The following is a 57,065-nucleotide window of genomic DNA, read 5'->3' on the forward strand; positions in this document are numbered from 1 at the left end:
GATTTCATCCTTGATCTGGGGACCCGTACCCTGAAAAAGAACGGCGAAACGATTTCCCTCACCACCGGCGAATTCTCGGTACTGAAGGTCTTTGCCCGTAACGCCCGCCAGCCGCTGTCGCGTGAAAAACTGATGGAAATGGCGCGCGGTCGCGAATATGAAGTCTTCGATCGCAGCCTGGACGTGCAGATTTCCCGCCTGCGCAAGCTGATCGAGCCGGATCCGGCCAATCCCTTGTACATCCAGACCGTCTGGGGCTTGGGCTATGTCTTCATCCCGGAAGGGAAACCGCGCTGATCGCCCGCTTCACCCCTGACCTGCAGGCCGTTTGCCGATGAAAGCCCGACCCCAATCAGGATGGTTCAGCAACGGCCTGTTCTGGCGTACTTTCTTCCTCCTGACCTTCCTGATCACCGCCAGCATGGTGGCCTGGGTGGCCAGTTTCCGCATGGTCGAACGCGGCCCGCGTGCGGAGCAGCTGGCCGCCCAGATCGTCTCGGTCGTGACCATCACCCGCGCTGCGCTGACCCACTCGGCGCCGGAGATGCGACGCGAACTCCTGTTCGACCTGGCCAGCAATGAAGGTATCCGCATCTATCCGCTGGAAAAGACCGACCGTATCGTCCCGCCGGAAGACTCACCCATCGTCCCCGAACTGGAGTACTACGTGCGCCAGTCGCTGGATGAGAACACCACCTTCGCCTCCAGCGTGAACGACGTCGAAGGGTTCTGGATCAGCTTCAACATCGATGACGACCAGTACTGGCTGATGCTCGACCGTGGCCGCCTGGATCGCACCTCCAGCCTGCAATGGCTGGGCTGGGGCTCGATTGCACTGTTCCTGTCGCTGATCGGCGCGGTCTTCATCTCGACCCTGATCAACCAGCCGCTGGCGCGCCTGACGGCTGCGGCCCGCGCCATCGCCAAGGGGCGGCAACCAGAGCCGCTACCCGAGTCCGGACCGACCGAGATCGAGGAAGCCAACCGCAGCTTCAACCAGATGGTGGCCGACCTCAATCGCATCGAGTCCGACCGGGCCCTGATCCTGGCCGGCATCTCGCACGACCTGCGCACCCCGCTGGCGCGCATGCAGCTGGAAGTGGAGATGGCCAACCTCTCCGACGAATCGCGCGATGGCATGCATTCGGATCTGGCGCAGATGGATAGCATCATCGGGCAGTTCCTCGACTATGCCAAACCCTTCGACACCAGCAATCTGGAAACCATCGACCTGGCCAGCCTGCTGGAAGACGTTGCCAGCAACTCCGGCAGGCTGTCCGACGTGAAGATCACCGCCCAGATCACCCCGGCCACCGAAGTCGCCGGCAATGGCACCGAGCTGGCGCGGGTCTTCAGCAACCTGGTGGAAAATGCCCGCCGCTACGGCAAGACGCCGGGCACCGATTGTGCGGAGATCCATCTGCGCAGTCGCATCGAGGGGCATCACGTAGTGGTGGATGTGTTCGATCATGGCCCGGGCGTGCCGGAGAATGAATGCGAGCGTCTGCTGCGCCCATTTACGCGGCTCGATACCGCGCGCGGACAGGCCAACGGTTCCGGACTGGGCCTGGCGATCGTCAACCGCATCGTGCTCAAGCACAATGGCAAGCTGAGCTTGAAGGGTCATGAAGAGACCCGTGGCGGCCTGCTCGTGCAGATCACGCTGCCGCTGAAGGGGCATCGTCGCCATGCGTGAGCGCGCCGGGCTGGCCAGCATGATGCTGCTGGCCGGTAGCGCCCTGCTCCCTGCCCTGGCACCGGCCCAGAGCTATGCCGATCGCAACCTGAGCCTGCCGCAGGGCGGCTCGGAAAACCGCCGCCCCATCATCATCGTATCGCCCGTCACACCGGCAGCGCCCTCGCCCGTAGCACCGGCCGCCGCCAGGAACGGCCCCAGCGGCGCCTACGCGTCGGACGCAGCAGGTCCCGACATCCGCGCCCGCAATGCCGACTATCTCACGCAGTTCAAGGTAGTGGGTCAGATCCCGCCGGGCGCCACCATCAGCAAGGTCAGCTGGCGCTACACGGTAGCGCGCAAGCCGGCCGGCTTTGAAGCCCGTCTCTGCTGGAAGGATGCGGCCCTGTGCTGGGATGTCAGCCATGCCGACAGCGGCAGCACCGACTTCTTCAACGGGCGCGATGCCAGCCTGCCTTTCCAGCTCTACTACGGCGTACGCGGCAGCACGCGCACCGGCGAAGCGCCGGTCAAGGGCGAGGTCAACCAGGTCATCGTGACCTTCGATATTCCCCGCTGAGCGCTGCCTTATCGGCCTGGGCAAGCGACTCAGGCCGCCAGATCGTCGATCTCGCGTGCCTTCTGCAGGGCATCGTCGATGCGTTCCACCGCAATCACCTTCAAGCCCTCGATAGGCTGCTTGGGTGCGTTGGCCTTGGGAATGACGGCGATCGAAAAGCCCAGCTTGGCGGCCTCGCGCAAGCGTTCCTGACCGCGCGGTGCCGGACGGATTTCGCCGGCCAGCCCTACCTCGCCAAAGACCACCAGGCCCCGTGGCAGGGGTTTGTTGCGCATCGATGAATTGATCGCCAGCAGCACCGCCAGATCGGCCGCGGGCTCCGTAATCTTCACTCCACCCACAGCATTGATGAACACATCCTGGTCAAACGCTGCAACTCCCGCATGACGATGCAGCACGGCCAGCAACATGGCCAGCCGGTTCTGCTCCAGGCCCACCGAGAGACGGCGAGCGTTGGGCACATGCGAACTGTCGACCAGGGCCTGGATTTCCACCAACAGTGGACGTGTACCTTCCTGGGTCACCATGACGCAGGAGCCAGGCACCTGATTCTCGTGCTGCGAGAGGAACAGGGCAGACGGGTTGGACACGCCCTTCAAGCCCTTCTCCGTCATCGCGAACACGCCCAGTTCGTTGACCGCGCCGAAGCGATTCTTGAAGGCACGCACCAGGCGGAAACTGGAATGGGTATCGCCCTCGAAATACAGCACCGTATCCACGATGTGTTCCAGCACGCGGGGGCCGGCCAGTGCACCTTCCTTGGTCACGTGGCCAACCATGATGATGGTGATGCCGGAGGTCTTGGCAACCCGCGTCAACTGCGCCGCGCATTCGCGCACCTGCGCAACCGAGCCGGGCGCCGACGTCAATGCATCCGAATACACGGTCTGGATGGAGTCGATCACGGCCACTTCCGGCTTGTGTTCGGCCAGGGTGGCGAGGATCTTTTCGAGCTGGATCTCGGCCTGCAGTTGCAGTTCGCGCGCATCCACCGCCAGCCGCTTGGCGCGCAGGGCAATCTGCGAGCCGGATTCTTCTCCGCTGACGTAGAGCACCTTCTTCAGCTTGGAGATATTGGCCAGCGCCTGCAGCAGCAGGGTCGACTTGCCGATGCCGGGATCGCCACCGATCAGGGCCACCCCACCCGGCACCAGGCCGCCGCCCAGCACCCGGTCGAATTCCTCGATACCAGTGCCGAAACGTGGCACGTCGATGGCCTCGATGTCGGCCAGGCTGAGCACCGGGGCTGTCTGCGCCAGGCTTTGCGGCGTCGAGGAATAACGGTTGCCACCAGCCGGCTCCACCAGGGTCTCGACCAGGGTGTTCCACTGTCCGCAGGACGGGCACTGGCCGGCCCATTTGTTGCTGATCCCGCCGCATTCCGTGCAGGTGTAGTTGGTCTTGAGCTTCGCCATTGTCGCCTTACTGTTCCTTATTGCGTCCCGGGCACCCGTCTTGGCTTTTTCCCGGTCTGTTTCCAGTCTATTCCCGGCCTGTTCCCGGCTTACTCCACTTCGCGCACGGCCACGCGTGGGGCCAGCGCGCACATCAACTCGTAACCGATGGTGCCGGCAGAAAACGCCACCTCGTCGATGGGCAGGCCTTGCCCCCACAGCTCGACATGGCTGCCCACGCCTGCACCGGGGATAGCGGTCAGGTCGACTTCCAGCATATCCATCGATACCCGGCCCACGGTGGTCGTCTTCACGCCATCGACCAGTACCGGGGTCCCGGTGGGCGCATGACGCGGATAGCCGTCGGCATAACCGCAGGCCACCACGCCCAGCCTCATCGGCTTGTCGGCCACGAAGCGGCTGCCGTAGCCGACCGCCTCGCCGGGCTGGACATCCTGTACGCCGATGATCCGGCTTTCCAGCGTCATGGCTGCGCGCAGTCCGAAATCGGCCGCCGTGCCGCCACCCGGGGTACCGCCATAGAGCATGACGCCCGGGCGAATCCAGTCATGCGCGAGTTCGCCATGCATCAGGTCGGCCGCCGAATTGCACAGGCTCCTGGCACCGGCCAGGCCCTCCGTGGCCGCCTGGAAGCGCCGCACCTGTTCCTTCAGCGGCAGCGCCGGGTTACCGGCGTCGTCGGCATTGGCGAAGTGGGTCATCATGGTGATGCTGCGCACCCCGGCGATCTTCTGCAGGCGTGCATAGGCAGCGCGGAAGACGTCGGGCTGGAAACCCAGACGGTTCATGCCGCTGTTCATCTTCAGGTGGACATGCCAGTTGGCTTCACCCGCGTAGGCCTCCAGCAAGGTGATCTGTTCTTCGCAGTGGACGGCGAACTGGATGTCGTGACGCGCCAGCACCGGCAGGTCATCGGCATCGAAAAAGCCTTCCAGCAGCAGGACGGGCTTGGTCCAGCCGAGTTCGCGCAGGCGCACCGCATAGTCGGGTTCCACCAGTGCCAGGCCATCGGCGGCTGCAAATCCGCGCATGACGCGCTCCAGTCCGTGACCATAGCCATTGGCCTTCACGACGCCCCAGACCTTGGCCCCGGGAGCATGGGCGCGGGCAACGGCCAGATTGTGTTGAAGAGCGGAAAGGCTGATGGAGGCAACGATCGGTCTTGGCATGATGTCGGGGTAGGCTGATGACGGTGGGCAAATGACAGGCAACGCATGCGGCGAGGCGACAGGCCCGCCAGGGGCCTGCTTCTCGCGCTTGGCCCGGAAGTTTTTGCCTGGCGCGGAACAAGCGGGCATTTTACCGGACGAACATCTTTCTGGTTTGACTTATGACGGAGAGCTCATGGTTTCATGGTATAAAGCTAGCCGGACATCATTTGTTATACATCTTGGACAGGGATGAATCGCGGTTTCTATACCATCATGGCGGCGCAGTTCTTTTCGTCGCTCGCCGATAACGCGCTGCTGATCGCCGCCATCGCCCTACTTGCCGAAATGCATTCGCCAGCGTGGATGACCCCGCTGCTGAAGCTGTTCTTCGTGCTTTCCTACGTGCTGCTGGCGGCTTTCGTGGGCGCCTTTGCCGACGCCTTCCCGAAAGGCAAGGTCATGTTGATCACCAACATGATCAAGATCGTCGGCTGTTCACTCATGTTCTTCACCGTCCATCCGCTGCTGGCCTACGCGGTGGTGGGCTTCGGCGCGGCGGCCTATTCGCCGGCCAAGTACGGCATCCTCACCGAATTGCTACCACCTGAGAAACTGGTCGCCGCCAACGGCTGGATCGAAGGGTTGACGGTGGGCTCCATCATCATGGGCACGGTCCTGGGCGGAGCGCTGGTCAACCCGAAGATTTCCGCGGTAATCCTCAGCTTCGATTTCCCGATGGTCGATTTTCCCATCGATACCCCCACCGAAGCGGCACTGTGCATCATCTCCTGCATCTACGTCATCGCCGCGCTGTTCAACTTCTACATTCCCGACACCGGCGCCCGCTACGAAAACCAGCAACGCAATCCCATCCGCCTGATCGTGGACTTCGCCGGTTGCTTCACCACCCTCTGGAAGGACAAGCTGGGCCAGATTTCGCTGGCCGTGACCACGCTGTTCTGGGGTGCAGGCGCGACCCTGCAGTTCATCGTCCTGAAATGGGCCGAGAAGTCGCTGCACATGCCGCTGGACAAGGCAGCCATCCTGCAAGGGATCGTCGCGGTGGGCGTGGCACTGGGTGCAATGGGCGCCGCCCGCTTCGTGCCGCTGAAGAAATCACTGACCGTCATGCCGCTGGGCATCATCATGGGCATCGTGGTCATGCTGATGACCACCACCACCTCGGTCTGGGTCGCCTATCCGCTGCTGGTGATCGTGGGGGCGCTGTCGGGTTACTTCGTGGTGCCGATGAATGCCCTGCTGCAGCACCGGGGCCACGTGCTGATGAGTGCCGGCCATTCCATCGCCGTCCAGAACTTCAACGAAAACCTCTCGGTGCTGACCATGCTGGTGCTGTATGCCTTCATGGTGCGCATGAACCTGGATGTGAATACCGTCATCATCATCTTCGGCACCTTCGTGGCCGGCATCATGTACCTGATCATGCGCCGTCATGCGGCCAACCAGCGCGAGCATGATTCCCTGGCCCTGATCGGCGAGGACAAGCATCCCCACCACTGAGCCTGAAGCTGCACTGCAGCCGATTCAGACCTGAACGATGACGTGCTGCTGGATTGCGGCGGCACGCTGCTCCCACTGCGGAGGCACGATAAAACCCCGCCCCGTTTCCAGCAGTTCCGGCGCCATGGATTCGCCCGGGCGACAACGGGCCACCATGACCGGGCTGTCGTCAGCCTGGAACAGGTTTTCCAGGCGCAACAGCAACTGCGCCAGCGTCAATCCCTCGGCCAGCGGCAGCCTTGCCGGCGCCAGCCAGGACAGGCGCGGCAGCAGCACATAGCGATCTGACACATCGTCGCGCTCCCTCAGGAACTGCACATCCCCCCAGAAACCCCGACAGTGGTCCGGTGCGATTCCCATCGCCGCCGGCAGCACCAGTGCTTCATCGTGCCGATAGAACAGCCAGCCCTTCACCAATGCACGGGCCGCCACCACCGGAGCCGGCAACACCGCCTGGGCTGCCGGGTGGGCCGACAGCATCAGCTGCTGCTGCATGATCTTGCGCATCTTGCGCCCCAGGGAGTCGGCCAGGTTGGGGCCGACGAAGGCATCGGCCTGGCAGGCATCGCGTGCCTGCAGCAGATAGAACTTGGTCGCGAATTCCCAATGTACGACTCCGCCCTGCTCGTCCGCCTCCGGCGAACTCACCAGGAAATCGAACTCTCCCAGCGTCTCGCGCGTGGGCCCCTGGTTGCGTACCTGCAAATTGGCGGCGACCAGCCAGTCATGCTGGCGCAGGTAGAAGCCGAGCAGTTTCTCGGCATAGCGGCCCAGGCGCGCAGACGGTTGCCGAGCCATCTCGGCATGCAGCTCGGCGTTGAGGACGGGATCGTATTGCAGGTCGTGCAGCCAGCCCGCCACGGCGGGTGAGACGGGACCCAGGGTCGCAATGCGGCCCCCCCAGCAGGCCGCATCGGCCGCCAGCAGGTCCGGAGCATAGAGCAACCAGGCCAGTGCCCGCACGTGCGGGTCACGTAGCTCAGGCCAGCGCTGGTGAAAGCGGGCCTGATGCGTGGCGAGCTGCGTCCTCAGGGCGGCGCCGATGTGCATCGCTCCGCCTGCCTAAGCCTGGTACGTGCTCATGGCCAGGCACAGGTCGGCCCAGGCCTTGCTCTTGTCGTTGAGCGTACGCAGCAGATAGGCCGGGTGATAGGTCACCACCAGCGGCAGGTCCTGATAGCGATGCACGCTGCCGCGCAGGCGCGAGACCGGCGTGGCCGGGTCCAGACCCAGCAGCGAGAGTGCCGCCGTCTTGCCCAGCGCCACCAGCACGGTGGGCTGGATCAGTTCGATCTGGCGTTGCAGATAAGGCAGGCAGGCCGCCACCTCTTGCGGCGAAGGCGGTCGGTCGCGACCATTGTCATCGGTCGGCCGACATTTGACGATGTTGGCGATGTAGGCGTTGGCACCCCGCTTGACGCCCATGGCCAGCAGCATGTTGTCCAGCAGCTTGCCGGCAGGTCCGACGAAGGGCTCGCCCTGCATATCCTCGTTGCGCCCCGGCCCCTCACCGATGAAGAGCCATTTGGCCTTTTCGTCACCGACGCCGAAGACGGTATTCTTGCGCCCGTTGCACAGCCCGCAGCGGCGGCATTCGGATACCTGCTGCTTCAACTGCGGCCAGTCCATGGACTTGATCCTGGCGATCATCGGATCGACGGCGGGGGTATCCTCTTCCTCGTCGCCATCCGGGATGGGCATGGGTTCCATCGACGTGGCGAAATCCATGTCATCCAGCCAGGACGGAGGACCACCGTCCTCATCGACCGGCGCACGCACCCGCGGCGCGCTCGGTGCCGGAACGGAGGGCGCAGCGGCAGGTGGCATCGCTGCCGCATCACTGGTCACCGGCGCCCGCGCAACGGGAACGACGGCCGGAGCCACCGGTGGCGGCACAGGGACTTGGGGCTGGGTGGCAGAGGCAACTTCTGGCAGCGCGACCGCATCTTGCGCTGCGGACGCTTCCACCGCTTCTTCCACGGCCAGTTCGCGCCTCACCCATACCGGGCCGATCCCCAGTGCATCGAGCAGGGCCAGGGAGGAGCCGAAGCCGGGATCTTGTTTCATTTCTTCACTCATAAAGGCAGGCTCATGACGATAGCCCCTTCCCGGGTCTGGTTGGCGGCGGGATAGTAATTCTTGCGGCGGCCGATTTCCGTGAATCCATAACGACGGTAGACCTTGGCCGCACGCGTATTCGATTCACGCACTTCCAGCAGCATGGTCCGCATCTGCTGCTGGCGGGCCACCGCAGTGGCCTGATCCAGCAACATGCGCCCCAGCCCCTGGTGCTGATACGCGGCCGCCACGCTGATGTTGAGCAGGTGGGCCTCATCCACGGCCAGCATGACCAGGAAGTACCCGAGCAGCAGGCCACTGGCGTCGCGCAGGGTCTGCGCCTGGTAACCGCTGTAGAGCGAATCCTGGAAGTTGCCACGGCTCCACGGGTGGGAATACACGGCGTCTTCGATCTGCACGACCGCATCCAGGTCACCCGCACCCATGGGGGCGAATTGCAGGCGACCCAGCTGCGGATGCGAGACCGCCGACAGCGGCAAGACCCCTGCACTCATGCAGCGCCCTTGGCAGCGTCGCGCAGCTCGCGCTCGGCGGTGGTCAGGGCCACCTTGTTGCGCAGGTAGAGCGGTTGCGCCTCCTGCGCCGGCAATCCGCGTCCCTGGCCGAAATAGACCTGGCCCAACTGGGCCACCTGACGTGCGTGGGGCATGGCTTGTGGATGCGCCGCCGCGAACTGGCGGGCACAGAATGGCGCCGTGAAATGGGCCGCATAGACCGACAAACCATTACCACAGGCAGTGGGGCGTCCCTCGGTACGCACTTGGTCGGCCGCTGCCAGGGCGGGTTCGGCCAGCACCTCCCAGCCACCCTCGGGGCGAGCCCGGTAACGCGCCCAGTAGACTTCACCCATGCGGGCGTCCAGGATGGCCAGCACCTCGGTAGCACTCTCGTCCAGAGCACGACAGGCCTGGACTGCGGCCTCCAGTGTGACCACCGGCACCACCGGCCGGTCACAGCCGAAGGACAATCCCTGCACCACGCCGCATGCGGTGCGCACGCCGGTGAACGAGCCCGGACCGACGCCGAAGGCCAGGGCATCGCACTGGGCCAATGTCAGGCCGGCGTCGGCCAGCAGTTGCTGGATCATGGGGAGGATGGCATCGGAGTGCGTCTGCGTGCCGGCCGACTGGCGCGAGATCAGTTCGCCCCGGTGCAACAAGGCGGCCGAGGCCAGCTCGGTGGAAGTTTCAATAGCAAGAATCGTGGACATCCCGCTATTTTACCGTGAGGTGAGCAATTGTTCGGTTCCTTTGCCGCGTTCCGGCAGCTTCTGTCAGCTTCATGCGGCGGCGCAAAACACCGGCGCATGAAGCGAGTAAAATAGCCACGCCATGTCCTATCAGAAACTTGACCAGACCAACCGCCGCCATCTCGCCGAGGCGCTGCGCAACGACACGTGGGTCGTTGCCTGCCTGTGCGCCAACTGGTGCGGCAGTTGTCGCGAATACGAGGCCGCCTTCCAGGCCTGGGCCGAACGCTACCCTCAACACCACTTCACCTGGATCGACATCGAAGACCAGGCCGACCTCGTTGGCGACCTCGATATCGACAACTTCCCGACCTTATTGATCGAACGTGGCGCCACCGTGGCCTTCTTCGGCCCCATGGAGCCCGACACCCGGCTGGCGGAGCGCATCCTGCTGGCACAGGTCGACAAGAGCGACGCCGAACTGCAGCGCGAAGCCGCCAGCAGCGCCGAGCGCCGTACCTGGCAGCAGGAGTGCAGCCTGCTGGACAAGCTCGCCGACGTCATCGGCTGAAGCCAATCCCCTTCTGTTTCAGGTCAGCCAGGGATCGCTCTCCGGATGGGGGAAGCGTGCGCTGATGAAATCGGCGAAGCTGCGCACCTTGGCCGAGAGCAGGCGGCGACTCGGATAGACCATGGAAATCACCACCTGCCCCATGTCGAAGCCAGGCAGCACCTGCACCAGCTTGCCGCAGCGCAGATCATCGCCCAGCGAGTAGGACGGCCGCAGGACGATGCCCATCCCGGCCAGGGCCAGGTCGCGCAGCAGCACACCACTGTTGGACACCGCCTTGCTCACGATGGGCACATCCAGGACCCCCGCCTCGGTATTGACGTGCCAGTGATGACGCAGATATTCGTGAGAAAAATTCAGGCAGCTATGACGCGACAGGTCTTCCGGTTGCTCCGGGGCGCCAGCGCGCTCCAGATATGCCGGCGACGCGCACAGGACCACCCGCGCCACGCCGAGCTGGCGCACGATCATGCTGGCGTCGAATTTCTGCAGACTGCTGAAAAATCCGATGTCGATACCCTCCTCCACCAGATCGATGGAGCGGTCAGACAGATTGATATCCAGCGCCACGTCCGGAAATGCCTGGGCGTACCCTGCCAGCAGCTCGCCCAGTTGCGACTGCCCGAAACCGGCATTGGCATAGATCGCCAGGGTGCCCGCAGGACGCTTGGTCTCCAGCGACACCAGTGCTTCGGCGTCATCGATCTCACCCAGGATCATGCGCACCCGCTCCAGATAGGCCTGCCCCGCCTCGGTCAGCGACAGCCTGCGCGTGGAACGATTGAGCAGACGCGTACCGAGATGCGCCTCGAGATCGGCAATGAAACGCGTCGCCACGGCGTTGGAAATTTCCAGCAATTCGGCGGCGCGCACAAAACTGCCCTGCTCCACCACCTTGGCAAACACCCGCATTGATTGCAGACGATCCATTTTTCAAGTCCCCGATTGTTCCATAAAGAGAAATAGTCAATTCCGATTAGACCTATTTTTCTTTAGCTTCGCAATATTTACACTTCAGTCATCGGTTAGCGCAATGCAGCATCTGCCCCAACCGCCTGCACCAGCTCGCCCACGAGTGGACTTTCCCACAAGGAGAGTGCCTTACTCGCCGGCATCTGGGCAATGTAGTTCCACCCACTTACCAAACAGAGGACCCTATCATGAACATCAAGAATATTGTCGTTGCCGCCTCCCTGCTGGCCGCTGCCGGTGCCGCCATGGCCGAAGCTCCGTATCCGCCGGAAACCCCGTTCCATTCCACCCAGACCCGCGCTGACGTGAAGGCTGAACTGCAACGCGCCCAGGCCAACCATGAGATCGTCTCGCGCAACGAGTACCCGGTGCTGCGCCAGGCCCCCTCCAAGCTGAGCCGCCAGGAAGTCGAAAGCCAGATGCAACAAGCCAACAACGCAGCGCAAAACCTGTACAGCGGCGCCTGATCGACGGACTCCGCACCCGGTCGATGCATTGACCGATTCCGCACAGGCAGTGTTCCGCACGGCGCATCCCCCGCGTTTGATCATCAATGACCGCGAATGAGTGCCCCGATAGCGTCCGAACCGCCCGCCCTGGAAATCAGGTCCGCCGTCGCCGCAAAGCTTCACCCGCAGTACCAAAGCTTCACAGTACCGCAGCACCACCTGCCATGCCGCCAGTCGTTACCGGGCGCATGACAGCTGGTGCGCCAATCATTCCTGCCCCACGTCCCGCCCCTCCTGAATCGCCCCCGCATCCTCCCACCCTTTTCCTGCTTCAGCCGAATTTAACGCACGGAGTACGCATTCCCATGCCGTGAGTCTCCAGATTCATGCATGCGGCGGCCCGCCCATGCTCATTTCTGCTGCATAGCGACATGCCGCAATTGCCGTCCCGTTCCGGTGCAAACGCAAGCCACATCCAGCTTTCCCTTGAGATTTTGGCGCGCCGCATGTAAAGTCAAGGGTTTGTTCCTTCCGGCCTAGCTAAGGGTTTCTTGTCAAAGTCGGGCCACCTTTTTTTATCCCCCTATGGCTTTATACGTTCACAAATACGGCGGCACTTCGATGGGCTCGATCGAGCGCATCCAGAATGTCGCAAAGCGCGTTGCCAAATGGCACGACGCAGGCCACCAGATCGTCGTCGTGCCTTCGGCGATGTCTGGTGAAACCAACCGTCTGCTGGGCATGGCCAAGGAAATCATGGCCCAGCCCGACGGTCGCGAACTGGATATGCTGGCCTCCACCGGCGAGCAGGTATCGGTCGCCCTGCTGGCCATCGCCCTGCAGGCCCTGGGCAAGCAGGCCGTGTCCTACGCCGGCTGGCAAGTGCCGATCAAGACCGACTCGGCCTTCACCAAGGCGCGCATCCGTTCCATCGATGACGCCAAGGTCCGCAAGGACCTCAATGCCGGCAAGATCGTCATGATCACCGGCTTCCAGGGTGTGGACGCCGACGGCAACATCACTACCCTGGGCCGTGGCGGCTCGGACACCTCCGCAGTTGCCGTGGCTGCGGCCATCAAGGCGGCCGAATGCCTGATCTACACCGACGTCGACGGCGTCTATACCACCGACCCGCGCGTGGTCAGCGATGCCCGCCGCCTCAAGACCGTGACCTTCGAAGAGATGCTGGAAATGGCCTCCCTGGGCTCCAAGGTCCTGCAGATCCGTTCGGTGGAATTTGCCGGCAACTACAAGATGCCGACCCGCGTGCTGTCGTCTCTGACCGACCCGCTCACGCCGCTGGCCGAAGAAGCCGCCTCCGGCACCCTGATTTCGTTTGAGGAAGACAAGAACATGGAACAAGCAACCATCACCGGCATCGCCTTCAGCCGCGACGAAGCCAAGATCACCGTGCTGGGCGTACCGGATCGTCCGGGCATCGCTTACCAGATCCTGGGCCCGGTGGCCGATGCCAACATCGAAGTGGACATGATCATCCAGAACCAGTCGGTGGAAGGCAAGACCGACTTCACCTTCACCGTCCCGCGCGCGGAATACGCCAAGGCCGTGGAAGTGCTGAACAGCAGCGTGAAGGCGCACATCGGCGCGGCCGCCATCAACGGCGACACCAAGGTCTCCAAGGTCTCGGTGGTCGGCGTGGGCATGCGCAGCCACGTGGGCATCGCCTCGCAGATGTTCCGCACCCTGTCCGAAGAAGGCGTCAACATCCAGATGATTTCCACCTCCGAAATCAAGATCTCGGTGCTGATCGACGAGAAGTACATGGAACTGGCCGTGCGCGCCCTGCACAAGGCTTTCGACCTGGACAGCGCCAAGTAATCCGCACCAACTGCATCCTCTGCACTACCCGCAGCAGCGAAGACCGCACCGGTAAAAAACAGTGATTATTTGCAAGACGACTGTTGACCGGATGCAAATGAGAAGATATTATCTCGGTCTTCGCTGAGGCAACGCAGCAATGCGATAACAGCCTTCAGTGTGGAGACGTGGCCGAGTGGTCGAAGGCACTTCCCTGCTAAGGAAGCATACGGGCTTAAACCTGTATCGAGGGTTCGAATCCCTCCGTCTCCGCCAGAAACATTGATAAAACGGGCCCTTGCGGCCCGTTTTTCATTTCTACCACTCATGAATTATTTTTGGTTCGATTGCGCCCGCATCCGACTCGGTTGGAATACGCGCCACCATACATTCAACAAAAAATTCGCGAGCCCAATTTTCGCTCCCGGTTTAATCCCCTCTTTGCTCAATAGCGAAACCATCTCAAAATCATTGATAATGCCTGTCGGCACTATGATAGGTCGGTGGCAAATCGCATTGCCGAACCTTTCTAGTAAGTTCAAATAGAGAAAAGCAGGTAGGGGTATACGGTGGGGGCAACGCGACCTTATTTCAGCTTGGGCATTAGCGATCTCGAATCCATTTTTGATCAAGCTCAAAACAATCCAGAGATACTCGATCTCCTTCAGCGCGAGCTCACTTGCAGAAAAACTGAGCGAGCAACGCAATTGGCAAATCGTATCCGGGAGCTGTTACCGGCTCACCATGTGAGCACGGCAAAAAATACCCCACCCCAGCCCACACCTGGAAAAAGGCCGCCGCCAACCAGCGAGCGACCGACTCAACGCGAACAAGCTTTCGTCGTACCTGCCACAAAAGCGGCTGTATCCCCGACGGCCGCTCAACCCGCGGTAAGTACCCCCTTCCCGACCAAAAAAATTGCGCCTACTCAAAGACGCGTAGACGATCCAACCTCGGTTATTGAGGCTTGGACAGCGATGGAAGCGCTTTCTCCGCAAACCTATCGCCAACCAGCCGATCTGGCCAACGGCGACGCTCGCTGCATCGCTCAGCTCGATCAAGACCAATTACCGTGGCAGCGCGGTGAAAAGTCGCGCCCTAACTACCAGTTGTTCTATCAGATCGTGTTCGGCGCAATCGACATGGAGGTCGCCACCGACGCGCTCGTCAAAACCTATGGTGCCGAAGAGGAGAAAAGCCCGCGTACCCGCGAAAAGGCTTCCATTGCTGCAGCTTTGGTGGATCGAGAAGGATTTCTGATCCAGGAGGATGGTGCAGCCATTTCCAGCTTTGCCTGGGCCTTGCCCGTCGCCCTAAGAGGCGATATCACTCGTTTGGGCGACTGGGCAGACTTGGAAGAGGACCTCGTAAAAGACTTCACCGAACGCTTGGTAGAACGCGACGAAGAGGGAAAGCCTCTTCCGATGAACCGGAGGTTGATTGACGATGCCTTCAAATGGTTGATCGAGAGATTACAGATCCCGACGGGCTTCTACCAGGGACCCAAGTTTTCGGTCAGGGTCTACCACTATTACAAGGCCAAGAATCCACCAGAGGTCTCTCTCCTAAACTCGTTCTATCTGAACGATCTGGCAAAAATTCGGAAATTGGTGGCCGCCGACCGGGTCACGCCTGCTCTCGCCCGCTACATCGGACTGCAACCGGTTGAGCACAGCCCAGATCTGTTACGCAATCACCATTTAATCGAAGAGCTCATCGCTCCCAAATCCTTTTCTCAAGCTCGGTGGCCCGCACCAGGCGGACACCCGCTTGTCACACTCCAGCAAGCGGCCGTCAACGCCGCCCGCAACACTATTGGTCAGGCGCCAGGGATAGCAGCGGTTAACGGCCCACCCGGAACTGGCAAAACCACCCTCCTCCGCGATATCGTCGCAGCCTGCGTTCTGGACCGAGCTGTCGCGATGGCTAAGTTCGATGATCCGGCAACAGCTTTTGAAACCACTGGAATCAAGATTCCCGCCGGCGATCGCGCGTTCTTTCACTTATACAAGGTAGCATCATCGCTCAGAGGCCACGAAATCGTCGTCGCCTCCAGTAACAACAAGGCCGTTGAGAACGTCAGTCGTGAGCTACCGTCTGTCAAGGCGATCGGCCGAGATTTCCAGTACTTCAAAACCATTTCCGACCGGCTTAGCGCAAGCCGCGAGGAACAAGGTAGAAGCGTCTCTGGCGAGGCCACGTGGGGTCTGATCGCGGCAGTGCTGGGAAATGCGGAGAACCGTGGCGCCTTCCAACAGACCGTCTGGTTTGACCCTGACCACAGCCTACGTATCTATCTAAGGGCTGCAAAAGGCGATTCGGTCATCCGTGAGATACGGGATGAGGCGGGCAACCTTATTCGTCGAGAGACGCCCATCATCGTAACCAAAGAAGCACCACCATCACCCGAGCAAGCCAAAAACGAATGGCCAAAAGCACGGCGCCGATTCCAGAAGTTAAAAAGTGAACTAGACCAAGAACTGCAGCACCTTGAGGACATCCGACAAGAATGCCTCAAGTTGCCCGCAGTCCGTCGTGCCGTCGCTGCCGCGTTGGAACAGTATCAATGCGATCAGGTCGAGTTCGAGCGTCTTCTGGGACTTTTACGCGACGTCCAGTCTCAACTAAACCTCACCGAGCACAAGCTACAATATGCCGAAGCCGATGAGTTAGGTAAGCGCCAATCCAAACCCTGGTGGTTACATCGGATTTTCAATACCCGCCGTTATCAAGAATGGGCAGCACAGTACGCCCCTCTTGCCGAGAATGCACGGCAGCTTCGACAGTCGGTCGCGCAGATCAGGAGAGACTACCTGTCCGCACAAAAAGGCCACGATGAAGGAGAACAGGCCTATTTACGTGCAAAACAGACACTCGAAGCACGCCTGTATGAGCGAGACACGCTAGAACTGACAATCGCAGGCTATCGGCAAGATCTGGGGAGGCACCTGGTCGACGAAGATTTTTTCGAACGTGGCCATGAAAACTGGAATCTCTCCGCACCCTGGGTGACGGCCGCTATTCAACGCAAAAGAGAAGACCTCTTTGAAGCGTCGATGGCATTGCATCGGGCCTTCATTGATGTGAACGCACAACGTATTTCCCATAACTTCGGCGCGCTCATGGGTGCCATGCAAGCCGGCGCATTTCAGGATCCAGCCAAACTGGCGCTTTTGGGGGATCTCTGGAGCACACTCTTCCTGATTTGCCCGGTGATATCAACGACTTTTGCTTCGGTCGACCGTATGCTGGGCGATCTGCCGCCGGCATCCTTTGGCTGGCTACTACTAGACGAAGCAGGCCAGGCGACTCCACAAGCGGCCGCAGGTGCCATCATGCGCGCTCAACGCGCAGTCGTCGTTGGAGATCCGTTGCAGATTCCGCCCGTTGTTTCACTGCCCACGAAACTGACCGAGAAAATTGCCAAGCATTTCAATATCGACAAACTCCGTTGGCTGGCACCAGATGCATCGGCTCAGACCGTTGCCGATGATGCGTCACACTACCGTGCGCAATTCCAAGCAAGTACCGGCCCCCTTGAAGTTGGTCTGCCATTGCTCGTGCATCGGCGCTGCCAAGATCCGATGTTCCGAATCGCCAATGACATTGCCTACGATGGACAAATGGTTCATGCGGCCGGCTCTCCTTCATCTAGCCAGATTGTCGATATTCTGGGAGAGCCTCGTTGGTTCGACGTCGATGGCACCGGAGACTCCAAATGGTGCCCAGCCGAAGGTAAGCTTGTGCTTGACCTGCTGCAGCAACTAGCCAAGGGCGGAGTCACTACTCCCGATATTTACATCATTACGCCTTTCCGCATTGTCGCCAACGAGCTCAGACAACTGCTGCGTCAAGAAGACGCGCTTTTCAGAGCCTTCAATGTTGATATGAACGATTGGATCAAGAATCGTGTCGGCACCATCCACACTTTCCAGGGAAAGGAAGCTGAGGCGGTTATCGCAGTACTGGGGGCACCGATGAAGTCTCAGCAAGGCGCCAGATCGTGGGCCACGAGCACGCCTAACATACTGAACGTCATGGTATCGCGTGCCAAGCGGACTATGTATATTGTCGGCTCGCTGGCATCTTGGTCAACGTCGGGACATGGGCGAACGATGGCCAAACTTATGGGCAACTAAAGAAAAAGCCCGCGCAGACTCTACATCATTGCCGTACTAATCTCGGGGAGCAGATCCATCGACATTGCCCCCCCTCCCCGGGGTACCTGCTGATTTGTCGCAGCATGACGGCAAACAGGAGATTCTGGCTCTCGGCATCTGCGCGGCTGGACGTAAACGTCAGGGTACTGTCAGACAGTGTTTTGTGCATCGCGGCATAATATCCGCCATGGAAAAAATCATTGTCTACATCATTCCCGTCTTCCTCTTGTTGATCGTGGCGGAATTCACCTATGGCTACGTTCGCGGCCGCAACACCTACCGCCTGCCCGATGTCCTGGCGAGCATGTCGCAAGGGGTCATCAGCCAGTTGGTGGCGCTGCTCACCCAGTTGTTCCAGGTCGGGCTGTATTCGCTCACCTATCGTGCCGTGGCCGTCTTCCCGGCGGCGCGCTTCTGGCAAGGCGCGTTCGGCTGGATCGCGGCCATCTTGCTGTTCGATTTTTTCGATTACTGGTTGCACCGCTTCGGCCATGAGAACGCATTGGGCTGGGCGGCACACTCGGTGCATCATCAGAGCCAGGACTTCAATCTCTCCACTGCGCTGCGTCAGGAAAGCACCGTGGCGCTGCTTGGCTGGGTGTTCTACCTGCCCATGGCGATCCTAGGCGTGGAGCCCGAACAATTCGGCATCGCCGGACTGGTGGTGCTGACCTACCAATTCTGGATCCACACCGAGCACATCGGCAAACTGGGCTGGTTCGATCGCGTGTTTTCCTCGCCCTCCAATCACCGGGTACATCATGCGGTCAACGAGCAATACCTGGACAAGAACTACGGCGGCATGCTGGTGATCTGGGACCGCATGTTCGGCACCTTTGCCGAGGAAAAGGAGAAAGTCGTCTACGGCACCCGTACGCCCCTCAATAGCTGGGATCCGCTGTGGGCGGTCCTGTCCGGCTACTGGCAGCTATTGCACAGCGCAGCAACGATGCCGCGCTGGCAGGACAAGTTGAAGATCTGGTTCAAGGCGCCAGGCTGGCGCCCCGCCGGGATGGAACCTTACCCACCCTTCGACCTTGAGGCCGCGCGTCGCCGTTACGACGTACAGCTGCCGCGCGTGAAGCAGTGGCTTTCAGGACTACAGTTCGTGGGTTTGTTGGCAGCAGCCTCGGCGTTGCTGTGGCAGGCAGACGAACAGCCCTACCTGCACCTTCTGGCGATCAGCACCGCCCTGCTGGCCGGATTCTGGGCGCTCGGTGCGTACATGCAGCGCCGCCTGGGCGGCGCGCTGGTACTCGCCATTGACGTGGCGGCAGCGGTGGCCGTCTACGCTTTGATCTGAGCGCTCTGCTTACTGGATGATGCCGCAGGCCAGGCGCACCCCGCCTCCACCCAGCGGCGCAGGATGGTCGGCATGGTTATCGCCGCCCACGTGGATCATCAGGGCATGGCCACGGACCTCGGCCAGTGTCTTGATGCGCGGTGCCAGGACCGGGTACTCGGCCTTGCCGGCGGCATTCACGTAGAGTGCCGGCAAATCGCCCAGGTGCCCCTCACCATACGGGCCCTCATGCTTGCCGGTCTTTTGCGGGTCCCAGTGACCACCTGCGGCCAAGGCCGGTTCCATCTTGCCGTCTTTTTCCAGCGGTGCGCAGGATGCATTCTGATGCACGTGGAAACCGTGCTGCCCGCCCGGCAGGCCGCTGATGGCCGGCGTGAACAGCAGACCGTAGGGAGTCTCGCTGATGGTCACCTCACCCACTGCGGCGGCCACGCCATTGGCATCGACCAGGTTCATCGGCACCTTGATCGCCTCCGGGGTGGCAGCCAGGGCGGTTCCACAGGCCATCATGGCCAATGCTGCGATGTGTCGTTTCATGCTTGTTTCCTTCCGCAAATGAAAAGGATGGAGGATAGGTCGTCCGCAAGCGCAGCGGTGGGAGTGACGGATTCTCGCCGCCAGAACTGGACGAAGTTCGAGATTTTTATCCCAGAAAACATCGAAAATCAAAGCTGAATTGCTTTACAACACGCCGGCAGGACCGCATGACGACCGGTGTCGCCGTCCTGACCGCGGACTCAGGCGTGCGGCGTGTTGCCGGTTTCGCTGCCCTCACCCGTATCGGCAGCATCAAGCGCCACCTTGAGCTTACGCCCTTCCAGCAGCATCGCGTGGAAATCCACGGCTGGAATCGGTCGCGAGAAGATATAGCCCTGCAACTCGTTGCAACCGGCTTCGCGCAGGAAGTTGAACTGCTTTTCGGTTTCCACCCCTTCGGCGATGACCTTGTGGCGCAACTGCTTGGCGATACCGATGATGGCGCTGGCGATGGCGCAGTCATTGGTATCGTCCGGGATGCCCATGGTGAAGGAGCGGTCGATCTTGAGGGTATTGATGGGGAAACGCTTCAGGTAGGACAGGCTGGAATAGCCGGTCCCGAAATCGTCCAGGGAGATCGTGATACCCAGACTACAGATCTTTTCCATGATGGAAATGACGCGATCGGTGCTATGCATAAGCATGCTCTCGGTGATTTCCAGCTCCAGCCAGTCGCCGCTGAGCATGTGGCGGCTCAGTGCAGCGCGTACGCGGTCGGGCAGCGAACGGGTGAATTCGCGCGCCGTCACGTTCAGGGCGATGCGAATCGGCGCCATACCGGCTTCCTTCCAGGCCCGCGCCTGCCGGCACACGGCATCCAGCACCCAGTCGCTGAGCTGGACGATCAGGCCGGTCTCCTCGGCAATGGGGATGAACTCGCCCGGCAGCAGCAGGCCGCGCTCCGGATGCTGCCAGCGCACCAGTGCTTCGGCCCCGGTGATGGCCAGGGTGTTCATGTCCACCTTGGGCTGGTAGTACAACAGCAGTTCGTTGTATTCGAAGGCATGCAGCAGACCGGTCTCGATGCGCAACAGGTCCAGCGTGTTGCGGTTCATCTCTTCGCTGTAGTAGACGTAGCCGCCTTCATTGTTGTCCCCGCCCTGCTTGGCGCGATACATGGCGATGTCGGCCAGGCGCAGCAGGGTCTCGGTGTCGCTGGCGTCTTCCGGGTACATGCTCACGCCGATGCTGGCGCCCACGCGCAATTCATGGCCATCGATGAAGAAGGGATCGTCGAACACCGCCAGCAGCTTCTGGGCGACGAAACCGGGGTGGTAATCCTTGTCGATATCGAACAGGGCCACCGCGAATTCGTCGGCACCCAGGCGTGCCACCACGTCCTGCTCGCGCAAGGCGCGGCGCAGGCGGATGGCCACTTCCACCAGCAGCATGTCGCCGGCGACGTGACCCAGGGTGTCGTTGATCGGCTTGAAGCGGTTCAGGTCGATGAACATGACGCAACCGTGCATGTTTTCATGCTGGGCTTCCATCAGTGCCTGATCCACGGTGCGGGTAAGCAGCGTGCGATTGGGCAAGCCGGTCAGGGCGTCGTAGTAGGCCAGGTGATGAATCAGCTTTTCGGCGTTCTTGCGTTCGGTGATGTCGCTCAGGTAGCCGATCAGGCCGATCGGATGCCCGCTCTGGTCGCGCATGACCGACAGCGAAAGGCTGGCCCAGAATACCTCCCCGGACTTCTTGCGGCGCCGCACCTCCATCTCGCGACCACCCTGCTCCAGGAATACGTCGTGCAGCGAATCCTCTTCTTCCTCGTCCTCGTAGAGGAAGAGCACGTTGCGGCCGATGGCTTCCAGGGCGGTATAGCCGAACAATTGCTCAGCGCCACGGTTCCAGCTGGTGATGAAGCCGGCTGGGTCCATCGTGATCACCGATTCGTGCATCTGGTGCAGGATCTGCGCCTGCTGTTCCAGCTTGGCTTCGATCTGATCCAGGGAGCGGGCCCGCTTCTCCGTTTCGGCGCGGCGTTGCATCAGGCGGCCAAGGAAGGCGCCCAGCATCGCCAGCCGGTTGCGCTCGAGCTCGGTATAGGGCCGCGTCAGGGAAGGAAAAACGAAATAGCCGAACTGCGCCTCTTCATGCGCCACCGGCTGGCATAGGCCGTTACCGGCCTCTGCCGGCATGCCGATCACGTAGCGTCCGCCGGGGCGCTTGAGGAAACCCGATGCGATTCCTCCCAGCGCGGCATGCAATGCCATGCCGTGCAGGTTTTGCATGGCGTCCAGCAATGCCGAACAGCATGCCAGATCGTCACTGCCCACGGAGGAGATCATCGTAATCACGCCTCGGTACTGACGCGTGTGGCCCAGCTGAAGGCCTGGATCAGACAGCGGCAATACACCTCAGCGTCCAGACCGGCGGCGTCCAGGTCCACATGGCGCAAGGGGATGCGGCCATCTTCGGAGCGTTCCACCACGTCTAGCAGCTTGCCCAGCCGGCCGCTGCGATAGACCAGCGCATTGCAGATATCCACCGGCAGCTTCAAGGGCTCGATGATGTCGTTGAGCGGCATGCCCAGGAGGATATCCAGCAGCGAGAACATGCCGGTGATGAAAGCCCGGTCCAGTTCCTCGGGCGTGCACTCCACCCGCTGCGCCATCGCCTCCATCATGGCTGCACGGGCTGCCGCCCGTGGCAGCAGCGGATTGGCCGATTCGTCGCCGGGGAAGCGCGCATACAGCAACAGCTGCAACCAGCGCTGCAACTGACGGCGCCCCAGCAGATTGATGGCCTGGGTGAAATTGGTGATATGGGCCGAGAAGCCGAACGCGGCCGAACTCACCAGCTTGAAGAGTTGGTAGGACAGCGCCGGATCCTGCTTGAGCAGGGATTCCAGCTCATTGGCATCGGCGTCGCGCGCCACCAGTTCCAGCAACTTCAGCAGGCGGGCGCGGGAAATCGAATTCTTTTGCGACAGGCGGCTGTCGGGATGCAGGGCATATTCGCCCGAGAACCAGCGGAAACCCTCCACCCGGCAACCATCGAACTGCAGGGCATCGGCCACGTTCTCGGCCAGGTGGGGTCCGCGCAGGCGGTGCAGCCACTGGGTGGTTTCGGGCAGATTGCCGATGCTGGCATCCAGCGCCACCGATTCCACGAACGGGAATACGCTGGCACCTTGTGCCGGCAAACCGTCGGCGATGATGGCAAAGCCGCGGCTGTAGAGCCAGTCCAGCGCATCGATCTTGCCGGGGTCCACGCAATGCTCGACCGGTACGCGCAGGGCCAGTTGGCCCTGGGGAATCTCGTGCTTGAACTCCGGCGCAAAGATCGCCGGGTCGCGCACCGGGATGATGCAGGTCAGGCCACCCAGGGCGTCATGCAGGTCGAACTCGTTGAACAATCTCGACAGCAAGGCGCTGCCGTCTTCGACAGCCGGCGAAATATGCAGCGACAGCGCCGTCCAGACGTGATGAACGTCGGCGACGGGCTGCAAAAACACGAGTGGAAACGAAACGCTTTTATCCTGAACAGCCATATTTTTATCGTGGCGCGCTCCGTAGCCTGCCGAAACGCTCTTGGGTGTCGAAAAACTCTAAATAAGTTTCCCAGCAGAATACTTAATTAAAATTAAATTTTTTCTAAATATACCCGATAAAAGCAAGCTTGCAACCAGCTTTATCCTGACAGGAAGATTTCCTGCAGGTCATTCAGAAAACGGCGCCCAAGATCAGTGGGCCGGATCACAGCGTGGTCGCGATACAACATTCCCTTTTGCTCGGCCAGGTCGAGTTGCTTGCCGATCTGGTTCAGGCTCATCCCGGTACGTTCGGCGAACAGGTTGGGCGAAAAACCCTCGGTCAGGCGCAGGGCATTGAGCATGAACTCGAAGCCCAGCGCGTCGCGGCCGATTTCGGCCTCTTCCTGGATCGGCCGGCCGGCGCGGGTCTGATCCAGATAGGCCTGCGGATGCTTGTAGCGCATCTGGCGTACGATGCGATGCGGGAAGGACAGTTTGGAATGTGCGCCGGCGCCGATGCCCAGGTAATCGCCGAATTGCCAATAGTTAAGATTGTGCCGGGCGCGTCTGCCCGGTTGGGCATAGGCCGAGACCTCGTAATTGGCGTAGCCGTCAGCACTTGTCAGAGTTGCGATCATGTCCTGCATGTCCGCACTGGCATCCTCATCGGGTACTGCCGGCGGGAAACGCGCAAAGAGCGTGTTGGGCTCCAGCGTCAGGTGGTAGAGCGACAGATGCGACGGCGCAAACGCGAGTGCCGTAGTGATGTCGGCCTGCGCCTCGGCCAGGGTCTGGCGCGGCAAGGCATACATCAGGTCGAGGTTGAAATTGTCGAAATTGGAATGGGCGATCTCCACCGCCTTGCGCGCCTGGTCACCGTCATGGATGCGCCCCAGCGCTTCCAGGTGCTGCGCATTGAAGCTCTGGATGCCGATGGAGAGCCGGTTGATGCCACTTTCCCGGTAAGAACGGAATTTATCGGCTTCGAAGGTGCCGGGATTGGCCTCCATCGTGATCTCGATGTCGGCGTCGAAAGGCAGCAAGGTGCGCAGGTCCGACAACAGGCGGTCCAGACCGGCGGCTGACAGCAGGCTGGGTGTGCCGCCCCCGATGAAGATGGTATTGATCTTGCGGCCCCAGATCAACGGCAGGGCCTGCTCCAGATCCAGGCGCAGCGCGTCCAGATAATCCTCTTCGGGGAAGCTGCCCTTGACCTCGTGCGAATTGAAGTCGCAATACGGGCACTTGCGCACGCACCAGGGAAAATGCACATACAGGGATAGTGGCGGCAAGGCCGTCAGTTGCAGGCTGCCGGGCTTGAGGAAAGCCAGCGCCGCCTGCGCCGGGCCGGCGCTGGCCTGGCCGACGGGAATGTCAGCCGGAACCGGTTTGATGGGGATCATTTCAGCTTCTCGATCAATGCGCGCAGGGCCTGGCCGCGATGGGAGACGGCGTTCTTCTCGGCGTGGCTCAGCTCGGCTGCAGTCTTGCCCAGTTCAGGCAAGAGGAAATACGGATCGTAGCCAAAACCGCCCTCCCCGCGCGCCTGGGCGATGATTTCGCCCTTCCAGACGCCGTCGGCGATGACCGGTTGCGGATCGTCGGCATGGCGCACATAGACCAGCACGCAGTAGTAATAGGCCGACTTGTCGGCATGGGCCGCCAGGTCGGCGATGAGCTTGGCGTTGTTGTTGGCGTCGGACTTGGGTTCGCCGGCATAGCGCGCCGAATAGACGCCGGGCGCACCGCCCAGGGCATTGACGCAGACGCCGGAGTCGTCGGCCAGTGCCGGCAGCCCGGTCAGGCGCGCCGCATGGCGGGCCTTGGTCAGGGCGTTTTCGACGAAGGTGCCGAAAGGCTCTTCCGCTTCGGGGACGTCGAACTCGCCCTGTGGGCGCACGTCCAGGCCAATGTCGCCCAGCAGGCTGGCGAATTCCTTCAGTTTGCCGGCGTTGTTCGACGCCATGACGATCTTTTGCTTGGTGTGCATGCTTGGTCCGAATGGGTGGCAGGAGTCGCGACAATGAAAAACGCCATGTCCTGGCTGCAACATGGCGTTTTCCCTGTGTCTGGTGTAGGCCGCATTGTAATGCGATTTGCCCCGGGCCGCCCGATGGTGCGACGGTGGCCGGTGGACTGATCGCCTTACAGGCCCAGGGCCTGCTTCTGCAGACCGTTGAGGGTGGCAATGCCTTGCTGGGCCAGGTCCAGCAGGCTGTTCAGGGTGGCCCGGTCGAACGCCGCACCTTCAGCCGTGCCCTGCACCTCGACGAAGTGGCCGGCATCGGTCATGACCACGTTCATGTCGGTATCGCAGTCCGAATCCTCCAGGTAATCCAGGTCCAGCACCGGCACGCCGCGATAGACGCCGACCGAGATCGCTGCCACGAACTGCTTGACCGGAATGGTCTCGATCAGGCCACGCCCCTGCAGCACCGAGAACGCATCGTAGGCCGCCACCATGGCGCCGGTGATGGCCGCGGTACGGGTACCGCCATCGGCTTGCAAGACGTCGCAGTCCAGTTGCAGGGTACGCTCGCCGAAGGCCTCCAGATCGAAGGCGGCGCGCAGGGCGCGTCCGATCAGGCGCTGGATTTCCTGGGTGCGGCCGGACTGCTTGCCCTTGGCAGCCTCGCGGTCCATACGGGTGTGGGTGGAACGGGGCAGCATGCCGTATTCGGCGGTGAGCCAGCCCTGGCCCTTGCCCTTGAGGAAACCCGGCACCCTTTCTTCGATCGAGGCGGTGCACAGCACGCGGGTGTCACCGAACTCGATCAGCACCGATCCTTCGGCATGCTTGGTGTACTGGCGGGTCAGGCGAACCTCGCGCAACTGCGAAACGCTACGGCCGCTGGGGCGATGGGAAGCTGTCATGGTGATCCTTGTCTATGTTTGTAGGGTCTTGGCTAAGCTGGTAGCGGTGAAGGTTGAGGGAAATCGGCGGCGGCAACCGGGTACCGGGCCGGTCGATGACCGTCAAAACCGCTCATTTTGATGTTTTTGATAGCGCGGCGCCGCCAATCTTCATTAAAATGCGGGCTCCGACCGGGCGACATCCCGGGCAGACCGCACAGGCGCTGCCGGAACGTTCAAGTCCGGCATTGTAATGGATCAGCAAGACTGCCGTCGCGGCAGCAGCCGAGTTTGCCCCGTCACTGCCCGCACCGCCCGCAACCCGACCTGTCAGCGCGCCCTACCCGGCGCCGCGCCCGCTTATGGAGCCCCGACCTTGACCATCTACAGCATGACCGGCTACGCCGTCACCACCCGTGAAACCACCGCCGGCACGGTCACCCTGGAAATGAAGAGCGTGAATTCGCGCTTCCTGGACCTGCAATTCCGCATCAACGACGACCTGCGCGCGGTCGAACCCATGCTGCGCGAGGCCATCATGGGCCGCCTGGTGCGCGGCAAGGTGGAATGCCGCCTGTCCTTCGGCCGCAAGGTGGCCAGCGGCAACAGCCAGGCGCTCAACACCAATGTGGTGGCGCAACTGGCCAATCTGCAAGACCAGCTGCGCGCGCAATTCCCGGATGCAGCGCCGCTGTCGGTCAACGAACTGCTGCGCTGGCCGGGTGTCATGGAAGAAGCCGAGATCAGCCAGGAAACCCTGCAGGCGGACATCCTGGCGACCCTGCAGCAGACCCTGGACGCCTTCGTCGACAGCCGTGCCCGTGAAGGCGCGGCGCTGCAGGCGGTGATCCTGGCGCGGGTCGATGCGATGGAAGCCATCGTGGCCCGCATCACCCCGCTGGTGCCGCAACTGGTCGAGCAATTCCAGCAAAAGGCCACCGAACGCATGACCGAAGCCCTGGGCCTGGCCCTGCAGACGCAGAACGGCGCCGCACCGGTGGCCACCCGCGAGGAATCGCTGGAGCGCATCCGCCAGGAAGTGACGCTCTACGGCATCCGCATCGACATCGCCGAAGAACTGGCGCGCCTGTCGGCCCACCTGGGTGAAACCCGCCACATCCTGAGGAAGGGTGGGCAGGTCGGCAAGCGTCTGGATTTCATGATGCAGGAACTCAACCGCGAGGCCAACACCGTGGGCTCCAAGGCTGCCGTCAAGGAACTGGCCGACGCCTCCATGGAGCTCAAGCTGCTGATCGACCAGATGCGCGAGCAGGTACAGAATCTGGAGTAACCCCAGGCGCCAGCATTGCCCGACCTGTCGGGCAGAGATTCACGATATTCAAGATATTCACGACATTTTCAGCGAGGACCCCATGCCCGTCCAAAAACCCACTTCCGGCAGCCTCTTCATGGTGGTTGCGCCCTCCGGCGCCGGCAAATCGACCCTGGTCAACGCCCTGTTGAAGCAGGAGCCGGCCATCAAGCTGTCCATCTCCTACACCACCCGCGCCCCGCGCCCGGGCGAAGAACATGGCCGTGAATACTATTTCACGGATGCGGAGGATTTCCTGAAGCGCCAAGCCGAGGGCGAATTCCTCGAATGGGCCGAAGTCCACGGCAACTACTACGGCACCTCGCGCCTGATGATCGCCGACCAGATCGCCAACGGCACCGATGTGCTGCTGGAAATCGACTGGCAAGGCGCGCAGCAGGTCAAGAAGCAGTTTTCCAATGCCATCGGCATCTTCATCCTGCCACCGTCGATTGCGGCGCTGGAAGAGCGCCTGAAGAAGCGCGGACAGGACGAACCGCACGTCATCACCCGCCGCATCCTGGCCGCCGGCGGCGAAATCGCGCACTCCCCGGAGTTCGAATATGTTATTATCAATCAAGAGTTTGCCGTCGCTTTATCCGAGTTGACGGCCATTGTCCAGGCAGCCCGCTGCCGATTCCCGCAACAAGCCGCCCGCAACGCCTACCTGTTCACACAGCTGGGCATCCACGCGAGCTGAGCCTGTCAGGGCGCCGGACCGATCCATCCACACGCAAGACCGTCATTCAGGAGTTTTACATGGCCCGCATCACCATCGAAGATTGCCTCAAGCAGATCCCCAACCGTTTCCAGTTGACCCTGTCGGCCACCTACCGCGCCCGCCAGCTGCTGCAAGGCCACACCCCCAAGGTGGAAGCCAAGGACAAGCCGACCGTGACCGCCCTGCGTGAAATCGCAGCGGGCAAGGTCGGCGTGGAAATGCTGAAGAAGGTTCCGGCCTGATCCTGGTCCGTCCATGAAGCTGATAACGGACAAGTATGAGCCTCACCACTACCGACTCCACCTTATCAGCCGCTCCTAGCCCCAAACGTGCCACCGGTTCCGGTCGCACCGCACCTCCCAACGAAGTCGCCCCCGCCGCTGCCCACAGCGGCGTGGCGACTTTTGCGCATCTGATTCCCAAGCTCGAAGAGTACCTGACCCCTTCCGAACTGAAGAAGGTCAAGGAAGCCTATCGCTTCGCCGATGAGATGCACCTGGGCCAGATGCGCAAGTCGGGCGAGCCCTACATCTCGCACCCGCTGGCGGTGGCCGAGATCTGTGCCGAATGGAAACTGGACGCCCAGGCCATGATGGCGGCCTTCCTGCACGATGTGATGGAAGACCAGGGCGTCAAGAAGGAAGAGCTGATCGAACGCTTCGGCGCCTCCGTGGCCTCCCTGGTGGATGGCTTGTCCAAGCTGGACAAGATCGAATTCCAGAGCCAGGTCGAGGCGCAGGCCGAGAACTTCCGCAAGATGCTGCTGGCGATGGCCCGCGACGTGCGGGTGATTCTGGTCAAGCTGGCCGACCGCCTGCACAACATGCGCACGCTGGGCTCCATGCCGCCCGAGAAGAAGCGCCGCATCTCGCGCGAGACCATGGAAGTCTATGTGCCCATCGCGCACCGCCTGGGCCTGAACAACATCTACCGCGAGCTGCAGGAACTGTCCTTCTCGCACCTCTACCCGCTGCGCCACCGCACGCTCTCCAAGGCCGTCAAGGCTGCGCGCGGCAACCGCCGCGAAGTCGTCACCAAGATCATGGAATCGGTCACCTCGACCCTGATCGCCGCCGGCATCCCGGCCCAGGTCGACGGCCGGGAAAAGACCCTCTACGGCATCTACCGCAAGATGCGCAACAAGCACCTGACGTTCTCCCAGGTGCTGGACGTCTATGGCTTCCGGGTGGTGGTCGACAGCTTTGCCAACTGCTATGTAGCGCTGGGCACCCTGCACTCGCTGTTCAAGCCCATGCCGGGCAAGTTCAAGGATTACATCGCCATCCCCAAGCTCAATGGCTACCAGTCGCTGCATACCACCCTGATTGGCCCCTACGGCACCCCGGTCGAGTTCCAGATCCGCACCACCGAAATGCACCGCGTGGCCGAGTCCGGCGTGGCCGCGCACTGGTTGTACAAGGATGACGAAGGCAGCCTGACCGACCTGCAGCAGCGCACCCATGCCTGGCTGCAATCGCTGCTGGACATCCAGAAGCAGACCGGCGACTCGGCCGAGTTCCTGGAGCACGTCAAGGTCGACCTGTTCCCCGATTCGGTCTACGTCTTCACGCCCAAGTCCAAGATCATCGCCCTGCCCCGTGGCGCCACGGCGCTGGACTTTGCCTACAGCATCCACACCGATATCGGCGACCAGACTACCTCGGCCATCATCAATCACGAACCGGCGCCGCTGCGTTCCGAGCTGCACAACGGCGACATCGTCGAGATCATCACCTCGCCGACCTCGCGCCCCAGCCCTAACTGGCTGGGCTATGTACGCACCGGCAAGGCCCGCTCGGCGATCCGCCATCGCCTGCGCACGGCGAACAAGGTCGAGTCGCAAGCGGTCGGTCGCCGCCTGCTGGGTAATGCCCTGCACACCCTGGGTATTGACCCGGAGCTGCCATCCCACATCGTCGAGCGCCTGCTCAACGAATCCAGCGCCAAGACCATGGACGACCTGTATGCCGAGATCGGCATCGGCACCCGCATGGCGCCGCTGGTGGCACGCCACATCATGACCATGATGGATACCGGGGTGAGCGTGCCGCAGCTGGATCCGGAAGGCCACATGCTGCCCAACAAGCCCGACCCGGTGGTCATCACCGGCAGCGAAGGCGCATCAGCGCAGTTGTCTTCCTGTTGCATGCCGATCCCGGGCGACCGCCTGACCGGCTACCTGCGACCGGACCAGACCCTGATCGTGCATACCCAGGAATGCGAGACCGCCAAGCGCCTGCACGAGAAGGAACCGGAACGCTGGATCGAGCTGGTCTGGGGCCACGATCTGAACCGCCGCTTCGATTGCCGCATCACCATCCTGATCCACAACGAGCGCGGCACGCTGGCGCGCATCGCGGCCGAGATCGGCGAATCGGACGCCAATATCGTCTCGGTGGCCATGGATGATGAAGGTGGCAATGCCTCGATGAAATACCTGCGCTTCACCATCCAGGTCGAAGACCGGGTCCACCTGGCGCGCATCATGCGCGGCATCCGCAAGATCGACAGCGTCGCACGTATCCTGCGCGACCGGGGCTGATGCCGGTCATGCCAGGAGATGACGCCATGAAGAACGCCCGCAATCGCGGGCGTTCTTCATTTGGGGCATCAGGGTGAACATCAAGGGCCAGTCAGGCGGCCGCCTTCTCCTGCGCCAGGCCGACCTGCACCTCTGCTTCCAGATGACGTTGGCAGGCCTGCGCACCCTTGTCGGCGATGCCGCGTTCCAGCTTGTCGGCAAAGAACTCGATCAGGGCACTGACTGCACTGGGCAACTGGCGGCGGTGCACATAGACCGCATAGAAGCCCATGGTGTCGCGCTGATAATCCGGCAGGATGTTCACCAGGGTGCCATTGCGCAGGTCTTCCGAGGCCAGCATGGTCGGTAACAAGGCAATCCCCAGCCCGGCCCGCGCGGCCCGCAGCTGGCCCTGGGCGGTATTGACGCACAGGCGCGGCACCACCCGCACACTCTCGGGACCATGTGGCCCCTCCAGCTTCCAGACCGTGTGCTGGGGCGCCTGCGAGGTCGCCAGACAGGCGTGGGCGACCAGGTCCGCCAGGGCCTGCGGCGTACCCTGCCGCTCCAGGTAACGCGGGCTGGCAATGAGCGCCAGATGGCTTTGCACCAGTTTTCTGGCCACCAGGCTGGAATCGGGCAATACCCCGCCGCGGAAGGCCAGGTCGATGCCCTCGGCAATCAGGTCGGCGCGCCCATCGTTGAGCACGAACTCCAGCTGCACCTTGGGATAGAGATGCATGAACTCATGCATCCACTCGATCGAAAAATTGTCGAAGAAATCCACCGGCGCCGCCACCCGCAGGCTACCCGTCGGCTCGCCCTGGCTCTCGGTCAGGCTGGCGCTGGCGTGTTCGATGTCTTCCAGGCCGGGCGCGCAGCGTTCGAAGAATTCCCGACCCGCCGCAGTCATGTTGAGCTGGCGCGTGGAGCGTTGCAGCAGGCGCACGCCCATGTTGGCCTCCAGGGTCTGCAGGCGCCGGCTGATGGTATTGGGCGGCATGGACAGCTTGCGGCCGGCGGCGGCAAAGCTGCCGGCACGCACCACATGCACGAACAGCCAGATGTCGTTCAGGTCTAGCATGGCGATGGCCTTCTTCCTCTATGTCCGTCTCGATCCCATTACTTCCAAAACTGGATCAGTGAAATGCGATTCTCGCATCTATTGGAAGAAATGAAAACTGGGTATTGTTCATCCCAATGCAAACGCCTTCCTGTCGAGGCGATGCCAACCGAACAATGTAAAGGAATGACCATGAGCACCCTGCTGCATATCGACTCCAGCGCCCGTACCGGCGGCTCCATCTCGCGCCAGCTGACCGCCTCCTTCGCCCAGCAATGGCAGGCCAAGAACCCCGGCGGCAAGGTCGTTCATCGCGACCTGGCCGCCAACACCCTGCCGCACCTGAGCGAATCCATGATGGGTGCCTATTTCACCCCGGCCGATGCCCGCAGCGCCGAGCAAGCCGACGTGATCAAGCAATCCGACGCCCTGGTCGATGAGCTGCTGGCCGCCGACACCATCGTCATCGGCGTGCCGATGTACAACTTCGCGCCGCCCTCGACCCTGAAGGCCTGGATCGACCACGTCTTCCGCGCCGGCCGCACCTTCAAGTACGGCGAAACCGGCCCGGTCGGCCTGGTCACCGGCAAGAAGGCCGTCATCATCCTGTCCCGTGGCGGCAAGTATTCCGAAGGTCCGATGGAAGCACTGGACTTCCAGGGCAAGTACCTCAAGGGCGCCCTGGGCTTCATCGGCATCACCGATGTCGAACTGGTGATCGCCGAAGGCGTCTCCATGGGTGAAGAGGCCGCCAAGCAAGCCGTTGCCGGCGCCGAAGCGAAGATCAACGCCACCGTCTGATCGCGCCAGCGGCCTGGCCCGCTCTCGCGCTGCCCATGTGAATGGGGCGCACCGCCAACAGCGGTGCGCCCCGTTTGCCGTGTTGCGTGCCGGGCTCAGTGGCTGCCCAGCCCCTTGTGCATGCGCCGCAGCCCCAGCCAGACGCAGACTGCCACCACCGGCACCACCATACCGGTGGCCAGGTCCGGATTGATGGGCAGGCCCGCCGCCTTGGCCGCCTTGCCGGCATACCCCAGCAGACCGATCACGTAATACGAGATGGCCGCCACCGACAGGCCTTCCACCGCCTGCTGCAGCTTCAGTTGCTGGGCGGCGCGGGCATTCATGGATTCCAGGATCTGGCGGTTCTGACGCTCCTGCACGATGCCGATCCGGGTGCGCAACAGGTCGTTGGTATGGGCGATACGTTCGGCCAGGGCTTCCTGGCGACGGGCGATGGCCTGGCAGGTATCCATGGCCGGCGCCAGCCGGCGCTCCATGAATTCACCGATGGTCGGCACGCCTTCGATGCGCTGCTCGCGCAATTCCTCGATGCGCGCCTGTACCAGCCGGAAATAGGCCTGCGAGGCCGAGAAGCGGTAACTGTTCTCCAGCGAGAGCTTTTCGATGCGTGCCGCCAGACCGGTGATCTTGCGCAGCACGCGCTCATCTTCGGCCTGTTCCTCCGGCGTGCCGGCGGTGGACTGCTCGGATTGCACCATGGCGGCGGTCAGCGCCGCCAGGTCGCCCTCGATCTGGTTGAGCAGCGGGCCGGATTGCTGGGCGTGCGGCAAGCCCAGCAAGGCCATCATGCGATAGGTCTCGATTTCCAGGATGCGCTGGGCCAGGCGCCCGCCTTGCAGCTCGCGCAGGCCAATGTCGCGCACCACGAAACGCGAAAATCCATCCGACTGGATCTGGAAATCGGTCCAGATTTCCCCGCCCTGCAAGACCTTGCTGGAACTCATCAGCTTGCCCTCGAAGATGCGCTGCATCTGGCGTGCGGTCGCAGCCGGGTCATCGTCACCGGGCTCCGCCACCACATGCGCGGCCACCATCAGCTTGCCCTTGAGCGAGAGCTGCCACTGCTGGGGGATGTGCGCCAGCGGCGCGCGGGCAAAGGCCTGGTCGGTGGAGAGCGGCTCCTCATGGGCCTGGGCGAAGGTATAGGTGGCGAACTCGGTGTGGCACTCCCACTTCAGCCGGAAGCGGCCGAAGTCGTGATAGAAGTGCTTGGCCTCACCACCCGGGGCGACCACGCCGAAATGGGCGCACAGGTCGTCCAGCAGCGCATGCTGGGCGCTGGCATGGCGACCGCCATTGCCTTCTTCGCGCACATAGACGGCCAGGTGGGTGAGCGTTTCCGAACGTGTCAGCTGCAGGAAGGGGCGCGAATGCACCTCGGCAGCCAGGACGACGCGCTGCGGGTGGTTCAGGCTGGCAAAAACGATGGACATGGGACTTTCTCGTGGATGATTGCAATGCTGTGCGCCGGTCGCGCTTGTCGGCGACCGACTAACCGCCGGCCGGCCTGCAAGTCAGGCCGGGCCGCGGCGAAAACGGGTGGTGAGCCGGCGCGCCTACTGCGGCTGCGGCGGCGGATACGTGACGTCGAGGATGGTCAGCTGCTCCACGCCCGAAGGGGTCTGCAGCACCACCTCATCCCCTTCGCGCGCCTTGGTCAGCGCCCGCGCCACGGGCGAAATCCAGCTGATGCGCCCCTTGAGCGGATCGAGCTCGTCGATGCCGACGATGGTCACCGTATGTTCTTCGCCGCGCTGGTTTTCGTAATGCACCGTGGCCCCGAAGAAGATCTGGTCGCTGCCGTGATGGACCGAGGGATCGACCACCTCGGCATTGTCCAGCCGCTTGGTGAGGAAACGGATGCGCCGGTCGATCTCGCGCAGGCGCTTCTTGCCGTAGAGATAGTCGCCGTTCTCGGAGCGGTCGCCATTGGAGGCGGCCCAGGAGACCACGCGCACCACCTCCGGACGCTCCTCGTCGATCAGGTGCAGCAGCTCATCCTTGATGCGCTGATGGCCCTGGGGCGTCATGTAGTTCTTGGCCCCGGCGGGGATGGCCGGCAAGGCGATCTCGTCATCGTCGTCGGCGCCGTCGGATTCTTTTACAAATGCCTTGTTCATGTGCGAATGGATGGGTATGCAGGTTCGTTCTTATTGTAGCCGCATGCGTGGGCTCGCAACGGTACAGTTGGGGCGATTAATCCTTGCATCAGTGTGCTGGGCGTGCGCCCGGCGCAAGACCCTGCCCGGCAACGGCAAGGCTCGCCCTTTGGCCCGCACTCGGCGATAATCTGCCTTCCCGCCTGGTCACAGGCTTACCACTCCACTGCTCCCGCGACCTCATGTCCTCCATCGCCCCTCGCTATCGTATCGGTCTCATCGCCAACCGCGCCCATCAGGACGCTGCCGATTCTGCCCTGGTGCAGTTGCTCACCGGTTCAGGCCATCGCATCGAAAGCCTGCAACCCGAACTGATCGTGGTCGGTCGCACGCTCGACGCCATCGGCCAGATGAACCTGCTGCCCGGCTACCCGCATCTGGTGCGCTTCCCCTACGGTCGACAAGGTGGCCTGATGAAGCTGGTCTCGCGCACGGTCGATCCCGACCCCGAGCGCACGCTGGACGCCGTGATCTATCTGGTCGATCCGGTCGACCCCTCCTCCACCTTCCCCGAGGCGGTGGCCCTGAAGCGCCAGTGCGTCATCCATGGCAAGCCCTTCCTGTCGACGCTGGCTGGCGCCCAGGAATGGTTCGAACTGGAAGCCATCGCCAATGGCGCCGCGCCGGACAGCTTCCTGGATGACCGCTTCCACCTGGAGCAGGAAGGCATCGCCCTGATCGCCCACGACGCCATGAAGTCGCGCATGCTGGAACTGGCCGAGAAGCACTTCGAGGTGCTGGACCGCTTCGCCTTCCGCTGCGCCACTGGCACCACCGGCGGCCTGCTCAACCAGTTGGCCATGAAGATCAAGGGAGATGCCGGCCGCAACTGGGTGCGCCCCTTCCTGTCCGGCCCGCTGGGGGGCGACGCGCAGATTGCCGAACTGATCCTGGAGCGCCAGTGCCGTCGCGTGCTGTTCCTGGAAGACCCGCATGTGGCGCGCCAGCACGAAGCCGACATCCAGTTGCTGGAACGGGCCGCCCGCACCGTGACCGGCTATGCCTCCTGCATGAGCGATGTCAAATGGGGCGACCGCTGGCTGTCCCTGATCAAGGCGCGCGCACTCTGAAGTCCGCATGACCGCATCCCCACCGCCGACACCGCCGCCCCACTCCGTGCCTCCGCAGCGCCCGGGGCGCTGGCGCCGCCGGCTGCTGGCGCCGCTGATCTATACCGCGGCCCTGCTGCTGATGCTGGAAGAATGGCTATGGGACGCCACCCAGGCGCTGCTGGCGCGCATTCCCGACTGGCCCTGGCTGGTGAGGCTGCAACACTGGGTGGAGCGGCGCCCGCCCTATGTGGCGCTGCTGATCTTCCTGGCACCTACCCTGCTGCTGCTGCCGGTCAAGCTGCTGGCGCTGCTCTCGATCACGCACGGGCATCCGACGCTGGGCCTGGCCATCGTGCTCGCGGCCAAGGTATTGGGGACCGCGCTGGTCGCGCGCATCTACGCCCTGACGCGCCGCAGCCTGCTGTCACTGGCCTGGTTCCAGCGCTACCACGATCAGTTGCTCGCGGTGAAGGCCAGGCTGACCGCGCAGCTGCAGGCCACTGCAGGCTGGCAACAGGCAAAGCGGCTAGTACAGTTGTGCAGACAGCGTGTGGCAGATGTGAAGTCGTTTGTGCGGGCGCGCATGGCCCGCTCGCCGCGCTCCCCGCTGGCGCGCCTGATGCGCCTGCTGCGCAAGCTGGTGGCCCGCATGCGCAGCCGCTAGTGTTGAAAATCCTTGCAGAGAACGCTGCAAAAAGTCGAGCGCAAATGAAACAAGGCCGCCGTAGCAGCCTTGTTTGCGGATCCATTGCACCCGGGCCGGGCAGGATCAGTCGTCATCATCGTCATCGATGTAGCCGTCCGGCGGCGGCGACATCTGCATCGTGGCATGCTGGCCGATGTTGTTGTTGGAAATACTGTTGCCCCACTCGAAGGCATGCTTTTCAGCGGCGAAGAAATCATCGGCCGACAGCTGCAGTTCATCCAGCAGATGCTGCATCTCGGCCTGGTCCGGCGCCCGTTGCTCGGTGCACTCCACCAGACGCAAGGCCAGGCCGTAGAAGCCGCTGCGACGCAGCAGCGCCTCCCGGATCTCGGTACTGACGGTGATCTGGCGCAGCACCGTTTCCATGCTCATCCCGAACAGGGCATCGACCAGCGACATGATGCCCACCGTGAACGCCATCTCCGACATCTTGCGGCGCCCCGGGCGAATCTTCACCGTAATGAGCTCCAGCATCTTGCCGCGCGTGGCCGCCAGGATCATCAGCGGCGACATGGCGTGGGCGCGGTCCTTCTCGGTATTGGCGAAAAGCAGAATCTGCAGCCAGCGCTTCAACTGCCGGCGACCCAGCACGATCAGGGCCTGGCCCAGCGAATCGATGAACTTCTGGAAGCCGTACACCGGGGTATTGACCAGCCGCAGCAGGGTCAGGCTCAGCGCCACGTCACGCTTGATGAAGCGCACGATCTCGGCATTGTCGACATTGCGCACCAGCAGCGTGAGCAGGTGCATGATGATCATCTTCGAGGCCTCCAGCTTCTTGCCCTGGAGGATCATCGGCTTGGCGAAGTAATAGCCCTGGAAGTAATCGAAGCCGAAGGTCATGCAGTCATTGAACTGCTGCAGGGTCTCGACCTTCTCGGCCAGCAGCTCCTTCTGGGCGCGCTTGAAGTGCACCGACAGCTTGAGCAGCTTGCTGGGATCGACTTCCATCACGTCGATCTTGATGATCTTCACCAGCGGCAGCAGTTCTTCGATCTCTTCCGACTCGGCCACCACGTCATCCAGCGCGAACACATAACCGGCCTTGGTCAGCTCGCGCACGCGCGCCACCAGTTCCGGTGTCACGCGTACCGTCTCCAGGATTTCCAGCACCACCTTGTCGGAGGGCAGGAAATAGATGAAGTCGCTCATCAGCACGGCCGCATCGACATTGATGAAGCCATGCAGGTTACCGATCACATTGGACAAGCCCAGCTCGGAAGCATGGGCAATCACCGCCGCCGTCGCCGTCACGTCATCCTTGACGTTGGCCGGACCAAAGGCCGCACTGCGAAACAGCAGTTCGTAGCCGATCAGGTCCTGCTCGCGGCTCAGGATGGGCTGGCGGGCCAGGAAGAAATCCAGGGCGTGATGAGGGTGTTGCGCGTGCGGGGGCAAGGCGGATGGGTCGGCGGACTGATCTGACATGGTTGTTCTTTTACTAATCCCTCGCGTTGCAATTCTTGACGTGTGGCAATCTCACTATTGTAAGCCGATTTCTCACGATATCGGCGACAGCGAGACTACCCTCGACGACAAAATCACAAATATTCACAACGCCAGGAGCCCCCGTCATCAGAGTTCTCCCGACTCCAGGACATATTCCGCGCTGTCATCCACGCCCAGCACCTCGATCAGGTAGGGCATGACTTCCTTCAGCGTGGCTTCCAGCGTCCACGGCGGATTGAGGATGAACATGCCGCTGTTATGCAGGCCAAAGCCATCCGGTGCCGGGCCGTGGATGGCCAGCGTGACATTGAGCCAGCTCTTGGCACCCAGGCGCTTCAAGCGCTCGGGCAACTGACGCGATTCATTACGATGCAGGACCGGATACCACACGGCATAGGTGCCCCCCGGAAAACGCGTGAGCGCATCCGTGAGCACCTGGGCCACGTGGCTGTAGTCACGCTTGTCTTCGTAGGGCGGGTCGATCAACACCAGGGCACGACGCGAGGGCGGCGGCAACAGCGCCTTCAGGGCGTCGAAGCCATCGCCCCGATGCACCATCACGCGCTTGCCGCGCGCTGCCGGACGCTGGCCCTGGGCGGCGGCATGCGCCTCCAGCTTGCGGAAATTATCCGTCAGCACCTTCACTTCGCTGGGATGCAATTCGAACAGGCGCAAGCGGTCCTGCTCGCGCATGATCTTCTCGGCGCAATAGGGAGAACCGGGGTAATAGCGCATCTTGCCGCTCGGGTTGAGCGACTTGACCACATCGACGTATTCCTGCACCGCCGCTGGCAGGTCCTTGCGGTCCCACAGCTTGGCGATGCCGGTTTCGTATTCGGCGTTCTTGCTGGCGTAATCTCCATCCAGCGCGTAGACGCCCGCGCCGGCATGGGTGTCGATGACCATGTAGGCAGTTTCTTTCTGCCCGAGATAGCGCATCAACTGGATGATCACCATGTGCTTCAGGACATCGGCGTGGTTGCCGGCGTGAAAAGCGTGGCGATAACTCAGCATGGAAAATTCACTTCTTGGATGGGGTTGATAGCGGGTGGCGGCACGGACCGACGCGGGTCACTGGGTGGGCCACCGAAAAGAGGAAAAGCTCATGCATTTTATCAAGGATACGTGAGCAGTTGTCGGACTAATCCGGCATTGTTACAAAGAAGACATGCCCGCAGCGCCGGGTGATGCGGCCCGGCCGCTGGCCGCGGCGCCGGTCCGGGATGCGAGTCCGGCACCCCGGCAGTGCGCGCAACGCCTCTAGTTACCGGCCCGGTCCAGCCGGAAATACGCATCCAGCAAGGAGGTCTTGAACACCACCCCCAGCAGGCGCGGGTCTTCGGCGCTGGCGATCACCGGCAGGCGCTCACCCTGATGGTCAAGGAACAGTTGCAAGGCCTCGCCCAGGGACATGTCGGGCGTCACCTCGTGCAGGAAATGCGGCCGCAGGAAATCGCGAGCTACCCGGCCTGCCGCTTCCTTCTTGTCCAGCAGCCAGGAAGTGATGTCCTGCAACGCCACCACCCCAAGGTAACGCTGCTGGTCGTCCACGATGTAGACATACTTCACCGGGTATTTCAGGAACAGGGCGCTGATCTCTTCCAGGCTGGCCTGTTCCTGCAGCACGGTCTCGGCCGGCCGGATCAGGGCACGCATGTGAGTGCCGCGCAGACGCAGGCGTTCTTCGTTGTCGCGATGGCGTTTCAGTGTGATCTCGTACATCGAGCGGCCGTCCGTGCTGCGCGCCACCACATAGGCGACCACGCAGGACAGCATCAGCGGCAGCACCACCTGGTAGCTCAAGGTCATCTCGAAGATCATCAGGATCGCCATCAGCGGCGCATAGGACGCCGCCGCCAGGAAAGCGCCCATGCCCACCATCGCATAGGCGAAGGGTTGCGACATGTGGAACGGCAGCAAAGCCTGGGCCGTATCGCCGAACAGGTAGCCGACCGCCGCCCCCACGAAGAGCGTGGGCGTGAAGATCCCCCCGACCGCCCCCGAGCCGACTGTAATGGCCGTGGCCAGGACCTTGATCACCAGCACCGTCAACACCGCCTGCCACAGCCAGGTCGTATGCAGCAACGAATTGACCAGGCTGTAGCCATTGCCCCAGACCTCGGGCACCTCGATGGAGATCAGTCCGACCAAGAGTCCGCCCACGCCCAGCCGCACCGGCAGCGGCAGGCGGAACTTGCCGAAGCCCTGCTTGCCCAGCTCCAGCACGCGCAGGAACTGCGGTGCCAGGATGCCGGCCAGTACGCCCAGCACCAGGAACAGCAGCACTTCCCAGCCGCCGATCTCGGGGAAGTACGGCATTTCGTAGGCCGCCCGGTAACCCGGCAATTCGCGCATGGTGATGTTGGCCACCACGGAGGCCACCACCACCGGGCCGAAGCTCTCCATGACCAGCGAACCGAGCACGATCTCGGTGATGAAGAAAGCCCCTGCAATCGGCGCGTTATAGGCCGAGGTGATGCCGGCCGCCGCCCCGCAGGCCACCAGCAGCCGCAAGCGCGACGAAGGAAAGTGCGAGAACTTGCCCACCAGCGACGCGCACAGGGCCGACAACTGCACCATCGGACCTTCGCGGCCGATGGAGCCACCGGAAGCAATCGACGCCAGCGAGGAGATGCTGCGCAAGAGCGTATTGCGTACCGGAATGGCGCCATCGCCGATGGCCACCGCCTCCATGTAGTCGCCGCCATTGCCGGCCGGGGTACGCTTGGCCCAGACCAGGAACAGGCCGGCAATCACGCCGCCACAGGTCGGCAGCAGGATGCGCACATGCCAGGGCAAGCCCTTGGCGATGTCGACGAAGCTCCCGTCATGTCCGGTCAGCCAGATCTGCAGCAGCGCGATGCATTCGCGAAAGGCGATGGTGGCCAGGGCGCCGACAAAACCGGCCAGCGCGCCCCACAGCAGCATGGAATGGCTTTCGGACACACGACAGGCATTCAGTACCCGCAGCCGGTACTTGATCCAAAGTTCATGCATGGTCGCTGTCCTGCCCTTGCCGCTGGTCTTCAGCTCCTTGCTCGTCGGCCGGTCGCATCAACGCCTGCAACTGGCGCAATTCGCCGGCAATGCTGGCCGCCGCCTTCTTCTGCATGCGACGGTAGCGTGCCAGCACCTCCTGCCCCAGCTCGGTCACCGCCGCACCACCGCCACGGGCGCCGCCGGTCGCAGTGGCCACCAGCGGGCTGGCGAAGCAGCGGTTCATTTCCTCCACCAGCAGCCAGGCACGCCGATAGGACATATCCATCTCCCGGGCCGCGCCGGAGATCGATCCGGTCTGTGCGATCGCCTGCAGCAGATCGGCCTTGCCCGGCCCGAAGGCAATGGTCTGGCCCTGCATCACGCGCACTCTCAAGGTCTTGGCATCATTCATGCGCGTGATTGTACAAGGGCCTTGTACGTGCGGCCAATGCAGAGCGGGCGGTTGACGTTCGTTATATCCTTACGTATATTTCGCCACTCACCCGCCCTGCTCCCTTGTTCTCGTTTCCAGGATTGCCGATGCTGAAGAAAACCCGTCTCAAGGCCGCCATCGGTGCCGCCTTCGCCGCCACGCTGGTGTTCTCCGCTAGCGCCGCCCAGGCCACCGATCTCGTGGTCTCGGCCGCCGCCAGCCTGACCAATGCCTTCAAGGAGCTGGCTCAGTCCTTCGAACAACAGCATCCTGGTGTGAAGGTCATCAGCAACTTCGGTGCCTCGGACGTCCTGATGCAACAGATCGTGCGCGGCGCCCCGGCTGACGTATTTGCCTCCGCCGACCAGACCGCCATGGACAAGGCGGTGGCGGAAAAGGCCGTCAAGCCGGCCACCCGCAAGAACTTCGCCGCCAACCAGATCGTGGTCATCGTGCCGCATGACGCCCGGCACCAGCCGGCCACGCTGGCCGACCTGACCCGTCCGGACTATCAGCGCATCGCCCTCGGCAACCCGGCATCGGTGCCCTTCGGCCGCTACACCAAGGGTGCGCTGGAACAGGCCGGCCTGTGGTCGCAGGTGCAGGCCAAGGGGGTGATGGCCGAGAACGTGCGCACCAGCCTGGATTACGTGGCCCGTGGCGAAGTCGATGCCGGCTTCGTCTTCGCCACCGATGCCGCAGTGATGCCGGACAAGGTCAAGGTGGCCATCCGCATTCCTTCAGACACGCCGGCCACCTATCCCATCGCCATCACCTCCGGCAGCCGGCAACAGGAACTGGCCACACAGTTCGTGGCCTACGTGCTCTCGCCGAACGGGCAAGCCGTCCTGGCGCGCTACGGCTTCCTGAAGCCCTGAACCCCAAGGTCGCCTGATGCATCCGGTCTGGACACCGTTGCTGCTGTCGCTAAAGGTCGCGGGACTGGCAACCCTGCTCAATCTGGTCCTGGGCGTGGCCGCCGCCTATGGGCTGTCGCGCTGGCGCTCGCCGCTGCGCGACTTCATCGATTCGGTCCTGACCCTGCCCCTGGTGCTGCCGCCTACCGTATTGGGCTATTACCTGCTGGTCTTGTTCGGCCGCCGCGGCACCTTCGGCGCCTGGCTTGAGAGCCTGGGCATCCAACTGGTCTTCACCTGGCAAGGCGCGGTACTGGCCTCCACCGTGGTGGCCTTCCCGCTGGTATTGAAAGCGGCCCGGGCCGCCTTCGAGAGCGTAGACCATCAACTGGAAAACGCGGCCCGCGTGCTGGGCGTCTCCGAGGCCGGCGTGTTCTTTCGCGTCAGCCTGCCGCTGGCTACGCGCGGCATCACCGCTGGTGTGCTGCTGGCATTTGCCCGCGCCCTCGGTGAATTCGGCGCCACCCTGATGGTGGCGGGCAACCTGCCGGGCCGCACGCAGACCCTGTCGGTGGCCATCTATGAGGCGGTACAGGCCGGCGACGACGGCGCGGCCACCTTGCTGGTGGTGATTACCTCGATCACTTGCGTGGTGCTGCTGATGCTGGCCGGACGACTGGTACCGGACCGCTCGCAGCTGCAGATTCGCTAGACTGTCGCGGTTGATCCCTTTTACTTGCCCCTGCCTGCCGTGAGCATCGACCTCCAGATCCAGAAACAACTGCGTGCCGCTGATCGTGTCTTCGAGCTCGATATCGCCCTGGCTTCCGACAGCCAGCGCATCGTGCTCTACGGTCCCTCCGGCTCGGGCAAGAGCCTCACCCTCAAGGCCATCGCCGGCCTAATGCGTCCCGACAGCGGCCATATCCGCGTGCATGGCCGGGTGCTGTTCGACGCCGCGCAAGGTATCGACCTGCGCGTGCAGGAGCGCAACGTGGCCTACCTGTTCCAGGACTACGCCCTCTTCCCGCACCTGACGGTGGCGCAGAACATCGCCTTCGGCCTGACCCGGGGCAGCTTCAACACACGCCGCCCGGCCCAGCACCCGGCCGTGATGAAGTGGTTGCAGGCCTTCGAGCTGGAAGCCATCGCCCACAGCCATCCGGCGCAGATCTCCGGCGGCCAGCGCCAGCGGGTGGCCCTGGCGCGCGCCCTGGTGGCCGAGCCCGACATGCTGTTGCTGGACGAGCCCTTCTCGGCCCTGGACCTGTCCCTGCGCCAGCGCATGCGCCAGGAACTGGCCGACCTGCAGACCCGCCTGCAGGTGCCGATGCTGCTGATCACCCACGATCCGGCCGATGTCGAGGCCCTGGGCCAGACGGTCTTCGAAGTGCGCGACGGCCGCTTGCGGGCGACTTGATGCCTGTCGATACAGAGCCGGCGACAGACGAAAAAAAACCGTACCCTTTTGAGGTACGGTCGCAAGTTCGGGGGATCACCCCGCCAGCCCGCGCAAGGATGCGGGCCGGCGCTACATCACACATTCACACTCAAACCATTGCACGCGCGGATCAGGCCGCCTTCTTGGCCTTGTCATCGAAGAATTGTTCATCTTCGGTCGAACCATGCAGCGCAGTGGTGGACGACTGACCCTGCTGGATCGCCTGGGTCACCGCGTCAAAGTAACCGGTGCCGACTTCGCGCTGGTGCTTGACCGCAGTGAAGCCCTTGGAGGCGGCGGCGAATTCGGCTTCCTGCAACTCCACGAAGGCCGACATCTGGTTGCGGGCATAGCCGTGGGCCAGGTTGAACATCGAGTAGTTCAGCGCATGGAAACCGGCCAGCGTGATGAACTGGAACTTGTAGCCCATGGCGCCCAGCTCGCGCTGGAACTTGGCGATGGTGGCGTCGTCCAGGTTCTTCTTCCAGTTGAAGGACGGCGAGCAGTTGTAGGCCAGCAGCTTGCCCGGGAACTTGGCGTGGATGGCTTCGGCGAAGGTCTTGGCGAAGGCCAGGTCGGGCTTGCCGGTTTCGCACCAGACCATGTCGGCATATTCCGCATAGGCCAGGCCACGCGAGATCGCCTGGTCGATGCCCGGGTGGGTCTTGAAGAAGCCTTCGACAGTGCGCTCGCCGGAGAGGAAGGCCTTGTCGTTGGCGTCCACGTCCGAGGTCAAGAGGTCGGCCGCTTCGGCATCGGTACGGGCGATCACCAGGGTACGGGTACCCATGACGTCAGCCGCCAGGCGCGCCGCGTTGAGCTTTTCGCAGGCTTCACGGGTCGGCACCAGCACCTTGCCGCCCATGTGACCACACTTCTTCACCGAAGCCAGCTGGTCTTCGAAGTGCACGCCGGCCGCACCGGCCTCGATCATCGACTTCATCAGTTCGAAGGCATTCAACACGCCGCCGAAACCGGCTTCCGCATCGGCCACGATGGGCGCGAAGAAGTCGATGTCGTCACGGCCTTCGGACCACTGGATCTGGTCGGCGCGGGCGAAGGTATTGTTGATGCGCTTGACCACCATCGGCACCGAGTTGGCCGGATACAGGGACTGGTCGGGATACATTTCACCGGCCAGGTTGGCGTCGCCGGCCACTTGCCAGCCGGACAGGTAGATCGCCTTCAGGCCGGCCTTGACCTGCTGCATGGCCTGATTGCCGGTCAGTGCGCCCAGGGCGTTGACGAAGGGCTCGTTGTGCACCAGGTTCCACAGCTTCTCGGCACCGCGCTTGGCCAGGGTGTGCTCGATCTGCAGCGAACCACGCAGGCGGACCACATCGGCGGCGCTGTAGTTGCGCTTGATGCCCTTCCAGCGCGGGTTCTCTGCCCAGTCGCGTTCCAGGGCCTGGATTTGCTGTTCACGTGTGCTCATGTGGATCTCCTTTTGGTCAATGATGAAGTGGCTAGAAACTGGATGAAATCGCGAATTCCATGACTTCATAGTAGGCCTGCGGGAGCAGAGCAACAATGTCTTATATAAGATATCTGTAAAATTTTTATACCAATAAATTCAATGACTTACATTCACGATTTTGCGATACGGAACGAAAATCCGGACAATGAAAAGGCCATTTGATGCAGCGCACCCGCACTTTTCATATTGCGAAATGAAGATTTCGTATCGTAAAAACGGGGCGATGTGAAACCTCTTGCGCCCTCATCGTTCATATCCACATCACCCGCACCTGTCCTCTCTGGTTGTTTAAACAAACAAGAAGGCAGAGAATAAGCACCTAACTCATGAAACGGCGATATCACGCCGCCCTGTCTACATGCATTACGCCCTGGACATTCGCACCTTCCTCTTCAGTCATTATTTCTATACAGGTGTGCGGATCGCGATCGGGGTGGTCGGCCTGACCCTGCTGGTGTTCAACGTGGCCGACATGCCCACTACCATGACGGTCTTCCTGGGTGCGCTGTGTACCAGCCTGATGGACCTGCCCAGCCCGCTGCGCCACAAGTTCAACGAAATGCTGGCCGGCGTGCTGCTCTGTACGGTGGTGATGCTGGTCATCAGCCTGTGCGCCCCGGTGCCCTGGCTGGTCAGCGCGATGATGGTGGTGGTGAGCTTCTTCGCCAGCATGATGGTGGTCTATGGCAAGAAGACCATGCCGCTGCAGTTCGCCGCGCTCATGGTGATGACCCTGTCAATGGAAAACCAGGTGCCGATCTCGGACGCCTTCCTGCATGCCGTGCTGTTCCTGGGCGGTGGGCTGGGCTACCTGGCCTATTCGATGACGGTGTCGTGGTTCCTGCGCCGCCGCATCAAGCAGCAGGTGCTGGCCGAGGCGCTGTTCGAACTGGCACGCTACCTGCGCATCAAGGCCGACTTCTACGACGTCAAGCATGACCTGGCGGGCCAGTTCAACCAGCTGGTGCGTCAGCAGATCGTGGTGGCCGACAAGCAGCAGGCTTCGCGTGACCTGATCCTGCGCGACCTGTACACCAAGCAGGATGGCCTGCTGGTGCAGGTACACCTGTCCATGCTGGAGCTCTACGAGCAGGTGCTCTCCACCCACGCCGACTACGCCTTCCTGCGCCAGCATTTCGGCGACAGCGATGTCATGGTCTTCCTGCGCGACCTGGCCACCAAGGCGGCCCAGGACATCGAATCGATCGCCTACGCGGTCACCCGCAAGAAGGCCTCCGAGCCGAGCGTTAACTACAAGGCCGAGCTGCGCGCGGTGCAGTTCGAGATGCAGGAGCTGGCCCTACCCGGCCCCCGGCAGGCCTCCGAAGAAGCCCTGACCATCCTGCGCGTGACCTACAACAAGATCCGCGACATCATCGAACTGATCGGCCAGGTGCACCAGGCCACCCGCAATCCAGTGGACCCGCTGCCCATCCTGCCGGGCTCGGACATGACCCCCTTCCTGACCCAGCAGAAGTTCAAGTTCAACATGCTGCTGGTGAACCTGCGCTGGCAGTCACCGATCTTCCGCTTCGCCATCCGGGTCGCACTGGCCGTGACCACGGGCCTTTGGATCGCCAGCCACCTGCCCTACATGTCGCACGGCTACTGGATCGTGCTGACCATCGTCATCATCCTCAAACCCAACTTCAGCGCCACCAAGCAGCGCATGGCGGACCGCCTGGTCGGCACCGTCATCGGCTGCCTGATCACCATGCTGATCCTGCGCTTCGTCCACAATCCGCTGGGCCAGCTGGCAGTGCTGTTCGCGGCCAGCGTGGCGGCACCGGCTTTCACCTACATCAAGTATCGCTATACCGCCATCGCCGCCTCGGTACAGATCCTGATGCTGCTGAACCTGCTGGTGCCGGCCGGCCACCAGGGCGTGATCGGCGAACGCCTGATCGATACCATCATCGGCGTGCTCATTGCCACCGTCTTCTCCTATGTGCTGCCGGCCTGGGAATACCGCGACCTGCCCAAGCTGCTACGCAACGTGCTCAAGGCCAGCCAGCGCTACCTGACCGCCAGCCGCGACATGCTCGAAGGGAAGGTGCAGGACGATTTCTTCTATCGGGTCTGTCGCAAGGGCTTCATGGACAGCCTGGCGGCGCTGATCTCGGCGCTGGTGCGCATGATGGACGAGCCGGCCACCAAGCAACGGGCGGTACGCGAACTGAACCGCTTCATCGTGCAGAACTACCTGGTGGCGGCGCATATCGCAGCGCTGCGCCTGATGCTGCGGCGCCAGCAGGAAAATCTGCCGCAGGCCGCCATCAGCAAGCTCATCGAAGACACCTACCTGGAGGCCAGCGAACACCTGGCCGAAGCGCAGCGCCTGCTGGCGCCCAAGCCGAGAAAGCGCGGCGGCGCCGTAGTGGTCTCGCCGGAAGCACCGGAAGACAAGGCCCTGTCGGGCAAGATCGAGCTGATCGGACCGGTCACGCCGGCACCCATTCCGGCCGAGGCCAGCGCCTGGTCGGGCTGGGCAAACCTGCGTCGCCGCAGTCACCAGCTCAATCAAGACCTCAAGGAAATCGTGGCGCAGACGGCGGCCATCGACAAGGAATTGCGCAAGGTACCGGACTGACGCCCTGAACCTCATCCAGGTCGCGCACAAGACAAAAGCCCGCATCTGCGGTAATGCGGTTCAGATAAGAAAAAATCGCCGCGCCAGTGACTTTGGTGCGGCGATTTTGCTTAGTTCTCTTCAAACCATTTGAAACCGTTCGGACTGAGTAGGCCCTCTAGGGCCGTATCGAAGGCGCTGCTCAGCTTGTGGCGCGCCTTCGATACGCGGCGACGCCGCTACTCAGGACGAACGGTCAGCGGTGGCGCAAGCAAAGTCTGAGCAGGCTTTCGGGCGGGTAACAAGCTTAACTGAACAGCATTGCCGCATCTGCGGCTTTTGTCCAGGTAGTGTCTCTGTATGGCGGGAGGTAGAAGCGTATGGATGAGCCCGTTCAGAGCGGCGTACGCGCCACCAGCACGCCGTCCACGTCGGCATAGATCCAGTCGCCCGGATAGACCGCTACCCCGGCGATGCCAACCTTGATGTCGGCATCCCCTGCCCCCTTGCGGAAGCTGCGCTGGGGGTGGCTGGCCAGGGCGCGGATGCCGACGTCGCAGGCATTGAGTTCAGCCGCGTCGCGCACACAACCATTGACCAGGATGCCAGCCCAGCCATTGTCCTGCGCCAGTTGCGCCAGGTTGCCACCCACCAGTGCGCAGCGCAGGCTGCCACCGCCATCGACCACCAGCACCTGGCCATTGCCCGGCGTCTCCAGCGTGGCGCGGACCAGCACGTTGTCCTCGAACACCTTCAGGGTCCTGGCCGGTCCGCTGAAGGCCTGCCTGCGCCCGAAGGAGGCAAAGATGGGAGGCAGTACATGCAGGGTGCCGCTGGCCAGCTTGTCTTCATTGGCATCGCACAGGTCGCAGGTGGCAAAGGACATCAAGGTCTCCTCATGGTCTGAATGGGCGGGGCCGGAATGGCCTCGGGGACGGGCCTATACCGACAGGATGCGGTGCAGGCGCTTCTGATCGAACATACGAGAATCGGCCACCCGCAGCAAGGTCTCCACATCCAGGCCATCGACCGGATAGAGCGATACGCCCACCGACGCATCCACCGTGTACTGCTGGCCATCACGCCCCTCGATGGGCTTGTTGACGGCGTGGCGGATCTTGTCGGCGATGCTGCGGGCCACTTCGATGTCGGTCACGCCATGCAGGTAGACCACGAATTCGTCGCCGCCGAAACGCGCCACCGAATCATCATGCCGCAAGCTGTGCTGCAGTCGTTCGGCAATGGCGATCAAGACCTTGTCGCCTTCGTCGTGGCCATACTCGTCGTTGACGGCCTTGAAGCGGTCCAGGTCGATGAAAAGCAAGGCGAAATGCAGCGGATTGGCTTCGGAGCTGTTGCGGCGACGGAAGTCGATCTGCGCGATCAGGGAATCACGGTTCAGCACATTGGTGAGGCGGTCGGTGCGCAGGTTGCGCTCCATTTCCACGAAACTCAGCGCCAGCTGGCCGATCTCGTCGTTGCGATCGATGTTGAGCGCGGGGAACGGGCTGCCATTGCCGATGCTCTTGGCCGCCAGCGTGAGCTTGCGGATGTCGCGCAGCACCCAGCGCAGCAGCAGGAAACCGATCACGAAGGTCAGGCACACTGCCAGCAGGCCCAGCAGCAGGGTCTGGTAGACGCCGCTGGTGACCGAACCCAGGAAGTCCGAGCGCGGCGCAGCGCTGATGGCCAGCCAGTCCAGCCCGGCCTGGTCATGGTGCAGGCGGAAGGCCACTTCGATCTTGCTGCCCTCGCTGCGCGAGCCCAGCAGCACCAGCCGGCCCGGCGCGGGGTTGTGGATGCTCAGGTAGCGCCGCACTTCCTCGAAGGCCTGCTGCACCAGCGGCGACTTGCTGTGTCCGGCATTCAGACGCAACAGGTCCGAGCCCTGGTCGTTGGACTGGTAGATCGACTCGTCCAGCGAGGTGGCCACCATGTCGCCCTTGAGCTCGGTCACGAAGGCCGCGCCATGCGGGCTCAGGGGAAGCTGGCGCAACAGGGTGGAGAGCTGCTGCAGGCCGATGCTGCTGTTGGCCACGCCCAGGAGCGTGCCGTCGGTATCGAAGATGGGCTTGGACAGGTTGATGCCCACCACATTGGGCTGGCGGTAATCGGCGTACACCGGCGACCAAGTCTCGCGCCCCTGCTGGACCGCCTGCACATACCAGGGCCGCTTGCGCGGTTCGTAGTCCTGCACGGCGGTGAGCTTCATCTCGGTGCCGGGGCCGCGCAGGTAATAGACGTAGTTCTTCTCGCCCGGCTCGCGCACGCTGTACATGAAGACGTTGATCTGCTCCTGCTTGATGCCCAGGAAGCTGCCGTCAACACCACCGAAATAGACGTAGCTGGGTTCGTCGAACAGCGAATTGGCCAGCCAGAGCCGCTCTTCGAGCTCTTTGCGGGTCTTGGGAAAGGGCAGCGTCGCCGCCTGCTGGCCCGCCTCCGCCGGCGGCACCGGCGCGGGTGCCACCACGTTCAGGCTTTCGCGCGCGCCCATGGTCTGGCGGTCGATACCCTGGGAGACCCGACCCATCACTTCGGTCAAGGCATTGCGTGCCAGCACCTCGGTGGCATCGTCGCCGGCGCGATACAGGAACCAGCCGATGGTCAGCACCAGGCAGACCATGAGGAAAATGAACGGCAGGATGAATAGCCGCTGCAGAGACGATTGCTTCAGAATCGCCCCCATGTGCTCTTGCTGCCTTGACCGCGTGTTCCCGATATGACCATGAATTCCTTGCTGCCGGGCAAGCAAAACCCTTCCCGGCGATTGCAGATGAGGCCGTGGCCTCGATCGATGGCGCACCTGTTTTTGTCGTGTGGCGCACTCCCCTTGATGAAGGTAAATATCACATTTTGCGCCGTCTTGGTGAGCGTTTTTTGCAATGCGGCGAAAGAAAAAGCAGTGACCGATCCGCCCAGGAAGCGCGCTGGACGTGGAGTGTAGCAAAAGCACCAACTAAATTAAATGTATTACAACTTTCAGGGAACGGATGTGCAGCAGCGTGCCGATGAAGTGAATCAAATCGCCCGCCCGGATGCATAAAAAAGCGGCGGGACATGAAGACATGTTCCCGCCGCTACTAGACTTCCTGCCCTTCCTGCTCCGGTCGACCCGACGGCAGATCGGCGCCCTACCGCCTGCCTCCCTGCCGCCCTTGCTCCCGGGCAGTTACTTGCTGAACGCCAGTTGGCCGTTCTCCACATCCACATGCACCACGTCCTTGGGACCGAACCTGCCGGCCAGGATTTCCTTGGACAGCGGATTCTCGATCTCCTGCTGGATGGCACGCTTGAGCGGCCGAGCACCATAGACCGGATCGAAACCGGCTTCGGCGATCTTTTGCAGGCCGGCTTCGCTGATCTGCAGTCCGATTTCCAGCTTGGCCAGACGCTGCTCCAGGATGCGCAGCTGGATCTTGGCAATCGCGCCGATGTTCTTGGCGTCCAGCGCGTGGAAGACCACGATCTCGTCTACCCGGTTGATGAACTCCGGACGGAAGTGCGTACGCACCTCGGCCATCACGGCCAGCTTCACCAGCGCCGGATCGCTGTCTTCCATGCTCTGGATACGGTGCGAACCCAGGTTGGAGGTCATCACGATCACGGTGTTCTTGAAGTCCACGGTACGGCCCTGGCCATCGGTCATGCGACCGTCATCCAGCACCTGCAGCAGCACGTTGAAGACATCCGGGTGCGCCTTCTCGATTTCGTCGAGCAGGATCACGCTGTAGGGCTTGCGCCGCACCGCCTCGGTCAGGTAACCGCCTTCTTCATAGCCGACATAACCCGGCGGCGCGCCGATCAGACGGGCCACGGAATGCTTCTCCATGAACTCGCTCATGTCGATGCGGATCATCGCCTCCTCGGTATCGAACAGGTAGGACGCCAGCGCCTTGCACAGCTCGGTCTTGCCCACGCCGGTAGGGCCCAGGAACATGAAGGAACCGTAAGGCTTGCTGGGGTCGCCCAGGCCGGCACGCGAACGACGGATGGCGTCGGAAACGGCCACGATGGCTTCTTCCTGGCCCACCACGCGTTCATGCAGCACGTCTTCCATGTGCAGCAGTTTTTCACGTTCGCCCTGCATCATGCGCGACACCGGGATACCGGTGGCGCGGGCCACGATCTCGGCAATTTCCTCGGCGCCCACCTGGGTGCGCACCAGCTTGGGCTTCTCGGTGGTGGCACCGGCCGCATCCTTCTTGTTCTGCACCTCCAGCGCAGCTTCCAGCTCGGCCAGCTTGCCGTACTTCAGCTCCGAGACCTTCTGCCAGTCGCTCTTGCGGGTGGCCTCTTCCATCTGCAGGCGTACCTTCTCGATCTCTTCCTTCAACTGCTGGCCACCCTGGGCGGTCGACTTCTCGGCCTTCCAGATTTCTTCCAGGTCGGCGTACTCACGCTCCAGCTTTTCGATTTCTTCCTCGATCAGCTGCAGGCGCTTCTGCGAAGCCTCGTCCTTTTCACGCTTGACGGCTTCACGCTCGATCTTCAGCTGGATCAGGCGACGGTCGAGCTTGTCCATCACTTCCGGCTTGGAATCGATTTCGATCTTGATTTTGGAGGCGGCCTCGTCAATCAGGTCGATGGCCTTGTCCGGCAGGAAGCGGTCGGTGATATAGCGGTGCGACAGCTCGGCCGCAGCCACGATGGCCGGGTCGGTGATATCGACGCCATGGTGCACCTCGTACTTCTCCTGCAACCCGCGCAGGATGGCGATGGTGGCTTCCACGCTGGGCTCATCCACCAGGATCTTCTGGAAGCGGCGCTCCAGGGCGGCGTCCTTCTCGATGTACTGGCGGTACTCATCCAGCGTGGTGGCACCCACGCAATGCAGCTCGCCACGCGCCAGGGCCGGCTTCAACATGTTGCCGGCATCCATGGCGCCTTCGGCCTTGCCGGCGCCCACCATGGTGTGCAGCTCATCGATGAAGACGATGGTCTGGCCTTCATCCTGGGCGATTTCCTTCAAGACCGCCTTCAGGCGCTCCTCGAATTCACCGCGATACTTGGCACCAGCCAGCAGGGCTGCCATGTCCAGCGACAGAACGCGCTTGGACTTCAGGCTGTCCGGCACTTCGCCGTTGACGATGCGCTGGGCCAGGCCTTCGACGATGGCGGTCTTGCCCACCCCCGGTTCGCCGATGAGCACGGGGTTGTTCTTGCTGCGCCGTTGCAGCACCTGGATGGCGCGGCGGATTTCATCGTCGCGGCCGATCACCGGATCAAGCTTGCCGGCACGGGCACGCTCGGTCAGGTCCAGGGTGAATTTCTTGAGGGCTTCACGCTGGCCTTCGTCCTGCTGCGAGGACACCGAAGCGCCGCCGCGCACGGCCTGGATGGCCGCTTCCAGCGACTTGCGGGTGAGGCCGTTTTCACGGGCGGCGCGACCGGCGTCGGACTTGTCGTCGGCCAGGCCCAGCAGCACCATTTCGCTGGCGACGAACTGGTCGCCATGCTTTTGTGCTTCCTTGTCGGCCAGGTTCAGCAGGGCCACCAGTTCGCGCCCGACCTGCACTTCGCCGCCGTTGCCGGAGACTTGCGGCAGGCGCTTGAGGGCCGCCTGCAAGGCGGTATTCAGGCCGTTCACGTTCACGCCGGCACGCTGCAGCAGCGAGCGTGCGCCACCGTCATCCTGGCCCAGCAAGGCCAGGATCAGGTGAACGGGTTCGATGTATTGATTGTCGTGGCCGACTGCCTGGGATTGCGCATCGGCCAGCGCTTCCTGCAATTTTGTGGTGAGTTTGTCGAGACGCATGGTTCGCTCCAATTTTTCAATGAGATGAAAGTTGGGCCTGCGCTTTGATTTTCAAGCAATGATCGTGCCGCCTGTTTTGATCTGCATCAGTTCGCTGATAATCGTCATCCCGCCAATGCACGATAGCTTGCAAAGCCGGCAACACACAGCACGATGGAGCCCAGCAGGTGCAGTGCCGAATGGCCGATGGCCCACAGGTAATCGCCCCGCTGCAAGAGGATCATGGCCTCGGCGGAAAAAGTGGAAAAAGTGGTCAGGCCACCCAGGAAGCCGGTCACCGCGAACAGGCGCCATTCGGGCGACAAGCCGGGATGCTGCTCGAAATAGGCCACCAGGAAACCGATCACGTAGGCGCCGATCCAGTTGGCCGCCAGCGTGCCCAGCGGCACGAAGTGGCCGGAGATATTCCACACCACCGAGATGCGCCAGCGCAGCCAGGCGCCCAGCGTCGCTCCGATTCCCACTGCCAGCCATCCCATCATCATCCCCTTTGCCTGCCCCATCGGGCCTTGTCGTTTCCGGAGTCAGCGCGTCCCCAGCCCCTGCATTTCTTCCCGCAGGCTGCCCAGGCGCTCCAGCGCCTGATGGTCTTCTTCCAAGGTCTTGTCCACGGTCACATGCATCCAGTCTACCCAGGTGCTGATCTTGGCGTCCAGGTACTGGCGCGAAGGATACAGCGCGTACACGCCCATGTTCTGCAGGCGGTGCTGCGGCAGCACGCGCACGATGCTACCCGTACGCAAGGCATCCACGGCCGAATAGATGGGCAGCACGCCGATCCCCATGCCCTCGCGGATGGCGGTGAGCATGGCTTCGGCCACATTGACCTGGAAATTGCTTTTGATCGCAATGACGGCGCCGCCGTCCGGTCCTTCCAGGACCCATTCGTCCAGCGGCGAGATCGGGCTCACCAGTTGCAGGCAGACGTGATTGAGCAGGTCCGCCGGCTGCTGGGGCGCGCCGTACTTGTCGAGATAAGCCGGCGAGGCACACAGCATGCTGAAGGTGGTCCCGAGCTGTCGGTAGATCAGGCCGGAATCGGGCAACTCCCGCGCCAGCACCAGGGAGACGTCATAACCCTCTTCCAGCATGTCCGGAATACGTTGGGCCAGCGTGAGTTCCACCGCCACGTCTGGATAGCGCTTCTGGTAACCGGAGATGGAGGGAATCACATAGCGCTGGCCGAAACTGGTCATGGCGTGGATGCGCAGCCGGCCCGAGGGGCGGACATAGGCCGCGCCGGCTTCTGCCTCAGCTTCGTCAACGTATGCCATGATCTGCTGACAACGCAGCAGGTAGCGCTCGCCCGCCTCGGTCAGGGCAATGCGGCGCGTGGTGCGGTTCAACAGGCGGGTGCGCAGATGGCGCTCCAGATCGGCCACGGCGCGGGAGACATGGGCGGTGGTCAGGGCCATCTGATGGGCCGCCTGCGTAAAGCTGCCGGCCTCGACCACGCGCGCGAAGACGCGCATGTTTTGCAGGGTATCCATCTTGTTCCTATCGATAAGCAGGTGAGGCGCCAGCAGGCGCAACACCGGATGACAGCATTGTTACCCAAAACGGAGCAATCATTATTGCCAAATACGAGATAAAGAATTGCTGAATAGCGGATTTTTTTGGAAATAATTACAAAATAGAATACATAACTTCTGATATTTGCATAATTTCGGGCAATCCCATGACACATATCGCCATTCCCAAGCTGCCAGACCTGAAGGTCGTTGCGCTGGCGCTGACAATCGCAGCGGCCCTGGCCGGTTGCGCCGATCAGGGCGGCATCCAGCCGCAAGCACACGTGCGCGACGTCGCCGTGCTGGACGCCGGCCAGGCCATCCGCCAGGCCGGCAGCGAGGCCGGCTGGCCGCAACGCGCCTGGTGGCAGGTCTATGGCGATGCGCAGCTGGACCAACTGGTCAGCCGCGCCGTGGCCGGTAACCCCAGCATGGCGGTGGCCGCCGCCCGCGTGCGCCAGGCGCGCTCGCTGGCCGTGGCCACCCATGCCGGCGAGCTGCCCAGCGCCCAGCTGGATGTGGCGGTCGGCCGCAAGGACTGGTCCGATAACGTCTACTACGGTGCATCCTTCCGCGACAAGCTGACCTGGAACAACACCGCCACCCTGGGCCTGTCCTACAACGTCGACCTCTGGGATCGCAACAAGAACGCCACCCTGCGTGCCGAGGACGAGATGCATGCCGTGGCGGCCGACGCCCGCGCCGCCCAACTCGATCTGGAAGGCAATGTGGTGCGTACCTATGTGCAGTTGGCCCTGCAATACGGCCTGCTGGACAACACCGAAGCCATGCTGAAGGAAGAACAGAAGATCCTCGACCTGGCCCATCGTCGTTTCAAGGGCGGCCTCGGCACCCAGCTTGAGATTACCCAGGCCGAAGCCCCGCTGCCGGAAACCCGGCGCCAGATCGAAGCCCTGCAAGAGAGCATCGCCCTGATCCGCAACCAGCTGGCCGCGCTGCTGGGCGCCGGCCCCGGTGCCGCCGACGGCATCACCCGCCCCACCCTGCAACTGCAGGCCGCCATCGGCTTGCCCAGCGCACTGCCGGCCGACCTGGTGGGACGCCGCCCGGACATCAGCGCCGCCCGCTGGCGCGTGGAGGCCGCCGGCAAGGGCATCGCCGTGGCCAAGGCCGCCTTCTACCCCAACATCAACCTGCTGGCCGGCATCGGCCCGGCCGCCGCCGGTGGCGGCTTGTTCTCCTTCCTGTCCGCCCCCAATCTCCAGACCACCTACGGCCCGGCCATCTCCCTGCCCATCTTCGAGGGTGGCCGCCTGCGTGGCCAACTGGGTGCGGCCAGCGCCGGCTATGACATCGAGGTGGAGCACTACAACGCCCTGCTCTCGCTAGCCCTGAAGGGCATTTCCGACCAGGTGGTGACGCTGCAATCGGTGGCCCGCCAGCAGGAGCAGGCACAGCAATCGGTGCAAGCCGCGCAAAAGAACGTGGATATTGCCACCCGTGCCTACCAGCGCGGCCTGACCGATTACCTCAACATCCTGCACGCCCAGACCCAATGGCTGCGCCAGCAGCAGATCGTGCAGCAATTGCAGGCACAGCGCCTGGCGGCCTATGCGGCGCTGCAGACTGCGCTGGGCGGTGGCATGGACAATGGCACTGCGCCTGATGAGCAGGTGGCCGCGCAATGAGCACCCCCGGCACACCCACGCCCACCCTGTCGCTCAAGGCGCAGCTGCACGAGGCTGCCCGCGACTGGTGGCGCAGTGACGCGCCGACCTGGGTCTATGTGTTCAAGATGGTCTTCGCTGGCCTGCTGGCGCTGGGCATCGGCTACGGCCTGGACCTGGAGTCGCCGCGCTCGGCGCTGATCACGGTCTTCATCGTCATGCAGCCGCAAAGCGGGATGATCCTGGCCAAGAGCTTCTACCGGGTCATCGGTACCCTGGTCGGCTCCGCCGCCGTGGTGGTCTTCGTGGGCCTGTTCGCGCAGACGCCGGAACTGTTCCTGCTGGCCTCGGCCCTGTGGATCGGCCTGTGCACGGTGGGCTCGGCGCACAATCGCAACTTCCGCTCGTACGGCTTCGTGCTGTCCGGCTATACGGTGGCGCTGATCGGGCTGCCGGCCGCGCTGCATCCGGCCATTACCTTCGACTCGGTGATGACGCGGGTCTCCGAGATCATGGTCGGCATCGTCTGCGTGGGCCTGGTCAGCGCGCTGGTGTTTCCCCAGGCCAGCGCACCGGGCCTGGTGCGCATCATCCGCGGCCGCTTTACCGCCTTCGTTGACCTGATCAGCGCTACCCTGGGCGGCAGCAACGACCGCAAGCAACTGGAAGCCACCAATGCCCGCTTCGTGGGCGACATCATCGGCCTGGAAGCCATGCGCAGCTCGGCCATCTTCGAAGACCCGGAAGTGCGCCTGCGCAGCGGCCGCCTGAGCCGCATGAACAGTGAATTCATGGCGCTGTCCACCCGCGTCCACGCGCTGCACCAGCTGATGAACCGGCTGCACGCCAATCCCGCGCCCAGCGCGCAAGTGGTCAT

At 62.6% G+C, this 57,065-nt stretch carries 49 protein-coding genes and 1 tRNA gene (2 of these 50 cut by a window edge); 24 read left to right on the plus strand and 26 right to left on the minus strand.

From position 1 onward, the window contains the following. The 3 genes in view from ompR to HFRIS_RS06915 are tightly spaced (at most 37 nt apart) and all read left to right on the plus strand, a layout consistent with a single transcriptional unit that may run on beyond the window. On the plus strand, positions 1-297 hold the 3' end of the coding sequence (gene ompR, locus HFRIS_RS06905; protein WP_039874787.1) for an osmolarity response regulator transcription factor OmpR. Its footprint begins 465 nt before the window's first position; 297 of the gene's 762 nt are visible here — the last part of the coding sequence; its start codon lies beyond the left edge, outside the window; its stop codon occupies positions 295-297. A gap of 37 nt (positions 298-334) precedes the next feature. After that, complete coding sequence (locus tag HFRIS_RS06910; RefSeq protein ID WP_006462566.1) at positions 335-1,696, plus strand: sensor histidine kinase; 1,362 nt, start codon at positions 335-337, stop codon at positions 1,694-1,696. Beyond that, positions 1,689-2,255: a flagellar protein FlhE gene (locus HFRIS_RS06915; RefSeq protein ID WP_006462567.1), complete on the plus strand. Its 567-nt coding sequence runs from the start codon at positions 1,689-1,691 to the stop codon at positions 2,253-2,255. The genes HFRIS_RS06910 and HFRIS_RS06915 overlap by 8 nt, the downstream gene beginning before the upstream one ends. A gap of 29 nt (positions 2,256-2,284) precedes the next feature. On the opposite strand, the gene radA is transcribed toward HFRIS_RS06915, so the two are convergent. Next, a complete protein-coding gene (gene radA / locus HFRIS_RS06920) occupies positions 2,285-3,670 on the minus strand; it encodes a DNA repair protein RadA (RefSeq protein ID WP_006462568.1) in 1,386 nt (461 codons plus the stop codon). Positions 3,671-3,759: 89 nt separating this feature from the next. Next, on the minus strand, positions 3,760-4,839 hold the full coding sequence (gene alr / locus HFRIS_RS06925) for an alanine racemase (RefSeq protein WP_039874791.1): 1,080 nt from the start codon (positions 4,837-4,839) through the stop codon (positions 3,760-3,762). Positions 4,840-5,070: 231 nt separating this feature from the next. On the opposite strand from alr, the gene lplT reads away from it, so the two are divergent. Further along, entirely contained in the window at positions 5,071-6,342 is a 1,272-nt protein-coding gene (gene lplT, locus HFRIS_RS06930; protein WP_006462570.1) for a lysophospholipid transporter LplT, read from the plus strand. Positions 6,343-6,366: 24 nt separating this feature from the next. Here lplT and HFRIS_RS06935 read toward each other — a convergent pair whose 3' ends face one another. The 4 genes from HFRIS_RS06935 to tsaB are packed head-to-tail and all read right to left on the minus strand — an operon-like array spanning position 6,367 to position 9,631. Beyond that, positions 6,367-7,392 (minus strand): DUF1853 family protein, encoded by a 1,026-nt coding sequence (locus tag HFRIS_RS06935; RefSeq protein ID WP_006462571.1) that lies wholly within the window; start codon positions 7,390-7,392, stop codon positions 6,367-6,369. 12 nt (positions 7,393-7,404) lie between these two features. Then, a complete protein-coding gene (locus tag HFRIS_RS06940; protein ID WP_006462572.1) occupies positions 7,405-8,421 on the minus strand; it encodes a uracil-DNA glycosylase in 1,017 nt (338 codons plus the stop codon). Then, a complete protein-coding gene (rimI, locus tag HFRIS_RS06945) occupies positions 8,418-8,915 on the minus strand; it encodes a ribosomal protein S18-alanine N-acetyltransferase (protein WP_039874794.1) in 498 nt (165 codons plus the stop codon). The genes HFRIS_RS06940 and rimI overlap by 4 nt, the downstream gene beginning before the upstream one ends. Further along, positions 8,912-9,631 carry a tRNA (adenosine(37)-N6)-threonylcarbamoyltransferase complex dimerization subunit type 1 TsaB gene (tsaB, locus tag HFRIS_RS06950; protein ID WP_006462574.1) on the minus strand — a complete coding sequence of 240 codons (720 nt, stop codon included), beginning with the start codon at positions 9,629-9,631 and terminating at the stop codon, positions 8,912-8,914. The genes rimI and tsaB overlap by 4 nt, the downstream gene beginning before the upstream one ends. 121 nt (positions 9,632-9,752) lie before the next feature. On the opposite strand from tsaB, the gene HFRIS_RS06955 reads away from it, so the two are divergent. After that, entirely contained in the window at positions 9,753-10,181 is a 429-nt protein-coding gene (locus HFRIS_RS06955; RefSeq protein WP_006462575.1) for a thioredoxin family protein, read from the plus strand. Positions 10,182-10,199: 18 nt separating this feature from the next. On the opposite strand, the gene HFRIS_RS06960 is transcribed toward HFRIS_RS06955, so the two are convergent. Next, positions 10,200-11,111, minus strand: coding sequence for a LysR family transcriptional regulator (locus HFRIS_RS06960; RefSeq protein ID WP_006462576.1), 912 nt, complete (start codon positions 11,109-11,111; stop codon positions 10,200-10,202). Positions 11,112-11,341: 230 nt separating this feature from the next. Here HFRIS_RS06960 and HFRIS_RS06965 point away from each other — a divergent pair, with 230 nt between their 5' ends. From HFRIS_RS06965 to HFRIS_RS06985, 5 genes are all read left to right on the plus strand, one after another. Further along, positions 11,342-11,620 carry a DUF4148 domain-containing protein gene (locus tag HFRIS_RS06965; protein WP_006462577.1) on the plus strand — a complete coding sequence of 93 codons (279 nt, stop codon included), beginning with the start codon at positions 11,342-11,344 and terminating at the stop codon, positions 11,618-11,620. 567 nt (positions 11,621-12,187) lie between these two features. Beyond that, positions 12,188-13,441, plus strand: coding sequence for an aspartate kinase (locus HFRIS_RS06970; protein WP_006462578.1), 1,254 nt, complete (start codon positions 12,188-12,190; stop codon positions 13,439-13,441). Positions 13,442-13,602: 161 nt separating this feature from the next. After that, positions 13,603-13,696, plus strand: a tRNA-Ser gene (locus HFRIS_RS06975). 701 nt (positions 13,697-14,397) lie between these two features. After that, positions 14,398-17,559: a DEAD/DEAH box helicase gene (locus tag HFRIS_RS06980; RefSeq protein WP_006462579.1), complete on the plus strand. Its 3,162-nt coding sequence runs from the start codon at positions 14,398-14,400 to the stop codon at positions 17,557-17,559. A 208-nt stretch (positions 17,560-17,767) separates the two neighbouring features. Further along, the gene (locus HFRIS_RS06985) at positions 17,768-18,883 is read left to right on the plus strand and encodes a sterol desaturase family protein (RefSeq protein ID WP_006462581.1); all 1,116 of its coding nucleotides are present in this window, start codon (positions 17,768-17,770) and stop codon (positions 18,881-18,883) included. A gap of 9 nt (positions 18,884-18,892) precedes the next feature. Here HFRIS_RS06985 and sodC read toward each other — a convergent pair whose 3' ends face one another. The 6 genes from sodC to rph all read right to left on the minus strand — a co-directional run bounded on the left by sodC (position 18,893) and on the right by rph (position 25,769). Beyond that, positions 18,893-19,420, minus strand: a complete 528-nt coding sequence (sodC, locus tag HFRIS_RS06990) for a superoxide dismutase family protein (protein WP_006462582.1) — start codon at positions 19,418-19,420, stop codon at positions 18,893-18,895. Between the two features lie 200 nt (positions 19,421-19,620). Next, the gene (locus HFRIS_RS06995) at positions 19,621-21,708 is read right to left on the minus strand and encodes a putative bifunctional diguanylate cyclase/phosphodiesterase (RefSeq protein WP_006462583.1); all 2,088 of its coding nucleotides are present in this window, start codon (positions 21,706-21,708) and stop codon (positions 19,621-19,623) included. Positions 21,709-21,713: 5 nt separating this feature from the next. Further along, a complete protein-coding gene (locus HFRIS_RS07000) occupies positions 21,714-22,913 on the minus strand; it encodes an EAL and HDOD domain-containing protein (RefSeq protein WP_039874801.1) in 1,200 nt (399 codons plus the stop codon). 140 nt (positions 22,914-23,053) lie between these two features. Further along, positions 23,054-24,298, minus strand: a complete 1,245-nt coding sequence (gene hemW / locus HFRIS_RS07005) for a radical SAM family heme chaperone HemW (RefSeq protein ID WP_006462585.1) — start codon at positions 24,296-24,298, stop codon at positions 23,054-23,056. After that, positions 24,295-24,885 (minus strand): RdgB/HAM1 family non-canonical purine NTP pyrophosphatase, encoded by a 591-nt coding sequence (gene rdgB / locus HFRIS_RS07010; protein ID WP_006462586.1) that lies wholly within the window; start codon positions 24,883-24,885, stop codon positions 24,295-24,297. The genes hemW and rdgB overlap by 4 nt, the downstream gene beginning before the upstream one ends. 155 nt (positions 24,886-25,040) lie before the next feature. Then, complete coding sequence (gene rph, locus HFRIS_RS07015; RefSeq protein ID WP_006462587.1) at positions 25,041-25,769, minus strand: ribonuclease PH; 729 nt, start codon at positions 25,767-25,769, stop codon at positions 25,041-25,043. Positions 25,770-26,124: 355 nt separating this feature from the next. Here rph and HFRIS_RS07020 point away from each other — a divergent pair, with 355 nt between their 5' ends. The 4 genes from HFRIS_RS07020 (at position 26,125) to HFRIS_RS07035 (ending at position 30,323) form a co-directional block, all read left to right on the plus strand. Further along, the gene (locus HFRIS_RS07020) at positions 26,125-27,039 is read left to right on the plus strand and encodes a YicC/YloC family endoribonuclease (RefSeq protein ID WP_006462588.1); all 915 of its coding nucleotides are present in this window, start codon (positions 26,125-26,127) and stop codon (positions 27,037-27,039) included. Between the two features lie 82 nt (positions 27,040-27,121). Then, on the plus strand, positions 27,122-27,760 hold the full coding sequence (gmk, locus tag HFRIS_RS07025) for a guanylate kinase (protein WP_006462589.1): 639 nt from the start codon (positions 27,122-27,124) through the stop codon (positions 27,758-27,760). A 59-nt stretch (positions 27,761-27,819) separates the two neighbouring features. Further along, positions 27,820-28,023, plus strand: coding sequence for a DNA-directed RNA polymerase subunit omega (gene rpoZ, locus HFRIS_RS07030; RefSeq protein WP_006462590.1), 204 nt, complete (start codon positions 27,820-27,822; stop codon positions 28,021-28,023). 35 nt (positions 28,024-28,058) lie between these two features. Continuing rightward, positions 28,059-30,323: a RelA/SpoT family protein gene (locus HFRIS_RS07035; RefSeq protein ID WP_006462591.1), complete on the plus strand. Its 2,265-nt coding sequence runs from the start codon at positions 28,059-28,061 to the stop codon at positions 30,321-30,323. 91 nt (positions 30,324-30,414) lie between these two features. On the opposite strand, the gene HFRIS_RS07040 is transcribed toward HFRIS_RS07035, so the two are convergent. Beyond that, on the minus strand, positions 30,415-31,386 hold the full coding sequence (locus HFRIS_RS07040) for a LysR family transcriptional regulator (protein WP_006462592.1): 972 nt from the start codon (positions 31,384-31,386) through the stop codon (positions 30,415-30,417). 171 nt (positions 31,387-31,557) lie between these two features. Between HFRIS_RS07040 and HFRIS_RS07045 the strand changes: the two genes are divergently transcribed. Continuing rightward, on the plus strand, positions 31,558-32,166 hold the full coding sequence (locus HFRIS_RS07045) for an FMN-dependent NADH-azoreductase (protein ID WP_006462593.1): 609 nt from the start codon (positions 31,558-31,560) through the stop codon (positions 32,164-32,166). A gap of 95 nt (positions 32,167-32,261) precedes the next feature. Here the strand turns inward: HFRIS_RS07045 and HFRIS_RS07050 are convergent, their stop codons facing one another. Together HFRIS_RS07050 and greB are read right to left on the minus strand one after the other, a co-directional pair. Next, on the minus strand, positions 32,262-33,602 hold the full coding sequence (locus HFRIS_RS07050) for a DUF3422 family protein (protein WP_006462594.1): 1,341 nt from the start codon (positions 33,600-33,602) through the stop codon (positions 32,262-32,264). A 123-nt stretch (positions 33,603-33,725) separates the two neighbouring features. Then, on the minus strand, positions 33,726-34,289 hold the full coding sequence (gene greB / locus HFRIS_RS07055; protein ID WP_006462595.1) for a transcription elongation factor GreB: 564 nt from the start codon (positions 34,287-34,289) through the stop codon (positions 33,726-33,728). Between the two features lie 221 nt (positions 34,290-34,510). Here greB and HFRIS_RS07060 point away from each other — a divergent pair, with 221 nt between their 5' ends. Continuing rightward, positions 34,511-35,398 carry a methylglyoxal synthase gene (locus HFRIS_RS07060; protein ID WP_006462596.1) on the plus strand — a complete coding sequence of 296 codons (888 nt, stop codon included), beginning with the start codon at positions 34,511-34,513 and terminating at the stop codon, positions 35,396-35,398. Positions 35,399-35,405: 7 nt separating this feature from the next. Next, positions 35,406-36,044, plus strand: a complete 639-nt coding sequence (locus HFRIS_RS07065) for a hypothetical protein (RefSeq protein ID WP_006462597.1) — start codon at positions 35,406-35,408, stop codon at positions 36,042-36,044. 105 nt (positions 36,045-36,149) lie between these two features. Here the strand turns inward: HFRIS_RS07065 and HFRIS_RS07070 are convergent, their stop codons facing one another. The 4 genes from HFRIS_RS07070 to HFRIS_RS07085 all read right to left on the minus strand — a co-directional run bounded on the left by HFRIS_RS07070 (position 36,150) and on the right by HFRIS_RS07085 (position 40,926). Further along, the gene (locus tag HFRIS_RS07070; RefSeq protein WP_006462598.1) at positions 36,150-37,514 is read right to left on the minus strand and encodes an EAL and HDOD domain-containing protein; all 1,365 of its coding nucleotides are present in this window, start codon (positions 37,512-37,514) and stop codon (positions 36,150-36,152) included. A gap of 147 nt (positions 37,515-37,661) precedes the next feature. Beyond that, on the minus strand, positions 37,662-38,549 hold the full coding sequence (locus HFRIS_RS07075; protein ID WP_006462599.1) for a 23S rRNA (adenine(2030)-N(6))-methyltransferase RlmJ: 888 nt from the start codon (positions 38,547-38,549) through the stop codon (positions 37,662-37,664). Between the two features lie 246 nt (positions 38,550-38,795). After that, positions 38,796-40,532 carry a ClcB-like voltage-gated chloride channel protein gene (locus HFRIS_RS07080; RefSeq protein ID WP_006462600.1) on the minus strand — a complete coding sequence of 579 codons (1,737 nt, stop codon included), beginning with the start codon at positions 40,530-40,532 and terminating at the stop codon, positions 38,796-38,798. Then, positions 40,525-40,926 carry a winged helix-turn-helix domain-containing protein gene (locus HFRIS_RS07085; RefSeq protein ID WP_006462601.1) on the minus strand — a complete coding sequence of 134 codons (402 nt, stop codon included), beginning with the start codon at positions 40,924-40,926 and terminating at the stop codon, positions 40,525-40,527. Before HFRIS_RS07085 ends, HFRIS_RS07080 begins: the two co-directional genes overlap by 8 nt. A gap of 128 nt (positions 40,927-41,054) precedes the next feature. Here HFRIS_RS07085 and modA point away from each other — a divergent pair, with 128 nt between their 5' ends. From modA to HFRIS_RS07100, 3 genes are read left to right on the plus strand one after another with little or no spacing between them, the layout of a single operon-like run. After that, positions 41,055-41,825: a molybdate ABC transporter substrate-binding protein gene (gene modA, locus HFRIS_RS07090; RefSeq protein ID WP_006462602.1), complete on the plus strand. Its 771-nt coding sequence runs from the start codon at positions 41,055-41,057 to the stop codon at positions 41,823-41,825. Between the two features lie 16 nt (positions 41,826-41,841). After that, positions 41,842-42,516 (plus strand): molybdate ABC transporter permease subunit, encoded by a 675-nt coding sequence (gene modB, locus HFRIS_RS07095; protein ID WP_006462603.1) that lies wholly within the window; start codon positions 41,842-41,844, stop codon positions 42,514-42,516. A gap of 39 nt (positions 42,517-42,555) precedes the next feature. Beyond that, a complete protein-coding gene (locus HFRIS_RS07100; RefSeq protein WP_039874860.1) occupies positions 42,556-43,224 on the plus strand; it encodes a sulfate/molybdate ABC transporter ATP-binding protein in 669 nt (222 codons plus the stop codon). Positions 43,225-43,375: 151 nt separating this feature from the next. On the opposite strand, the gene aceA is transcribed toward HFRIS_RS07100, so the two are convergent. Beyond that, entirely contained in the window at positions 43,376-44,680 is a 1,305-nt protein-coding gene (gene aceA, locus HFRIS_RS07105) for an isocitrate lyase (RefSeq protein ID WP_006462605.1), read from the minus strand. A gap of 400 nt (positions 44,681-45,080) precedes the next feature. Between aceA and HFRIS_RS07110 the strand changes: the two genes are divergently transcribed. Next, positions 45,081-47,312, plus strand: coding sequence for an FUSC family membrane protein (locus HFRIS_RS07110; RefSeq protein ID WP_006462606.1), 2,232 nt, complete (start codon positions 45,081-45,083; stop codon positions 47,310-47,312). Positions 47,313-47,685: 373 nt separating this feature from the next. Here the strand turns inward: HFRIS_RS07110 and rraA are convergent, their stop codons facing one another. Together rraA and HFRIS_RS07120 are read right to left on the minus strand one after the other, a co-directional pair. Further along, positions 47,686-48,177 (minus strand): ribonuclease E activity regulator RraA, encoded by a 492-nt coding sequence (gene rraA / locus HFRIS_RS07115; RefSeq protein WP_006462607.1) that lies wholly within the window; start codon positions 48,175-48,177, stop codon positions 47,686-47,688. A 54-nt stretch (positions 48,178-48,231) separates the two neighbouring features. Continuing rightward, on the minus strand, positions 48,232-49,980 hold the full coding sequence (locus tag HFRIS_RS07120) for a diguanylate cyclase (RefSeq protein ID WP_006462608.1): 1,749 nt from the start codon (positions 49,978-49,980) through the stop codon (positions 48,232-48,234). A gap of 95 nt (positions 49,981-50,075) precedes the next feature. On the opposite strand from HFRIS_RS07120, the gene HFRIS_RS25190 reads away from it, so the two are divergent. Continuing rightward, on the plus strand, positions 50,076-50,306 hold the full coding sequence (locus tag HFRIS_RS25190; protein WP_152486652.1) for a hypothetical protein: 231 nt from the start codon (positions 50,076-50,078) through the stop codon (positions 50,304-50,306). 157 nt (positions 50,307-50,463) lie between these two features. On the opposite strand, the gene clpB is transcribed toward HFRIS_RS25190, so the two are convergent. The 3 genes from clpB to HFRIS_RS07135 all read right to left on the minus strand — a co-directional run bounded on the left by clpB (position 50,464) and on the right by HFRIS_RS07135 (position 54,539). Continuing rightward, on the minus strand, positions 50,464-53,049 hold the full coding sequence (clpB, locus tag HFRIS_RS07125; protein WP_006462609.1) for an ATP-dependent chaperone ClpB: 2,586 nt from the start codon (positions 53,047-53,049) through the stop codon (positions 50,464-50,466). Positions 53,050-53,153: 104 nt separating this feature from the next. Beyond that, positions 53,154-53,528 carry a fluoride efflux transporter CrcB gene (gene crcB / locus HFRIS_RS07130; protein WP_039874862.1) on the minus strand — a complete coding sequence of 125 codons (375 nt, stop codon included), beginning with the start codon at positions 53,526-53,528 and terminating at the stop codon, positions 53,154-53,156. 45 nt (positions 53,529-53,573) lie between these two features. Further along, positions 53,574-54,539 carry a LysR family transcriptional regulator gene (locus HFRIS_RS07135; RefSeq protein ID WP_006462611.1) on the minus strand — a complete coding sequence of 322 codons (966 nt, stop codon included), beginning with the start codon at positions 54,537-54,539 and terminating at the stop codon, positions 53,574-53,576. A 188-nt stretch (positions 54,540-54,727) separates the two neighbouring features. Between HFRIS_RS07135 and HFRIS_RS07140 the strand changes: the two genes are divergently transcribed. Further along, complete coding sequence (locus tag HFRIS_RS07140) at positions 54,728-56,209, plus strand: efflux transporter outer membrane subunit (RefSeq protein ID WP_006462612.1); 1,482 nt, start codon at positions 54,728-54,730, stop codon at positions 56,207-56,209. Next, positions 56,206-57,065: the beginning of an FUSC family protein gene (locus HFRIS_RS07145; RefSeq protein ID WP_006462613.1), read on the plus strand. It continues 1,357 nt past the right edge of the window; 860 of the gene's 2,217 nt are visible here — the first part of the coding sequence; its start codon is at positions 56,206-56,208; the stop codon falls past the right edge of the window. The genes HFRIS_RS07140 and HFRIS_RS07145 overlap by 4 nt, the downstream gene beginning before the upstream one ends.

Source organism: Herbaspirillum frisingense GSF30 (genome assembly GCF_000300975.2).
GTDB lineage: Bacteria > Pseudomonadota > Gammaproteobacteria > Burkholderiales > Burkholderiaceae_D > Herbaspirillum > Herbaspirillum frisingense.

What these genes read in the sequence shown, in the direction of transcription:
- rimI (WP_039874794.1), bottom strand. Translation starts at nt 8,915, where the DNA reads ATGAGTGCAGGGGTCTTGCCGCTGTCGGCGGTCTCGCATCCGCAGCTG.
- HFRIS_RS07060 (WP_006462596.1), top strand. Translation starts at nt 34,511, where the DNA reads ATGTCCTCCATCGCCCCTCGCTATCGTATCGGTCTCATCGCCAACCGC.
- HFRIS_RS06935 (WP_006462571.1), bottom strand. Translation starts at nt 7,392, where the DNA reads ATGCACATCGGCGCCGCCCTGAGGACGCAGCTCGCCACGCATCAGGCC.
- hemW (WP_006462585.1), bottom strand. Translation starts at nt 24,298, where the DNA reads ATGATCCCCATCAAACCGGTTCCGGCTGACATTCCCGTCGGCCAGGCC.
- lplT (WP_006462570.1), top strand. Translation starts at nt 5,071, where the DNA reads ATGAATCGCGGTTTCTATACCATCATGGCGGCGCAGTTCTTTTCGTCG.
- HFRIS_RS06915 (WP_006462567.1), top strand. Translation starts at nt 1,689, where the DNA reads ATGCGTGAGCGCGCCGGGCTGGCCAGCATGATGCTGCTGGCCGGTAGC.
- HFRIS_RS07040 (WP_006462592.1), bottom strand. Translation starts at nt 31,386, where the DNA reads ATGCTAGACCTGAACGACATCTGGCTGTTCGTGCATGTGGTGCGTGCC.
- HFRIS_RS07070 (WP_006462598.1), bottom strand. Translation starts at nt 37,514, where the DNA reads ATGTCAGATCAGTCCGCCGACCCATCCGCCTTGCCCCCGCACGCGCAA.
- rpoZ (WP_006462590.1), top strand. Translation starts at nt 27,820, where the DNA reads ATGGCCCGCATCACCATCGAAGATTGCCTCAAGCAGATCCCCAACCGT.
- modA (WP_006462602.1), top strand. Translation starts at nt 41,055, where the DNA reads ATGCTGAAGAAAACCCGTCTCAAGGCCGCCATCGGTGCCGCCTTCGCC.
- HFRIS_RS07000 (WP_039874801.1), bottom strand. Translation starts at nt 22,913, where the DNA reads ATGGCTGTTCAGGATAAAAGCGTTTCGTTTCCACTCGTGTTTTTGCAG.
- radA (WP_006462568.1), bottom strand. Translation starts at nt 3,670, where the DNA reads ATGGCGAAGCTCAAGACCAACTACACCTGCACGGAATGCGGCGGGATC.
- HFRIS_RS07065 (WP_006462597.1), top strand. Translation starts at nt 35,406, where the DNA reads ATGACCGCATCCCCACCGCCGACACCGCCGCCCCACTCCGTGCCTCCG.
- aceA (WP_006462605.1), bottom strand. Translation starts at nt 44,680, where the DNA reads ATGAGCACACGTGAACAGCAAATCCAGGCCCTGGAACGCGACTGGGCA.
- HFRIS_RS06970 (WP_006462578.1), top strand. Translation starts at nt 12,188, where the DNA reads ATGGCTTTATACGTTCACAAATACGGCGGCACTTCGATGGGCTCGATC.
- HFRIS_RS06910 (WP_006462566.1), top strand. Translation starts at nt 335, where the DNA reads ATGAAAGCCCGACCCCAATCAGGATGGTTCAGCAACGGCCTGTTCTGG.
- sodC (WP_006462582.1), bottom strand. Translation starts at nt 19,420, where the DNA reads ATGAAACGACACATCGCAGCATTGGCCATGATGGCCTGTGGAACCGCC.
- crcB (WP_039874862.1), bottom strand. Translation starts at nt 53,528, where the DNA reads ATGGGATGGCTGGCAGTGGGAATCGGAGCGACGCTGGGCGCCTGGCTG.
- HFRIS_RS07140 (WP_006462612.1), top strand. Translation starts at nt 54,728, where the DNA reads ATGACACATATCGCCATTCCCAAGCTGCCAGACCTGAAGGTCGTTGCG.
- HFRIS_RS06965 (WP_006462577.1), top strand. Translation starts at nt 11,342, where the DNA reads ATGAACATCAAGAATATTGTCGTTGCCGCCTCCCTGCTGGCCGCTGCC.
- rraA (WP_006462607.1), bottom strand. Translation starts at nt 48,177, where the DNA reads ATGTCCTTTGCCACCTGCGACCTGTGCGATGCCAATGAAGACAAGCTG.
- rdgB (WP_006462586.1), bottom strand. Translation starts at nt 24,885, where the DNA reads ATGCACACCAAGCAAAAGATCGTCATGGCGTCGAACAACGCCGGCAAA.
- alr (WP_039874791.1), bottom strand. Translation starts at nt 4,839, where the DNA reads ATGCCAAGACCGATCGTTGCCTCCATCAGCCTTTCCGCTCTTCAACAC.
- HFRIS_RS06960 (WP_006462576.1), bottom strand. Translation starts at nt 11,111, where the DNA reads ATGGATCGTCTGCAATCAATGCGGGTGTTTGCCAAGGTGGTGGAGCAG.
- HFRIS_RS07075 (WP_006462599.1), bottom strand. Translation starts at nt 38,549, where the DNA reads ATGCTGAGTTATCGCCACGCTTTTCACGCCGGCAACCACGCCGATGTC.
- HFRIS_RS07045 (WP_006462593.1), top strand. Translation starts at nt 31,558, where the DNA reads ATGAGCACCCTGCTGCATATCGACTCCAGCGCCCGTACCGGCGGCTCC.
- HFRIS_RS06980 (WP_006462579.1), top strand. Translation starts at nt 14,398, where the DNA reads ATGGAAGCGCTTTCTCCGCAAACCTATCGCCAACCAGCCGATCTGGCC.
- clpB (WP_006462609.1), bottom strand. Translation starts at nt 53,049, where the DNA reads ATGCGTCTCGACAAACTCACCACAAAATTGCAGGAAGCGCTGGCCGAT.
- greB (WP_006462595.1), bottom strand. Translation starts at nt 34,289, where the DNA reads ATGAACAAGGCATTTGTAAAAGAATCCGACGGCGCCGACGACGATGAC.
- modB (WP_006462603.1), top strand. Translation starts at nt 41,842, where the DNA reads ATGCATCCGGTCTGGACACCGTTGCTGCTGTCGCTAAAGGTCGCGGGA.
- HFRIS_RS07080 (WP_006462600.1), bottom strand. Translation starts at nt 40,532, where the DNA reads ATGCATGAACTTTGGATCAAGTACCGGCTGCGGGTACTGAATGCCTGT.
- HFRIS_RS06985 (WP_006462581.1), top strand. Translation starts at nt 17,768, where the DNA reads ATGGAAAAAATCATTGTCTACATCATTCCCGTCTTCCTCTTGTTGATC.
- rph (WP_006462587.1), bottom strand. Translation starts at nt 25,769, where the DNA reads ATGACAGCTTCCCATCGCCCCAGCGGCCGTAGCGTTTCGCAGTTGCGC.
- tsaB (WP_006462574.1), bottom strand. Translation starts at nt 9,631, where the DNA reads ATGTCCACGATTCTTGCTATTGAAACTTCCACCGAGCTGGCCTCGGCC.
- gmk (WP_006462589.1), top strand. Translation starts at nt 27,122, where the DNA reads ATGCCCGTCCAAAAACCCACTTCCGGCAGCCTCTTCATGGTGGTTGCG.
- HFRIS_RS07035 (WP_006462591.1), top strand. Translation starts at nt 28,059, where the DNA reads ATGAGCCTCACCACTACCGACTCCACCTTATCAGCCGCTCCTAGCCCC.
- HFRIS_RS06995 (WP_006462583.1), bottom strand. Translation starts at nt 21,708, where the DNA reads ATGATCTCCTCCGTGGGCAGTGACGATCTGGCATGCTGTTCGGCATTG.
- HFRIS_RS07050 (WP_006462594.1), bottom strand. Translation starts at nt 33,602, where the DNA reads ATGTCCATCGTTTTTGCCAGCCTGAACCACCCGCAGCGCGTCGTCCTG.
- HFRIS_RS07110 (WP_006462606.1), top strand. Translation starts at nt 45,081, where the DNA reads ATGCATTACGCCCTGGACATTCGCACCTTCCTCTTCAGTCATTATTTC.
- HFRIS_RS06940 (WP_006462572.1), bottom strand. Translation starts at nt 8,421, where the DNA reads ATGAGTGAAGAAATGAAACAAGATCCCGGCTTCGGCTCCTCCCTGGCC.
- HFRIS_RS07135 (WP_006462611.1), bottom strand. Translation starts at nt 54,539, where the DNA reads ATGGATACCCTGCAAAACATGCGCGTCTTCGCGCGCGTGGTCGAGGCC.
- HFRIS_RS07120 (WP_006462608.1), bottom strand. Translation starts at nt 49,980, where the DNA reads ATGGGGGCGATTCTGAAGCAATCGTCTCTGCAGCGGCTATTCATCCTG.
- HFRIS_RS07085 (WP_006462601.1), bottom strand. Translation starts at nt 40,926, where the DNA reads ATGAATGATGCCAAGACCTTGAGAGTGCGCGTGATGCAGGGCCAGACC.
- HFRIS_RS06955 (WP_006462575.1), top strand. Translation starts at nt 9,753, where the DNA reads ATGTCCTATCAGAAACTTGACCAGACCAACCGCCGCCATCTCGCCGAG.